The 57,671-nt window shown below is 69.5% G+C and carries 47 protein-coding genes and 1 riboswitch (2 of these 48 cut by a window edge); of the genes, 26 read left to right on the top strand and 21 right to left on the bottom strand.

Annotated elements, in window-relative coordinates; genetic code table 11:
- A protein-coding gene (locus C4B68_RS15840) for a serine/threonine-protein kinase (RefSeq protein ID WP_099500676.1) crosses the window boundary here: on the top strand, positions 1-687 show its end. 1,047 nt of this gene lie to the left of the window's left edge; 687 of the gene's 1,734 nt are visible here — the last part of the coding sequence; its start codon lies beyond the left edge, outside the window; it ends in the stop codon at positions 685-687.
- Positions 688-709: 22 nt separating this feature from the next.
- Here the strand turns inward: C4B68_RS15840 and C4B68_RS15835 are convergent, their stop codons facing one another.
- On the bottom strand, positions 710-1,534 hold the full coding sequence (locus C4B68_RS15835) for a hypothetical protein (protein WP_099500677.1): 825 nt from the start codon (positions 1,532-1,534) through the stop codon (positions 710-712).
- Between the two features lie 52 nt (positions 1,535-1,586).
- On the bottom strand, positions 1,587-2,207 hold the full coding sequence (locus C4B68_RS15830; RefSeq protein ID WP_104879984.1) for a hypothetical protein: 621 nt from the start codon (positions 2,205-2,207) through the stop codon (positions 1,587-1,589).
- On the opposite strand from C4B68_RS15830, the gene C4B68_RS43240 reads away from it, so the two are divergent.
- On the top strand, positions 2,181-2,792 hold the full coding sequence (locus C4B68_RS43240; RefSeq protein WP_240634371.1) for a hypothetical protein: 612 nt from the start codon (positions 2,181-2,183) through the stop codon (positions 2,790-2,792). The two genes, C4B68_RS15830 and C4B68_RS43240, sit on opposite strands and share 27 nt — an antisense overlap.
- Positions 2,793-2,918: 126 nt before the next feature.
- Here the strand turns inward: C4B68_RS43240 and C4B68_RS15820 are convergent, their stop codons facing one another.
- The 3 genes from C4B68_RS15820 to C4B68_RS15810 form a co-directional block, all read right to left on the bottom strand.
- Positions 2,919-3,170 carry a hypothetical protein gene (locus C4B68_RS15820; RefSeq protein WP_180289206.1) on the bottom strand — a complete coding sequence of 84 codons (252 nt, stop codon included), beginning with the start codon at positions 3,168-3,170 and terminating at the stop codon, positions 2,919-2,921.
- Positions 3,171-3,260: 90 nt separating this feature from the next.
- Complete coding sequence (locus C4B68_RS15815; protein ID WP_099500679.1) at positions 3,261-3,467, bottom strand: DUF397 domain-containing protein; 207 nt, start codon at positions 3,465-3,467, stop codon at positions 3,261-3,263.
- Between the two features lie 9 nt (positions 3,468-3,476).
- Positions 3,477-4,115 (bottom strand): DUF5753 domain-containing protein, encoded by a 639-nt coding sequence (locus C4B68_RS15810; protein ID WP_240634370.1) that lies wholly within the window; start codon positions 4,113-4,115, stop codon positions 3,477-3,479.
- A 199-nt stretch (positions 4,116-4,314) separates the two neighbouring features.
- Here C4B68_RS15810 and C4B68_RS15805 point away from each other — a divergent pair, with 199 nt between their 5' ends.
- The 3 genes from C4B68_RS15805 to C4B68_RS15795 all read left to right on the top strand — a co-directional run bounded on the left by C4B68_RS15805 (position 4,315) and on the right by C4B68_RS15795 (position 8,732).
- Positions 4,315-4,941, top strand: coding sequence for a Uma2 family endonuclease (locus tag C4B68_RS15805; protein ID WP_240634369.1), 627 nt, complete (start codon positions 4,315-4,317; stop codon positions 4,939-4,941).
- Between the two features lie 139 nt (positions 4,942-5,080).
- Entirely contained in the window at positions 5,081-6,793 is a 1,713-nt protein-coding gene (locus tag C4B68_RS15800) for a succinic semialdehyde dehydrogenase (RefSeq protein ID WP_099500682.1), read from the top strand.
- A gap of 100 nt (positions 6,794-6,893) precedes the next feature.
- On the top strand, positions 6,894-8,732 hold the full coding sequence (locus C4B68_RS15795; RefSeq protein ID WP_373682198.1) for a GMC family oxidoreductase N-terminal domain-containing protein: 1,839 nt from the start codon (positions 6,894-6,896) through the stop codon (positions 8,730-8,732).
- A 157-nt stretch (positions 8,733-8,889) separates the two neighbouring features.
- Here the strand turns inward: C4B68_RS15795 and C4B68_RS15790 are convergent, their stop codons facing one another.
- Positions 8,890-9,918 (bottom strand): LAETG motif-containing sortase-dependent surface protein, encoded by a 1,029-nt coding sequence (locus C4B68_RS15790; protein ID WP_099500683.1) that lies wholly within the window; start codon positions 9,916-9,918, stop codon positions 8,890-8,892.
- 390 nt (positions 9,919-10,308) lie between these two features.
- On the opposite strand from C4B68_RS15790, the gene C4B68_RS15785 reads away from it, so the two are divergent.
- Complete coding sequence (locus C4B68_RS15785) at positions 10,309-11,415, top strand: hypothetical protein (protein ID WP_099500684.1); 1,107 nt, start codon at positions 10,309-10,311, stop codon at positions 11,413-11,415.
- Between the two features lie 640 nt (positions 11,416-12,055).
- Here C4B68_RS15785 and C4B68_RS15780 read toward each other — a convergent pair.
- The gene (locus C4B68_RS15780; protein WP_099500685.1) at positions 12,056-12,340 is read right to left on the bottom strand and encodes a chorismate mutase; all 285 of its coding nucleotides are present in this window, start codon (positions 12,338-12,340) and stop codon (positions 12,056-12,058) included.
- Positions 12,341-12,646: 306 nt separating this feature from the next.
- Here C4B68_RS15780 and guaA point away from each other — a divergent pair, with 306 nt between their 5' ends.
- Positions 12,647-14,233, top strand: a complete 1,587-nt coding sequence (gene guaA / locus C4B68_RS15775; protein ID WP_099500686.1) for a glutamine-hydrolyzing GMP synthase — start codon at positions 12,647-12,649, stop codon at positions 14,231-14,233.
- A 9-nt stretch (positions 14,234-14,242) separates the two neighbouring features.
- Here the strand turns inward: guaA and C4B68_RS15770 are convergent, their stop codons facing one another.
- On the bottom strand, positions 14,243-14,743 hold the full coding sequence (locus C4B68_RS15770; protein ID WP_099500687.1) for a pyridoxamine 5'-phosphate oxidase family protein: 501 nt from the start codon (positions 14,741-14,743) through the stop codon (positions 14,243-14,245).
- A gap of 217 nt (positions 14,744-14,960) precedes the next feature.
- On the opposite strand from C4B68_RS15770, the gene C4B68_RS15765 reads away from it, so the two are divergent.
- Positions 14,961-15,755 (top strand): class II aldolase/adducin family protein, encoded by a 795-nt coding sequence (locus C4B68_RS15765; RefSeq protein ID WP_099500688.1) that lies wholly within the window; start codon positions 14,961-14,963, stop codon positions 15,753-15,755.
- Positions 15,756-15,763: 8 nt separating this feature from the next.
- Here C4B68_RS15765 and C4B68_RS15760 read toward each other — a convergent pair whose 3' ends face one another.
- A complete protein-coding gene (locus C4B68_RS15760) occupies positions 15,764-16,645 on the bottom strand; it encodes a DUF4429 domain-containing protein (protein WP_099500689.1) in 882 nt (293 codons plus the stop codon).
- Positions 16,646-16,981: 336 nt separating this feature from the next.
- On the opposite strand from C4B68_RS15760, the gene C4B68_RS15755 reads away from it, so the two are divergent.
- Positions 16,982-18,307, top strand: coding sequence for a hypothetical protein (locus tag C4B68_RS15755; protein ID WP_373682201.1), 1,326 nt, complete (start codon positions 16,982-16,984; stop codon positions 18,305-18,307).
- Positions 18,308-18,859: 552 nt separating this feature from the next.
- Positions 18,860-19,390 (top strand): DoxX family protein, encoded by a 531-nt coding sequence (locus C4B68_RS15750; protein WP_099500690.1) that lies wholly within the window; start codon positions 18,860-18,862, stop codon positions 19,388-19,390.
- A 2-nt stretch (positions 19,391-19,392) separates the two neighbouring features.
- Here the strand turns inward: C4B68_RS15750 and C4B68_RS15745 are convergent, their stop codons facing one another.
- Together C4B68_RS15745 and C4B68_RS15740 are read right to left on the bottom strand one after the other, a co-directional pair.
- Positions 19,393-19,614: a hypothetical protein gene (locus C4B68_RS15745; protein ID WP_099500691.1), complete on the bottom strand. Its 222-nt coding sequence runs from the start codon at positions 19,612-19,614 to the stop codon at positions 19,393-19,395.
- The gene (locus tag C4B68_RS15740) at positions 19,601-21,112 is read right to left on the bottom strand and encodes a PspC domain-containing protein (protein WP_099500692.1); all 1,512 of its coding nucleotides are present in this window, start codon (positions 21,110-21,112) and stop codon (positions 19,601-19,603) included. Before C4B68_RS15740 ends, C4B68_RS15745 begins: the two co-directional genes overlap by 14 nt.
- 142 nt (positions 21,113-21,254) lie before the next feature.
- Between C4B68_RS15740 and C4B68_RS15735 the strand changes: the two genes are divergently transcribed.
- From C4B68_RS15735 to C4B68_RS15715, 5 genes are all read left to right on the top strand, one after another.
- Positions 21,255-22,586, top strand: a complete 1,332-nt coding sequence (locus C4B68_RS15735; RefSeq protein ID WP_167459095.1) for an ATP-binding protein — start codon at positions 21,255-21,257, stop codon at positions 22,584-22,586.
- Positions 22,583-23,359 carry a LuxR C-terminal-related transcriptional regulator gene (locus C4B68_RS15730; RefSeq protein WP_099500693.1) on the top strand — a complete coding sequence of 259 codons (777 nt, stop codon included), beginning with the start codon at positions 22,583-22,585 and terminating at the stop codon, positions 23,357-23,359. Before C4B68_RS15735 ends, C4B68_RS15730 begins: the two co-directional genes overlap by 4 nt.
- Positions 23,360-23,446: 87 nt before the next feature.
- On the top strand, positions 23,447-24,700 hold the full coding sequence (locus C4B68_RS15725) for an AAA family ATPase (RefSeq protein ID WP_099500694.1): 1,254 nt from the start codon (positions 23,447-23,449) through the stop codon (positions 24,698-24,700).
- Positions 24,700-25,419 (top strand): RloB family protein, encoded by a 720-nt coding sequence (locus C4B68_RS15720; protein ID WP_099500695.1) that lies wholly within the window; start codon positions 24,700-24,702, stop codon positions 25,417-25,419. The genes C4B68_RS15725 and C4B68_RS15720 overlap by 1 nt, the downstream gene beginning before the upstream one ends.
- A 170-nt stretch (positions 25,420-25,589) precedes the next feature.
- The gene (locus tag C4B68_RS15715) at positions 25,590-28,967 is read left to right on the top strand and encodes an N-6 DNA methylase (protein ID WP_099500782.1); all 3,378 of its coding nucleotides are present in this window, start codon (positions 25,590-25,592) and stop codon (positions 28,965-28,967) included.
- Between the two features lie 558 nt (positions 28,968-29,525).
- On the opposite strand, the gene C4B68_RS15710 is transcribed toward C4B68_RS15715, so the two are convergent.
- Positions 29,526-29,975, bottom strand: coding sequence for an ATP-binding protein (locus tag C4B68_RS15710; protein ID WP_306511194.1), 450 nt, complete (start codon positions 29,973-29,975; stop codon positions 29,526-29,528).
- A gap of 128 nt (positions 29,976-30,103) precedes the next feature.
- Between C4B68_RS15710 and C4B68_RS15705 the strand changes: the two genes are divergently transcribed.
- Positions 30,104-30,925 carry a helix-turn-helix domain-containing protein gene (locus C4B68_RS15705; protein ID WP_099500696.1) on the top strand — a complete coding sequence of 274 codons (822 nt, stop codon included), beginning with the start codon at positions 30,104-30,106 and terminating at the stop codon, positions 30,923-30,925.
- Complete coding sequence (locus tag C4B68_RS15700; protein ID WP_099500697.1) at positions 30,922-31,167, top strand: DUF397 domain-containing protein; 246 nt, start codon at positions 30,922-30,924, stop codon at positions 31,165-31,167. The genes C4B68_RS15705 and C4B68_RS15700 overlap by 4 nt, the downstream gene beginning before the upstream one ends.
- A gap of 883 nt (positions 31,168-32,050) precedes the next feature.
- Here C4B68_RS15700 and C4B68_RS15695 read toward each other — a convergent pair.
- Positions 32,051-33,694 carry a transposase gene (locus C4B68_RS15695; RefSeq protein ID WP_240634368.1) on the bottom strand — a complete coding sequence of 548 codons (1,644 nt, stop codon included), beginning with the start codon at positions 33,692-33,694 and terminating at the stop codon, positions 32,051-32,053.
- A 523-nt stretch (positions 33,695-34,217) separates the two neighbouring features.
- Between C4B68_RS15695 and C4B68_RS15685 the strand changes: the two genes are divergently transcribed.
- The 4 genes from C4B68_RS15685 (at position 34,218) to C4B68_RS15670 (ending at position 39,526) form a co-directional block, all read left to right on the top strand.
- Positions 34,218-34,502, top strand: coding sequence for a ribbon-helix-helix protein, CopG family (locus C4B68_RS15685; RefSeq protein ID WP_240634367.1), 285 nt, complete (start codon positions 34,218-34,220; stop codon positions 34,500-34,502).
- The gene (locus C4B68_RS15680) at positions 34,499-34,879 is read left to right on the top strand and encodes a PIN domain-containing protein (RefSeq protein ID WP_099500700.1); all 381 of its coding nucleotides are present in this window, start codon (positions 34,499-34,501) and stop codon (positions 34,877-34,879) included. Before C4B68_RS15685 ends, C4B68_RS15680 begins: the two co-directional genes overlap by 4 nt.
- A gap of 172 nt (positions 34,880-35,051) precedes the next feature.
- Positions 35,052-38,732 carry a type I restriction endonuclease subunit R gene (locus tag C4B68_RS15675; protein WP_099500701.1) on the top strand — a complete coding sequence of 1,227 codons (3,681 nt, stop codon included), beginning with the start codon at positions 35,052-35,054 and terminating at the stop codon, positions 38,730-38,732.
- 5 nt (positions 38,733-38,737) lie between these two features.
- Positions 38,738-39,526 carry a M48 family metallopeptidase gene (locus C4B68_RS15670; protein ID WP_240634366.1) on the top strand — a complete coding sequence of 263 codons (789 nt, stop codon included), beginning with the start codon at positions 38,738-38,740 and terminating at the stop codon, positions 39,524-39,526.
- A 79-nt stretch (positions 39,527-39,605) separates the two neighbouring features.
- Here C4B68_RS15670 and C4B68_RS15665 read toward each other — a convergent pair whose 3' ends face one another.
- The gene (locus C4B68_RS15665; RefSeq protein ID WP_099500785.1) at positions 39,606-40,673 is read right to left on the bottom strand and encodes a C40 family peptidase; all 1,068 of its coding nucleotides are present in this window, start codon (positions 40,671-40,673) and stop codon (positions 39,606-39,608) included.
- A 414-nt stretch (positions 40,674-41,087) separates the two neighbouring features.
- Here C4B68_RS15665 and C4B68_RS15660 point away from each other — a divergent pair, with 414 nt between their 5' ends.
- Positions 41,088-41,441: a hypothetical protein gene (locus tag C4B68_RS15660; protein WP_099500703.1), complete on the top strand. Its 354-nt coding sequence runs from the start codon at positions 41,088-41,090 to the stop codon at positions 41,439-41,441.
- Positions 41,442-41,463: 22 nt separating this feature from the next.
- Here C4B68_RS15660 and C4B68_RS15655 read toward each other — a convergent pair whose 3' ends face one another.
- The 3 genes from C4B68_RS15655 to C4B68_RS15645 all read right to left on the bottom strand — a co-directional run bounded on the left by C4B68_RS15655 (position 41,464) and on the right by C4B68_RS15645 (position 45,313).
- On the bottom strand, positions 41,464-42,480 hold the full coding sequence (locus C4B68_RS15655) for a tellurite resistance/C4-dicarboxylate transporter family protein (protein WP_099500704.1): 1,017 nt from the start codon (positions 42,478-42,480) through the stop codon (positions 41,464-41,466).
- Between the two features lie 142 nt (positions 42,481-42,622).
- Positions 42,623-43,864 (bottom strand): C40 family peptidase, encoded by a 1,242-nt coding sequence (locus tag C4B68_RS15650; RefSeq protein ID WP_099500705.1) that lies wholly within the window; start codon positions 43,862-43,864, stop codon positions 42,623-42,625.
- 7 nt (positions 43,865-43,871) lie between these two features.
- A riboswitch (cyclic di-AMP (ydaO/yuaA leader) is annotated at positions 43,872-44,044 on the bottom strand.
- Between the two features lie 264 nt (positions 44,045-44,308).
- Positions 44,309-45,313 carry an SMP-30/gluconolactonase/LRE family protein gene (locus C4B68_RS15645; protein WP_240634365.1) on the bottom strand — a complete coding sequence of 335 codons (1,005 nt, stop codon included), beginning with the start codon at positions 45,311-45,313 and terminating at the stop codon, positions 44,309-44,311.
- Positions 45,314-45,786: 473 nt separating this feature from the next.
- Between C4B68_RS15645 and pcrA the strand changes: the two genes are divergently transcribed.
- Positions 45,787-48,276, top strand: a complete 2,490-nt coding sequence (gene pcrA, locus C4B68_RS15640) for a DNA helicase PcrA (protein ID WP_099500706.1) — start codon at positions 45,787-45,789, stop codon at positions 48,274-48,276.
- 77 nt (positions 48,277-48,353) lie between these two features.
- Here pcrA and C4B68_RS15635 read toward each other — a convergent pair whose 3' ends face one another.
- Positions 48,354-49,982: a M23 family metallopeptidase gene (locus C4B68_RS15635; RefSeq protein WP_240634364.1), complete on the bottom strand. Its 1,629-nt coding sequence runs from the start codon at positions 49,980-49,982 to the stop codon at positions 48,354-48,356.
- 233 nt (positions 49,983-50,215) lie between these two features.
- Complete coding sequence (locus C4B68_RS15630; RefSeq protein ID WP_099500708.1) at positions 50,216-51,082, bottom strand: lipase family alpha/beta hydrolase; 867 nt, start codon at positions 51,080-51,082, stop codon at positions 50,216-50,218.
- A 773-nt stretch (positions 51,083-51,855) separates the two neighbouring features.
- On the opposite strand from C4B68_RS15630, the gene C4B68_RS15625 reads away from it, so the two are divergent.
- Positions 51,856-52,272: a coenzyme B12-dependent isobutyryl CoA mutase small subunit gene (locus tag C4B68_RS15625; RefSeq protein WP_030571505.1), complete on the top strand. Its 417-nt coding sequence runs from the start codon at positions 51,856-51,858 to the stop codon at positions 52,270-52,272.
- A gap of 118 nt (positions 52,273-52,390) precedes the next feature.
- On the opposite strand, the gene C4B68_RS15620 is transcribed toward C4B68_RS15625, so the two are convergent.
- Together C4B68_RS15620 and C4B68_RS15615 are read right to left on the bottom strand one after the other, a co-directional pair.
- A complete protein-coding gene (locus tag C4B68_RS15620) occupies positions 52,391-54,013 on the bottom strand; it encodes a DUF5691 domain-containing protein (protein ID WP_099500709.1) in 1,623 nt (540 codons plus the stop codon).
- A 154-nt stretch (positions 54,014-54,167) separates the two neighbouring features.
- Positions 54,168-55,532 carry an SWIM zinc finger family protein gene (locus C4B68_RS15615; RefSeq protein WP_099500710.1) on the bottom strand — a complete coding sequence of 455 codons (1,365 nt, stop codon included), beginning with the start codon at positions 55,530-55,532 and terminating at the stop codon, positions 54,168-54,170.
- 133 nt (positions 55,533-55,665) lie between these two features.
- On the opposite strand from C4B68_RS15615, the gene C4B68_RS15610 reads away from it, so the two are divergent.
- Positions 55,666-56,868, top strand: a complete 1,203-nt coding sequence (locus tag C4B68_RS15610) for an ATP-binding protein (RefSeq protein WP_099500711.1) — start codon at positions 55,666-55,668, stop codon at positions 56,866-56,868.
- A gap of 35 nt (positions 56,869-56,903) precedes the next feature.
- Positions 56,904-57,671: the beginning of a DUF5682 family protein gene (locus C4B68_RS15605; protein WP_099500712.1), read on the top strand. It continues 1,659 nt past the right edge of the window; only the first 768 of its 2,427 coding nucleotides appear in the window; the start codon lies at positions 56,904-56,906; the stop codon falls past the right edge of the window.

Raw genomic sequence — 57,671 nt, 5'->3', positions numbered from 1 at the left:
GCCGCGCAGCCGCCCGCCCAGGCGCCGACGCAGGTCGTGCAGATCGCGGGGCCGGGCGGCAAGGGCATCCGCGTGGGCCGCAAGACACTGATCGGCCTCGGTGCGGCGGTCGTCGCGGCTGCGGTGGCGGCGTACCTGGTGATCGCGGACCCGTTCGCGGGGCCGCTGCCGGACGGCTGGAAGACGCGGGAGCAGAAGGCTCTGGGCGCGACGCTCGCCGTGCCGGCGGACTATCAGGTGGGCAAGCCGGACGCGGACGACCTGGACAAGAACTGGGTCACGTACACCGACTGGAGCGGCAGCATCTGGATCGGGCTGAACCTCGCCAAGAAGTCCGAGGACACGAGCAAGCAGATCAAGGACTCGGCGAGGGCCGAGATGTACGCCGACGACGGCGAGTTCAAGGACAGCGGTTCGTACAACCTGAGCATGCCCGAGGGCCCGGAGACGACGCCCGAGGGGAATACGACATACCGCGGCAAGGAGTCCGCCGAGAACACGGTGATCTACACGACCACCGACAGCCAGAACCCCCGCCCCCGCGAGCTGAAGATCTTCTACTACAAGTCCTCCGCGGGCGACATGTACAAGCTCTCGATCAGCTACCCGGGCAAGGGCGACTTCACGGCCCGGGGCCGTGAAGTCGCCAAGGCCGCGATCGCGAACCTGGACATCAACAAGCTCTGAGACCCTGCCCGATGGCGATGCCTCAGGCGAGCTTGGCGGCCTGGCCCTTGATGATCTCGGCGGGAACGTCGTAGTCGCCGGCACCACCCTCGCCGGAGAAGGCGGCCAGGCTGAAGGCGTAGTACGTGGCGATCGTGCTGCCGTGGCGTACGACCTCGGCATGCACGACGACCTCCTGGCCCTCCGCGTCCCCGGTCACAGCGAAGGCCAGCGACTCGTCACCCGTCCCGGATGCCTTCTCCTCCGCGACCTTGGTGAACTTCTGGGGCTCGCCGTTCGCGGTGGCCTTGAAGCCGCTGCCGCATCCCTTGATCGCGTCGGACACGGACGCCATCGTCTTCTGGGCGCCGTCACCCTCGTAAGAGGAGAGCGAGACGATCGTCATCGTCTGCCCGAGGACGTCGGTGAGGTCCTTCATCGCCTCCTCGAGCTCCGCGTCCGTCATGTCCTCCAGGCCCTTGTCCGAGGACGCGCTGGGCGAGGCACCAACCTCCTTGGAGACCATACGGTTGACGTACGCGGCCTCGTCGCCGGGCGCGAATCCGGTGAGAACGTACGCGAGCGGCGCGCACTTCTCCGCTACGACCGTCACGTCGTCCTTGGACTTGGCGAACGCCCCGGCCTCGTTGGCCGGCTCGACCTTGTACCCGTCGACGTCACCCGTCGCGAGGATCCGCTCCGTCAACTCAGTGTCGGTCAGGGCCTTCGCGGCAGCCGTCGGCTTCCCGGAGCCGCCGGCCTTGTCCCCGTCCCCCGACCCACTGTCGGAGCAGCCGGTCGCGAGGGCGAGCGAGAAAACGGACGCAACCACTGCGGTGCCGGTGCGCGACAGCGTGGATCTCTTCATATTCAGGTTTTTCCTTTGATGGTCTTGATGTGAGGGGACTATGAGGCTCCGGTCAAGGGAACGTCAAGTCCTTATAAGGGGCGCCCGACTTGACCTGGTGTGTGCCCCACGACAGTGCGGAAGTGGCCGGCCGGCCCACAACCGCTTTGACGAGGTCGGTCTTCGAGACCTGGAGCGCGAAGCGCTCGTCGCCGCTGCCGGGCCTGCCGCTGCTGGGCAGCGCCTTCGCGTACCAAGGGAGGCCCCGGCGACGCCATTTGGCCGGGATCAGTTTCTGCGGTAGCGCAGGGAGGGGTACGGACCATTCTCCGACGCGGAGTTCACCGCCCCATACGCCTGCGGACAGGGCGGGGACAGGCACGCGGACGGTGAAGGCGTCGGCGTGCTGAGTCTGCGCGGCGGGGAAGGCTGCGGTCTCCCCCTGGTCGCTGGTGAGGGGGACAACCAAGGCATCACGCGGGTAGGCGCCGAGCGTGCACTGTCCAGTGATCAGCAGCTCGGTGGGGGCACTGGCGTCCCAGCGGATCGCCCCGAGGCCGAGATGAGGCAGCACCTCGTGCTTCTGCTCGCCGATGTCGAGGGTGAAGTTGCCGTGCGGCTTGGTGGTGTAGTGCGTGGCGGCCCGGGCGCCCTCGGGGGTGCCCACGTGGGCGGCTGGGACGAGTGCGGGCAAGGGCCGAAGAAGCACTCGGGGGCGATAGCTGATACCCCCGACTACGGCGCGACGTACACGCCCGCTCAGCAGAAGGCGGACGAAGCCCGTGCGAAGGAGGAGGCGGCCAAGCAGCGCGCGATCGCCATCGCCAAGGAACTCGGCAAGATCATCGCCGACGAACTGGGTATCACGGACGCGCTGGACTGTTTCACGACGGGCAGTCTCGGTGCCTGTGGCGCGACCGCAGCGAACGTCGTCACGTCGCTCATCGGCGGTGGTCCGGTCGGCAAGCTGGTGTCGAAGTACTGGTATCGGGCCGACAAGGCTTACGCCCTGGGCAAGCGCATTGTCGGGCTGGGCAAGAAGCTGTGGGCGGGCTTCAAGGACTGGCAGAAGGGTCACAAGGCCGCGAAGGAGGCCGCGAAGGCAGCCGAGGAGTGCAACAGCTTCACAACTGTGTGGCGCCGACCAGTGTGGCGGCCTGAGTGGGGGACAGGTCCGCGCGCTCGCGCAGCCTCCGTAGTCGGACACCCGGGTGGCGGCGTCGGCAGCCCCGTCGGTGTGCGACGAGCGGGGCTGCCGGATGGCCATGGCGCCCCGTAGCTTCAGGACGTGCGGCGGGGACGGTTGTCCGCATCCGTCGCCCTCCTTGCGGTGAGGGCGTGCGCGCATGGACGAAGGGCCTCGCGTAGGTCGAACTGAATGAGGCCCTTGTGCCGCGATGGCTGGTTATGCCTCTGCGAACAGCTCCTCCGTGCTGGTGGCCGTGAGAGCGCGGTCGAACCAGGTGCCGAGGGTGTCCAGGTCGGTGCAGGTGGTGATGCGCTCGCGGTCGGATTCGGGAACCTCGATGTCGCGAACGTCGAGGATGCGGAGGATGTCCTCGGCACGGCCCTTGGCCTCGCCCTCGGTGATGCCCTTGTTGCGGGATTCCTCGATGATGGTGCCGCTGCCGGGGAAGCGGCTCGTGCGCGTGCTCATCAGGTGCCTCCAGAATGCGCGGGTCTGGGTGTTGCCCAGGCCGACCCGAGATGGGGTGGGTTCAGTCGTATGGGTGAATGTGCCTTCGGCTTATGCCGACGGCGGCTGGTGTGAGGTGCCAGGGAGGGTGCAAAGGGTGGATATCAGGGCGGCGAGCTGGGGTGTTCCGGTGGTGAGGATGGTCTGCGGTTCGTCGCTTTCGCGGAGGAGGATCGTGCCGGTGCGGGTGGCGGCGAGGTAGACGCAGGAGGAGGCTTCCTCGCTGTAGGTGGACTTCTGCCAGTTCAGTTCGGTCACGGTGGTCCTTCAGGTGGCGTGGGCGATGCGGTGGATGAGGTCGCGGGAGTCATCTGGCTCCAGGGTGACCTTCTCCATGCGGTCCAGTACCAGTCGGTACTTGGTCAACTGTGCTGGAGAGTCGATGAGTTCGCTGCCGTGGGCGGCGTCGAGTTGAGCCGTGTCGAGGGCGGGAACCGGGCCGTATGCGTAGTCCAGTCCGTGGCCGACGGTGGGGAAGACCGTTCCGTCGAAGGGGATGACCCGAAGGGTGATGTGGGGCTGGTCGCTCACCTTGATGAGGTGGTTCAGCTGGGCCTGGGCCACCTCGGGGCCGCCGAACCGCATGCGCAGGGCGGCCTCGTGGATGATCGCGGTGTACGACGGTGGCTGCTCGCGGTAGAGGATGGCCTGCCGCTTGATTCGGTGGGAGATGCGGTACTCGATCTCGTGCGGGCGTAGGGCCGGGACCACCTGGCGGAAGAGGGTGCGGGCGTGCTCCGGGGTTTGGAGCAGGCCCGGGATGTTGATGACCTGGGCCACGTGCAGCGCGGTGGCATGGTGCTCCATCTCCGCGACGTCGAGGAAACGGGGCGGGAGGGTGTCCCGGTACTCCTCCCACCAGCCGCGTTCGCGGTGGGCCGCCATGGCGACGAGGGCCTCAATCAAGGGCTCGTCGGTGCAGTCGTAGTTGTGGGCGAGGGTTCGGATGCGCTGCTCGCTGAGCCCGAAGCGGCCCGTCTCGATGTTGCTGATCCGGGCCTGGTTGGCACCAATTGCGTCTGAGCGGCGGGCCGCCGGCGGGTCTCGGCGTTACCGTGGAGTCAGCGACACGCCCTGTAGTCAGTGGAGGACCGCGGTGACCATCATGAGCGAGCGCCCGACGGCCATAGACGCTCCTTCGGCCGGAGCCTTCGAGGACATGCTCCGGATCGTCGAAGAGCTGGACACGCCTGACGGCTACAAGGCCGAACTCATCCGGGGGAAGATCGTCGTGTCGCCGTGGTCGAAGCTGCGCTACAAGAAGGTGATGAAGTCGCTGCGGTTGCAGCTGGAGCCGCATGCTCCGGCTGGGCATGACGTCGATGTGGCACCGTTTCTCTTCACATTCGCTGGCTCCGAGCGCGGGTTCGGTCCAGACCTCCATGTAGCCGACGAAGCCGCCTTCGACACGGAAGGTCGCCACGCCGACGGCGCCGCCCTCTCCCTCGTCGCCGAGCTGACCTCCGACTCCACCAAGGATGCCGACTGGCTCGACAAGCTGGACACCTACGGGCGGGTGGTGCCCGTCTACCTCGTGCTCGACATGCAGGCCCAGGAGGTCACCGCCTTCTGGGACCCGTCCGCCAAGGGGTACCGGTCGCGGACCACCGTCCCCTTCGGGCGGTCGCTGCACGTGCCCGCGCCGTTCGACTTCGAGCTCGACACCTCGGGGTTCGCCGTACACCCGGCCGGTGAAGGCCAGGAGCGCTCCGCCGGAGATCCGGCAGAGTGACCTACTCGTGATCGTCCCACCCGGCCACGCCCTGATCAGGGACTTTGCTGCCAGCGATCACTGGCAGCATGTGTGCACTCCGTGAAAGGCGATTACCGACGGGTACACAAAGCGTCCGCCCGGGCATACCCTGCGGCCCATGACGGACTCGCAGGCCCCGGAGCAGGCCGAGGAAACGCAGGGCAAGGAAACCCAGGCCAAGGAAACGCAGGCCGAAGAAACGCAGGCCGAGGAAACCCCCCGCGCGGAAGCACCGGCGGCCACCACCGGTACCAACCCCCTCGCGCCCGCCCCCGCAGGGGCCCGTACCGCCGCCGACGTCGTCACCCCCGAGCTGGTCGCCCAGCTCACCAAGGGTGTCGTCGGTTCCGGACGTACCGCCAACCACACGCCGTTCACCGGCGAGAAGCTGGCCGACCTGCCCGAGTCCACCCCCGACGACGTCGCGACCGCCTTCGAGCGCGCCCGCGCGGCCCAAGTCGCCTGGGGCGCCACCCCTGTACGGCAGCGCGCCGCCGTGCTCCTCCGCTTCCACGATCTCGTACTCGACCGCCAGGCCGAGGTGCTGGACCTGATCCAGTTGGAGACCGGCAAGGCCCGCCTCCACGCGCACGAGGAGGTCCAGGCCGTGGCCGTCGCCGCCCGGCACTACGGGCGCAAGGCGCCCGCGTATCTCCGCCCCAAGCGGCACACCGGTGCGGTCCCGACCCTCACCAAGGTCACCGAACTGCGCCACCCGCGCGGCGTCGTCGGCCAGATCGCGCCCTGGAACTACCCGCTCGAACTCTCCGTCGGCGACGCGCTCCCCGCCTTCGTCGCGGGCAACGCGGTCGTCATGAAGCCCGACACCGAGACCTGCCTCACCGCCCTGTGGGCGCGTGACCTGCTCATCGAGGCCGGGCTGCCCGCCGAGGTCTTCCAGGTCGTCATCGGGGACGGTCCCGTCGTCGGGCCGGAGGTGGTCAAGCACGCCGACTACGTCTCCTTCACCGGCTCGACCCGCACCGGACGGGAGGTCGCCCAGAGCGCCGCTGCCCGCCTCGTCGGCGTCTCCCTCGAACTCGGCGGCAAGAACGCCATGGTGGTCCTCGAGGACGCCGACATCGACAAGGCCGCCGCGGGCGCCGTCCGTGCCTGCTTCTCCTCCGCCGGTCAACTCTGCATCTCCATCGAGCGGTTGTACGTCCACGAGTCCATCGCCGACGCGTTCACCGAGCGGTTCGCCGCGCGCACCAAGGCCATGCGGCTCGGCACGTCCCTCGCCTACGGGGCCGACATGGGCTCACTCGTCGGGGAGCGGCAGCTGGAGACCGTCACGCGTCACGTGGAGGAGGCCGTCGCGAAGGGGGCCAAGGTCGTCGCCGGCGGTGTCGCCCGGCCCGACATCGGCCGCTACTTCTTCGAGCCCACCATCCTCGACGGAGTCGAAGCCCCGATGGCCGTCTGCGCCGAGGAGACCTTCGGGCCCGTCGTCTCCCTCTACCGGTTCAAGACCGAGGACGAGGTCGTCGAACTCGCCAACTCCACGCCGTACGGCCTCAATTCGTCCGTATGGACCAAGGACGGGCGGCGCGGACGCGCGGTCGCGGCGCGGTTGCGCACCGGGACCGTGAACGTCAACGAGGGCTACGCGCCCGCGTACGGCAGCGTCCAGTCGCCCATGGGCGGCATGAAGGACTCCGGCCTCGGCCGCCGCCACGGCTCCGAGGGCATCCTCAAGTACACCGAGGCGCAGACGGTCGCCCACCAGCGGCTGCTGCCGATGGCGCCGTCGCTCGGCATGGACGACGAGAAGTACGCGGCGTTCATGAGCCGGAGTCTCAAGGTCATGAAGGTGTTGCGCCTTCGCTAGGCCGCCGCGAAAGGTCATGAAGGTGTTCCGCCTTCGCCAGGCCACCGCGAACCGTTCTCAACGAGCCGCCGCGAACCGTTCTCAACGAGGAGAGCAGCACGTGTCACAGGAGAGCTCTGTCCCCGAGCAGGACAACGGGAAGCAGGACCACGCGAAGCGGGACAACGAGCCGGCGTACGACTATGACGTCATCGTCGTAGGCTCCGGCTTCGGCGGCTCCGTCACCGCCCTGCGTCTGACGGAGAAGGGGTACAGCGTCGGCGTCCTCGAAGCGGGCCGCCGCTTCACCCGCGACACGCTCCCCAAGAACTCCTGGGACCTGAAGAACTACCTCTGGGCCCCGAAGCTCGGCATGTACGGCATCCAGCGCATCCATCTGCTGGGCAACGTGATGGTGCTGGCGGGCGCGGGCGTCGGCGGCGGTTCCCTGAACTACGCCAACACCCTCTACGTACCGCCGAAGCCGTTCTTCGACGACCCGCAGTGGAAGGACATCACCGACTGGCAGGAGGAGTTGAAGCCGTACTACGACCAGGCGCAGCGCATGCTCGGCGTACGGCTCAACCCGACCATGACCCCGTCCGACGTGCACCTGAAGGCGGCGGCGCAGCGGATGGGTGTGGGCGACACCTTCCACATGACCCCGGTCGGCGTTTTCTTCGGTGACGGCAAGGACTCCGACGGGGCGGCGAAGGCGAAGCCGGGCGAGCAGGTGGCCGACCCGTACTTCGGCGGCGCCGGCCCGTCCCGCAACGCCTGCACCGAGTGCGGTGAGTGCATGACGGGATGCCGGCACGGCGCGAAGAACACCCTCAACGAGAACTACCTCCACCTCGCCGAGAAGGCGGGCGCGGTCGTGCACCCCATGACGACCGTCGTGTCCGTCACCGATGACTCGCAGGGCGGCTACGCGGTCGCCACCCTGCCGACGGACGCGAAGAAGAAGGGCAACGGGCGGCTCTTCACGGCCCGCCGGGTCGTCCTCGCCGCCGGTACGTACGGTACGCAGACGCTCCTGCACCGCATGAAGGCGAACGGCCAACTGCCTTATCTCTCGCACCGGTTGGGCGTGCTGACCCGTACCAACTCCGAGGCGCTCGTGGGCGCGCAGACCACCGACCGCCGCTACCGCAAGGCGCACGGCACGCCGAAGGCCGACTTCACGCAGGGCGTGGCGATCACGTCCTCGGTCCACCCGGACGAGAACACGCACATCGAGCCGGTCCGCTACGGCAAGGGCTCGAACTCGATGGGCGGCCTGACGATCCTCCAGGTCCCCTACGCGGAGAGTTCCTCCCGCGTGATGGCCTGGCTGGCGAACGTGGCCCGGCACCCGTTGCTGGTGGCGCGTTCCCTCTCCAAGCGCCGCTGGTCGGAGCGGACCATCATCGGCCTGGTGATGCAGTCGCTGGACAACTCCCTGACGACGTACCTGAAGCCGAAGGGCGTGGGGAAGGGGCTGCTGACCGCGCGCCAGGGGCACGGCGCGCCCAACCCCAAGCAGATCAAGGCCGCTTCGGAGGCCGCCTCCGCGCTCGCCGCCGAGATCAACGGCTTCGCGGGCAGCAACATAGGCGAGCTGATGGGCACCCCGCTCACCGCGCACTTCCTCGGCGGCTGCCCGATCGGCGGCTCGCCCGAGACGGGCGTGATCGACCCGTACCACCGGCTGTACGGCCACCCGGGCATCTCGGTGGTCGACGGCGCGGCGGTGTCGGCGAACCTGGGGGTCAACCCGTCCCTGACCATCACCGCCCAGGCCGAGCGCGCGATGTCGTACTGGCCCAACAAGGGCGAGGCCGACCCCCGTCCGGCGCCCGGAGCGGCGTACGAGCGCCTCAAGCCGGTCGAGCCGCTCCAGCCCGCCGTGCCCGCGGACGCGTTCGGCGCGCTGAAGCTGCCGTTCCTGGGGATGCCGACGGTGCCGCCGAAGCCGTAACCCCCTACCCGGGACAGCCGAAGGGGGACCGTACGTACGAAGAAGGACCGTATACACGAAGGACCGTATATACGAAGAAGGACCTGTGCCCCCCTCCGAGCGCAGGTCCTTCTTCTTGTACGAGGCGTGATGCCTACGTGGTCAGCGGCTTACCGCCTTACGCGGTCGCGGCACCCGAGTTGCGGCGACGGACCACGAACACCGCACCGGCACCGGCGACGACGGCGACACCGCCGACGAGGCCGATGATCGGCAGGGCGGAGTTGGAGCCGGTCTCGGCGAGGCTGCCGGTGGCTTCCACCGCCTTGACCTCCTCGATCTCCGTCTGACCGCCGGTCTGCGGCTTGGCGTCGGGCGGGTTGCCCGCGTCGGAGCCGGCGGCGAGGACGTCGAAGAAGTAGAGCCAGCCGTTCGGGTCGTCGGCGATCCAGCAGCCGCTCTCGTCCGAGTACTGGGCGAATCCACCGGTCACGCCGATGGCGTCCGGCACCTTGCCGCTGACACGCAGCCGCAGCTGGTACGAGGTCGACTGGTCCGCGCCGAGCGAGAACGAGGTGAACGTGCCACCCTCGCCCGCGGCACCGGCGACCTCACGCCACTGACCGCTGGCCTTGTCGAGGACCTGGACGGTGATCTCGCCGGAGTAGTCCTTCTCGTCCCAGCCGATCGCCGCGACGCCGATCATCGGGGCGATGTCCTCGATGTCGTGGTCACCCTTGTTGGAGACGTTGAACCGGAAGTTGGTCCAGCCGCTGCCCGCGACGATCGTCTCCGGCAGGCCCGACAGGCCGCTCGTCAGGTCGTCGCTGAGCTGCGTGAGGTCGTTGCCGTCCTCGTCGACGCACAGGTCGACGTCGTCCTCCGGGGCGCTCTCGCTGGGGCTCGGCGAGGCCGCGGGGCTGCTCTCGTCGTCGGCGGGAGTGCTCTCGTCCGCCGCCGGGGTGCTCTCGTCGGCGGCAGGGGTGCTCTCGTCCGCCGCGGGGGTGCTGTCGTCAGCGGCGGGAGTGCTCTCGTCCGCCGCGGGGGTGCTGTCGTCAGCGGCGGGGGTGCTTTCGTCGGCCGCCGGGCTGCTCGTCGACGTGCTCGGAGTCTCGTCCGTCGCGAACGCGGTCGGCGCCGACAACAGCGCCAGCGGGGCTATGACGGCCGTCGCAGCCGCAGCGGCCATGGCACGGCGAAGCTTCATGAAGACCTCGAAAAGTCCGGGTGCACCGCGACGCCGCGGCGCTCGTATGGGCTCGTATAGGTGAGGCCTCCGCGTGTGGGGCGCGGGTATGGCCGTTGGTTCTGCAGGTGTGACCGGTGAGGTATGTGAAGGGTTGTGCGCCCACTCACAGGATTTTTATGTGGGCTGGGTCACACCGGGGTGTGACTTGTGGACAGCCTTTCGAATCGCCTAGAAATGTCGCTCGTGTCTGACAAGCAGCCCGGGGGCACCGGGGAAGCGGGGGAAGCCGGGCGATCCGGGCGAGTTGGGGAACCCGGTGGCGCTACGGGAGTTGGGGGAGGGGAGTCCAGCGGCGCCGCGGGAGCTGGAGGATCTGGAGGAGTCGGGGAGTCCGCTGTCCCTGACGACGTGTGGGAACAGTTCGCCCGTGACAGCGAGCGCGACATCCGGACGTCGGCCCCGAAGGAGCCGTCCGCGCGGGCGCGCATGGTGACGGAACGGCTGCGGCAGCAGGACGCGCGCGGCGTTCAGCCGGAGGGCTGGCGAACCGGCCCCGCGTTGCAGGAGATCAACGGCCGGGCCGCCCGCCGCCGTCGCCTCTGGGCGGTCATCGGCGTGCCGCTCGCGATAGCCGTCGCGGTGGTGGCGATGAAGCCGTCCCTGCTGCCCGGCGATCCGTTCGGTACCGCGTCCTCGTCGTCCTCGCCGTCCGACGGCCCCGGCGCTGCCTCCCAGCTGCCCGATGAGACCGCGCGGCCGACCGCGGCGCCCTCCGCCGTCGCGTCCGACACCCCCACCCTGGACCGGCCGTTCGCCGGATCGCCCGCCGAGCGCTGGGCCGACGGCGCGTCCGGCATCGTCGTACCGAAGGCCACGCCGGTCGGCTCACTGACGCAGGCTCAGGTGGCCACCGCGCTGCGGCAGACGAAGACCCTTCTCGTCGACGCGAACCTCAACCCGGCGACCCTGCGCGGCGATCGCCCCGAGGCCGCACTCGGCACCCTCGACCCGAAACAGCCCGGGATGCTCGAGGACGCGAACAGCTGGTTGCGCAAGCCGGGCAAGGACAGTGATCCGCTGGCGCTCTTCAGCCGGTTCGACCCGGACGAGGCACGGCTGGTCGGGGACGTGGTCAAGACCCGTGGCCGGATGACGTTCAAGGCGGGCGAGCACGCGTCCGTCGCCATCCACGTCGACTACACCTTCGTCTATCCGCTGACCCCGGCCGACGGGCGGACCGAGGTGACCCGCACGATCGTGCGCCGCGTCCTCGACGTGGAGGTCGCCGACCGGACGAAGTACCAGGCCACCCCCGGCAAGTTGGCGATCGTCCGGTACGACCAGGATCTGTCCAACTCCGCGTGCGACGTCTACGACGGCTTCCTGCACCCGCAGTTCCCCTCGTCCGCCCCCAGCGGAGCGGCCCCGAGCGGTCCCACGGTCGACCCGTACGACCGCAGCCGCGACATCCGGAACTCCGCCGCGGACTCCTGCGGGACGGTGTCCCGCACCTGAGCACGGGCAGTGGTACGGCGAAGGGCCCCGCAGGACGGAGCTGCGGGGCCCTTCTTCGTCAGCACCGACGTCAGGGCAGCGCCGGTGCCTCGGTACGGCGCCGGGGGATGCGCCGCGGGTCCGGGTGACCGCCGGTCGTGCGCCCCGGCGCACTTGGGGCGCGCGCATGGTGTCGACCATTGGCGGACGGCCAGTACAGACCGGCCAGTACAGACCGGCCAGTACGGATCGACCCGTACGGATCGGACGACCGGGCGGTACGGATACGGGTGCGGTTGTCTGCTGGGGACGTGCCGTGGGATGGGGCTGTTCTGGCATCGTGCTGGATGGGCGCCGGCCTCCGCAACCGCCTGGACCACCTCGGAAGAGATTCCGCCGGCCGGCCCCGGGCGTCCCCGGAGCCGACCGTTCTCATGAGTGACCGGACTGCTGTCCCCTGCCGTCCGGCCACAACCCTGGAGCGAGGTCCCACGACGCACAGCACGATCCGTACGTCTCATCGCTCCAGCGGAGCCACGCGTGGTTCTTTCGGGCCCGCCCCTGGCTGACACGGACACCGGGACCAACGAAGCCCGCGACGGCCCGGTCACGCGCCGTACGGGTGAGAGGGAATGCGTACGTGCGTACGCCGTGTACGGGTTCAGATCCTGCCTCGGCACAGCTCCAGCAGCGTCATGGCCAGCGACGTACCCGGCTTGCCCAGGGCGTCCCTGTAGTGGCCGAGAACCTCCATCTCGCGCGAGAGGTTCACCCGGCGTCCGCCGGAGGAGATCCGGGCCTCCTGGATCACCGCCGAGACGGCCATCCGTTCCTGGACGAGACCGATGATCCGGTCGTCGAGAGCGTCGATGCGCTCGCGCGCGCCGGTGATCACGTCGGCGGCCTCGTCGGTGCGGGCGCCGGTCTTGTCGAGTACGTCGGCCATGGTGGGGCTCCTCTGCTGGGAGTGCCCCGGAGCGGCAGTGCCCGGAAACGGCAGACGCCCCGGGCCTTGTCGGCCCGGGGCGCCTGGGAAGTCGCTTGTCAGTTGCTCAAGCAGCACGACCATGGCAGCCGGTGGGCCGGTTGCCATAGGTAAAGACGAAGGTCGCGTGCGTGAGCATGGGAGCAGTATGGCAGGTACGGGAAGGACAGGGGCGGCGGGGGCGAAAAACTCGGCGTAGGCACCTCCACTCCAGCCCCCGGTAGAATCGGCACCACACACCCCTTGCTCACCGCCGGAAGGCAACCCGTGTCATCAGCGACTCCCGCTGCCGCCGCCCCCGACACCGTCCTGGTCGTCGACTTCGGCGCGCAGTACGCCCAGCTCATCGCCCGTCGCGTCCGCGAGGCCCGGGTCTACAGCGAGATCGTGCCCAGCACCACGCCGGTCGCGGAGATGCTCGCCAAGAACCCGGCGGCGATCATCCTCTCCGGCGGCCCGTCGTCGGTGTACGCGGAGGGCGCCCCGCGCCTGGACCGCGAGATCTTCGAGTCCGGTGTCCCCGTCTTCGGCATGTGCTACGGCTTCCAGCTGATGGCGACGACCCTCGGCGGCACGGTCGACAACACCGGCGCCCGCGAGTACGGCCGTACGCCGCTGTACGTCTCGAAGTCCGGCTCCACCCTGTTCGAGGGCACCCCGGACGAGCAGCCGGTGTGGATGTCGCACGGCGACGCCTGCTCCGCCGCCCCCGAGGGCTTCACGGTCACGGCCTCCACGGACGTCGTCCCGGTCGCGGCCTTCGAGAACGACGAGAAGAAGCTGTACGGGGTCCAGCACCACCCCGAGGTCATGCACTCCACGTACGGCCAGCAGGTGCTCGAACACTTCCTGTACCGGGGCGCGGGGCTCACCCCGTCCTGGACCACCGGCAATGTGATCGAGGAGCAGGTCGCGGCCATCCGCGAGCAGGTCGGCACCAAGCGCGCCATCTGCGGGCTGTCCGGCGGTGTGGACTCCGCCGTCGCCGCGGCCCTCGTGCAGAAGGCCATCGGCTCCCAGCTGACCTGCGTGTACGTCGACCACGGTCTGATGCGCAAGGGCGAGACCGAGCAGGTCGAGAAGGACTTCGTCGCGGCCACCGGCGTCCAGCTGAAGGTCGTGGACGCGCAGGAGCGGTTCCTCGACGCGCTGGCCGGGGTCTCCGACCCCGAGGAGAAGCGGAAGATCATCGGCCGGGAGTTCATCCGGGTCTTCGAGCAGGCGCAGGCGGAGATCATCGTCGAGGCCGCGGAGGGCGAGGACGTCGCCTTCCTGGTGCAGGGCACGCTCTACCCGGACGTGGTCGAGTCCGGTGGCGGCACCGGCACGGCCAACATCAAGTCCCACCACAACGTGGGCGGCCTCCCCGAGGACCTCGAGTTCGAGCTCGTCGAGCCGCTGCGCAAGCTCTTCAAGGACGAGGTCCGGATGGTCGGCCAGGAGCTCGGCCTGCCGGAGGAGATCGTCCAGCGCCAGCCGTTCCCGGGCCCCGGCCTCGGCATCCGTATCGTCGGTGAGGTCACCAAGGAGCGTCTGGACCTGCTCCGCGAGGCCGACGCCATCGCCCGCGAGGAGCTGACGGCCGCCGGCCTCGACCGCGACATCTGGCAGTGCCCGGTGGTCCTGCTCGCGGACGTCCGCAGCGTGGGCGTCCAGGGCGACGGCCGGACGTACGGCCACCCGATCGTGCTCCGTCCGGTGTCGAGCGAGGACGCGATGACGGCCGACTGGTCCCGTCTCCCGTACGACGTCCTCGCCAAGATCTCGACGCGGATCACGAACGAGGTCGCGGACGTCAACCGGGTGGTCCTCGACGTGACGTCGAAGCCGCCGGGGACCATCGAGTGGGAGTAGTCCTCAGCGCTACTTCCGCCTGAGAGTGCGCACCGGCTCTCCTGGCTTCCAGATCTCGACGACCAGATACGTGTCGTCCTTGACGTAGGTCCGTACGACCTCCGTCAGCTCGGTGCGGAAGAGGTGGAACGGCTCCGGCGGTTCCACCTCTTTCACGTACGCGGCCTTCGCAGCCGGATCGTCGTCGCCGGTCTCGATCGCCCGCCCGCTGATCCGGACGTCCCCGCCGCCCATGTCCGTGCCCGACCCCGGATTCGCCTGGAGCGTGAAGCGCGGGTCGCGGCGCAGGTCGAGGGCCTTGAGGGAGTTCGGCATCATGCCGAGCCACAGCTCGCCGTCCAGAAACCGCACCTCGAGGCCGGTGGTGCGGGGGGAACCGTCCTTGCGGAGGGTCGCCAGGATGTGGTGCGTGAAGGTCCCAAAGCGGTCCTCGACCGTCTTGGCGAGGGCCGGTTCCGCGGAGGTGAAGGCCGCCCAGTTCGTCGCGTGCGCAGAGTTCGTGTGGCTCATACGGGGAGTGTGACGCGGATACCCGACACCTTTTGCCGGGTATCCGTTGGGTATTCGCAGCGTGCTGACGGGTATCCGTAGCGTGTCGTCGGGTATCCGCCGCGTACGGGTCGCGTACGTCATCGTTGCGCACGTCACCTTTACACAACAGCTCTGTCCTCTTGGGCTGACCGACGGTAACTTCCGCCCCGTAAAGGAACCCAGTGCTGGAGGCCGTATGCACGGGCCCACCCCGCCCCTTCCCCTGCCCACCGACCGGCTGCGGTTCGCCATGCCGCCGATGCACGAGTCGTCGGAGGACGAGCGGCGGCACCGCAAGGAACGGCTGGCCGGGGCGCTGCGGATCTTCGGGCGGCTTGGATTCGAGGACGGGGTCTCCGGGCACATCACGGCGCGCGACCCGGAGTACAGCGACTGCTTCTGGGTGAACCCTTTCGGGATGCCGTTCAAGCACGTCACCGTGAGCGACCTCGTCATGGCCAACCAGGACGGACAGGTGATCGAGGGCCGCTACCACGTGAACCAGGCGGCGTTCACCGTCCACGCCCAGGTTCACGCCGCCCGCCCCGACGTCGTCGCCGTCGCCCACTGCCACTCCGTACACGGGCGCGCCCTGTCCGCGCTCGGTGATCTGCTCGACCCGATCACCCAGGAGAGCTGCGCGTTCTACGAGGACCACGCGCTGTACGACGCGTACACGGGCGTCGCCGTCGACGCCGAGGAGGGCCGCCGGATCGCCGCCGCGCTCGACACCCGCAAGGCGCTCGTCCTGCGCAACCACGGGCTGCTGACGGTGGGCGACTCGGTGGACGCGGCGGCCTGGTGGTTCCTGTCCATGGAGCGCTCCAGCCAGGTTCAGCTCACCGCGCGGGCCGCCGGCAGGCCGATCATCATCGACCACAAGCAGGCGGTCGCGACACGCGAACAGCTTGGCGGCGACCTGGTGGCGTGGATCAACTACCAGCCGCTGTGGCAGGACATCAGCCGCAGCGAACCCGACCTGCTCAGTTAGCGGGGTCCCTAGAAGCCCCGCAGGACCGCCGCCTTCGTGGCGGCGAACTCCTCGTCCGTCAGCACCCCGTCGCGGTGCAGCTCGCCCAACTCCCGCAGACGACGCAGGAGTACGTCGTGGTGGTCGGCCGGGGGCGGTACGGAGGCGGCGAGTTGCGGGCGGTCGGCGTACTCGCCCGTGCGGGTGGACGGATGCGGCAGGCGTGCGGTGACCGCGGTGGCGACGAGCGCGGTGAGCAGGTCGCGGCGGGCGCTGCCCCACAGGTCGAGGGCGTACGGGTCCTTCTCGGGCGGCAGCTTGGAGAAGGCCGCCTCGCGCGTCACGAAGCGCATGAAGCCGTCCTCGTAACCGGAGTTGGGCAGCCACTCGACCTGCACGAGGTCGCCGATGGCGATGATCCGCGGCCCCGTCGCCCGCTTGACCCGGTCGGAGGTGTCCGCCCAGTCGATCCGCACCTGCGCGCCGTCGAAGGAGACGGTGCCGTCGCTGGAACGGACGGACACCGGGACGGGCGGGCCGGAGAGGAGATAGGCTTTGGCCGGTTCCTTGGGGATCTGCTCCAGGAGCAGGGCATGCCGGATCTCCTCGGCGATGTACTCGGCGACCCCGGAACGGTCGATGTCGACCGTGAGCTTGTAGGGGTCGGCCGCATCGGGCAGCCGGCCCCCGGTCGCCTGCAGCAGCGGGTCGGCGCCCTCGCGGAGCCTGAGGCGCAGGCGGCCGCGCTTGCGTTCAGGTTCGTAGACGATGCCTGAGATCGCCTCCAGGGGGACGGCGATCTCTCCGTACGTCTGCCGGAACAGCGGCACGGACCGGCGGAGTCCCGGCGTGATCCTGACCGTGCTGCCGTCGAAGGCCCAGGTCCCGTCGCGCTGGATGATCTCGGCCATGGAGAAATTCTCGCAGCCAGGTCAACACGGGGTAAACGCACTTCACCCGCGTTGACCAGACCTGCCGGATGCGGGCGGTGTTCCGTACGGCACAATTCGCTGTCATCACGGGGCAGTTGTCCGGTGGGCCTGTGACCGGTGGCCGGCTGTCCGGCAGTTGGGCTTGCGTGGTCGTACGAAGGTGTACGACGGCGTGCGGAATCGTACGGAGGCGTGCGGGGGCGTGCGGGGGCGTACCAAGGTGTACGGAGGCGTGCGGAGTCGTACGACGGTGTACGAAGGCGTGCGGAAGTCTGCCGCACGGGAGTTCTTGGCGTGGGGAAGGCGGCAGCGGGCGTGGCGGTGCAGGAGGCGAGACACGGTGCGGAGCGCGGTGCGGGGCGCGGTGCCGGCCGCGGTGCGGAGTCCGGTGCCGGGCAGGGGGCGCATGCGGGGGGCTGCACCTGTGGGGACTGTCCGCACGGGGCCCGGGAGGGGCATCGGCGGGCCGTTGCCGAATTCCTCGCCCGGCGCGATGAGCTGGCGTCCGGGCAGGGGTTGCCCGCCGCCGTCGCACACTCCGCGTCCGCGTCCCGGCAGTGGGTTTCCGACGAACTGACCCAGTCCGCCGATGCCGTCGCCGAACGCGGGCGGGTCGAGGGCGAGGCGTGGCTGGGGCGGCTGTGGCTGCCAACGGCCTGGGTGGTGTCGGGAGCCGTCGCGGCGCTGCTCCTGGTGCAGGCGCTCACCGCGATCGGCGTGGGTTGGACGGCCGCGCGGACGTCCGGGCTGCTCGCCGCGGTGCTGGTGGGCGGGCTGCTGACCGGTGCGGGCTATTGGCACCGGGCGCGGGGCGGTGCCCTCGCCCCTGTCATCGGCGAGGACAACCGTCTCTCCACCTCGCGGGCGATGGCGGTGGGGTGGGTGCTGTTCGTGGTGTACGCGGTGCTCGTGCTGGTGGGGCAGCTCGCGGCGGCCTCCGCGCACCGCTCGCGGGACGAACTGATCGCCGGCCTCGAACTCGCCCGGGGCGCCGGTGTGGTGACCGTCGTCGCCGTGGTGTGCGGGGTTGCCGTGCTGGTGCGGCGGGTGGTGGGGCTGCGGGTGCTGGGGCAGCGCCTGCAGAAGGTACGGGCGGACCGTCCGCGCGCGGCCGATCTGCTCACGGACGACTCCGGGCGGGGGAGCTTCGCCGACATCCAGTACGTGGTGATCGGTGCGGCTGCTTTGCTGTTCGCGGCGGTGCGGCTGGCTCGGCGGCCGTCGCAGTTGCCGGACCTTCCGTGGGGGCTGGCGCTGCTGGTGCTGGTCTCTGCCGCGACGTATCTCGCCGGGAAATACGCCGAGGGCGGGCGGCCGGTGATCCTCTCCGTGGTCCGCTCCCGCGAGGCGGGCGACCTGGACGCGCCGATCCGCACCGGCGACGACATCGAGATCCGGGGGGCCGGATTCGTGCCGCCCGGGGCGACGACGGCGGATCGGTTGTCGCGGATGGTGGTCCGGATCGGGGCGGTGCATGTGCACGTGCCGTTGGTGCCGGTGGCGGGGGGGTTCAGTAACCCCACGGATGCGGTGCTTACTGTGCCTGTGCCGGTGGATGTGGAGCCGGGGCGGGTGGAGGTGCAGGTCGTTACCGCGGCGGGGGTGGAGACGAACCGCTGCGTGATCGATGTGACGGACTGACGGTTCGCTGCCGCTGTTGCTGACCGGTTCGCTGTCCGCGGGGTGGGTGGGTCGGGGCCGTGCCGTGCCGTGCCGGTTCATCCGCCCGTCGCCGCTGAATCAGACGTTGGCTTATGGGGATTCGTCTCCAGATCCGGGCGTAAGCGACGGGCATGTGATGTACCGGCACGGCACGGCCCCTTCCGTGCGCTGGCGACTGCGGGTGCACCCCCTCAGCCCGTCCGGCGTTTGAGGACGAGGCAGCGGGCCGTGCACCCACCCACCTCGCTGACCCCTCCACCCCGGGCGGCGAAGTTTTTCAGCCCGTCCGGCGTTTGAGGACGAGGCCGTTCGGGCCAACAGCGGGGGTCTGGGGGCGGCAGCCCCCAGGTATGGGACGGGTAGGGGCGGCGGGGGCGAAAAACGGGGGCGCTGGTGCCGGGGTGGTATTGGGGCGGCGGCGATGGGCCAACGTTGGGAAAGTGGGCCCCCCGAGGATTGAGCCGGGGCCGGTTGTCGTACGTATGGTCTGTTGAGGGGTCACGGCAGGCGGGCGAGAGGCGGCGGAGAGCGATGACGCACGGTATGCGCACGGATACGCACACCCCCTACCTCGATGAGAGGCGGGACTGGCGGGACACAGCCACCCGTTACGCACTGCTCCCCCTACGCGTCTTCCTCGGCGTCACTTTCATCTACGCCGGCCTGGACAAACTCACCGACAGCGCCTTCATGAAGGAATCGGGCGCCGGCTCGATCGGGGACATGATGCGCACGGTCCGCGACTCGTCGGCCATCCCGGCCCTGGTCGACCTGTCCCTGAAGAACCCCGTCGGCTTCGGCTACGCGATCGCCTTCGGTGAACTGGCCGTCGGCATCGGCATCCTGATCGGCCTGCTGGCCCGCCTCGCCGCGCTGGGCGGCGCGCTCATCTCGCTGAGCCTGTGGCTGACAGTGAGCTGGGCGACCGATCCCTACTACTACGGCAACGACCTCGCCTACCTGATGGCTTGGCTGCCGTTCGTCCTCGCCGGTGCTTCGGTCTTCTCGGTGGACGCGGCCCTGCGAGCCCGGCGCCGGCAAGGCGCCGGGGGTTATCGCTAGGCTCACGTCGCGGGCGGCGGCCCGGGTTCGGGGCGGCGTCTGCGGAGGGCGCGGGTGACGAGTGCCACCGTGGCCGCCAGGCAGAGGCCGCCCGTGACGACGGGGATCACCACGAACCACGGTGTGTCCCAGGCGCCGCCCGCGTCACCGGCGTAGATGACACCCGCGGCGGTGAGGAAGAGCCCCGCGACCAGCTTGCCCGGCATCACCTCATGACGTAGCACGGGTCACCTCCGCCTGTCCCACGCCGACGTGCAGGTCGAGGTTCAGCGTGCCGCCGTTCTGGTCGGCGGTCGTGGGTATCAGCGTCACCTGCTTGCTCTTGCCCGGCTCCACGTCCACATCCTTCTTGTCGTCGCCCGGCAGTTGGATGTCGCCGACGCCCACGTCCACGTTCAGCTTCACGGTGACGTCCTCGGGGACCAGGACCTTGAGTTGGCCCACGCCCACTTCCGCGGTCGTCGTCACCGTCTGGCCCTTGGCGAGGTCCAGGCGGGTGAGGTCCAGGGTGCCTACGCCCGTGCCGAGGTCGTAGGTCTGTTGGACGTCGGCCGTGGCGGTGGGCGTCCATTCGGTGCGTATCCAGTGGGTGGTGATGTCCTTGGGCAGTGCCGCCGACGCGCCCAGCAGGGCCGAGATGAGCACGGCCAGGATGATGGAGCCCGCGCCGGTGCGTCCGAGGAAGGCGCTGACGGCTATGCCCAGGCCCAGCACGATCAGCGCGCAGGCCAGACCGGTCTGCAGGCTGGTGCCGAGTGTGTGGTCGTCCCACGTCAGGCCCGTGCCCAGGCCGCCCGCCAGGAGGGTGAGGAGGAACAGCTTGCCGCCGATCCAGCGCGGGCCCTGGGGCCTCGGCTCGCGAGTACCGCGCAGGTCGGGGCGGGTGGTGCCGCGGGCGATGTTGATCGCCGCCGCTACGTCACGGTCCCTGGCGTCCTTCGGGCCCCACAGGTAGCCGGTGCCGCCCACATGCGATCCGTCCTTGACGATCGGGTCGCGCCACCAGGAGGGGTACGAGTCGGGGACGGGCGGCGCCTGCGCCTCGGGCGGGGCGTCGGCGACCGCCTGGGCGGCGAGCGGGTCGGGGGCGCCGCGCTGCTGCGACCAGTACCCCGCGCCGGCCAGGAGGAGGGAGAGGACGACGGCGAAGGTCAGCACTCCGCCGTTGTTGAGCATGGAGAGGAACACTCCGCAGCCGACGAGCGCGAAGAGCACGGCCGCGAGTGCCTGGCCGTCGACGCGGCCGGTGAGCAGCTTGCGTACCTCGTTCTCCTCCTCGTCGTCGTACGGGACGAACAGCCACACGAAGCCGTAGAAGATGAGGCCGATGCCGCCGGTCGCGGAGAGCACCGCGAGCACGATCCGGAAGATCACCGGGTCCATGTCGCAGTGCCGGCCGAGTCCGGCGCACACTCCGCCCAGCATCTTCTGCCGGTGGTCGCGCCGGAACTTGCGCGGGACCTCGGGGGCCTCGGGTCCGCCGGCGCCGGGTTCGCCGGGGGCGGCGGACGGGTCCGCGGGTGCCGAGGGGACCGAGTCCGCGGGCTCGGTGGGGTCGGTCCGATCCGTGGGCCCGGTCGGGTCCTCGTGCGCGCGCGGCTCCTCACCTTCGGCGGGGCCCGGGGCCGGCGGCACGGCGTCCCGCGGCCCGGTGCCCGGGGGAGGGGCGCCCGGGCCGGGGCCGGGGTCCGGCTCCGCTGCCGCGTGCTGCTGATCTGTCATGCGTCCATGGTGACGGGCGAGGCGGCGCGGCGGCAGTCGGGATGACCCTGGCCGAACCCTGATATCGGCCCTGAGACGGGTGAAGGGAACCGTTCGATCACCGGTCTCTGGAAGATCAGGGGCGTCTCGGGGGCCAACCCTGATGTCCCGGGCCGCCGGGCGTGTGAACATCGATGGCATGCCGGAAGCCGCAGCCCTGCCCCTCGACGACCCGCGGCCCCCGCGCAAGCTCTACCGCAGCAGCGACGGACGCTGGCTCGGAGGCGTGGCGCGAGGGCTCGCCGGGCATCTCGGACTGCCCGTCGTGTGGGTGCGGCTCGTGTTCGTCGGACTGTTCATGGCCGACGGTCTGGGGGCGCTGCTGTACGCCGCGTTCTGGTTCTTCGTGCCGCTCGGCGTCGGCGGAGTCGGCGCCCAGCGGCCACCGGCATTCGTCAGCACCGAGACCGCCCCGGACGGCCGCCGCAGACTCGTGGCCCGTAAGCCCGACAAGGGCCAGATCCTCGCGCTGCTCCTCATGGTCGTCGTGGCCCTGGTCTTCGTCGGCAATGTGAACCTCGGCGGGGGAGCCACGGCCTATCTGTGGCCGACGGTCCTCGTCGGCGCGGGCGTCGCCCTGGTCTGGCGCCAGGCGGACAACGCGCGGCGGGCCCGCTGGATGGAGGTCGGCCGCCGTCGTCGTCGTACGCTCACGCTGCTGCGTTCCGCGGTGGGCGTCCTGCTCGTCACCGCGGGCGTCACGGGGATATTCGTGCTCCAGGGCTCCGCGGCCCACCTCGGCTCCGTGCTGCAGGCCGCGCTCGCTGTCCTGGTCGGCATAGCGCTGCTCGCCGGTCCCTATCTTGTGCGCATGACCCAGGACCTCTCCGAGGAGCGCCTGATGCGCATCCGCGCCCAGGAGCGGGCCGAGGTCGCAGCCCATGTCCACGACTCCGTGCTGCACACCCTGACCCTGATCCAGCGCAGCGCGGACAACGGCAATGAGGTACGACGGCTGGCCCGCGCCCAGGAGCGCGACCTGCGGGCCTGGCTCTACAAGCCGGAGGGCACAGGGAAGGACGAGGCCGACGAGCCCGACACCCTCGCCGAGGCGGTCCGCCGCCATGCCGCGGAGGTCGAGGACAAGCACGGCGTCCCCATCGAGGTCGTGGTCGTCGGCGACTGCCCGCTCGACGAGGGCCTGACCGCACAGATGCAGGCCGCGCGGGAAGCCATGGTGAACGCGGCCAAGTACGGTGGCGAGGGCGGCGCCGTACAGGTCTACGCCGAAGTCGAGGGCAGGACGGTCTTCGTGTCCGTCCGCGACCGCGGCCCCGGCTTCGACCTCGACGCGATACCCGTCGACCGCATGGGCGTCAGAGAATCGATCATCGGCCGCATGGAGCGCAACGGCGGCACGGCGCGACTGCGCGCGGTGCCGGACGGCGGCACGGAGGTCGAGCTGGAGATGGAGAGGGCGGAGAAGACGTCATGAGCGACGCGAACGGGCCTGTGGAGTCCGGCGGTTCGGCCGAGGAGACCCCCTCGGCCGCCGCATCCGCGGAGGCCACGGGCAAGACCGAGCCGGCGGGTGCCGCCGCAGGCGGGCGTCGCGTGCGGGTCGTCCTCGTCGACGACCACCGGATGTTCCGTACGGGCGTGCAGGCCGAGATCGGGCAGACCGAGCGGACCGGCGTCGAGGTGGTCGGCGAGGCCGCCGACGTCGACCAGGCGGTCACGGTCATCACGGCCACCCGGCCCGAGGTCGTCCTGCTCGACGTCCACCTGCCGGGCGGCGGCGGTGTCGAAGTGCTGCGCCGCTGCGCCCCGTTGATGGCCGACGCCGAGCAGCCCGTCCGCTTTCTGGCCCTGTCCGTCTCGGACGCGGCGGAGGACGTCATCGGCGTCATCCGGGGCGGCGCGCGGGGATACGTCACGAAGACGATCACCGGCACGGACCTCGTCGACTCCGTCTTCCGTGTCCAGGACGGCGACGCGGTCTTCTCGCCCCGCCTGGCCGGCTTCGTCCTGGACGCCTTCGCCTCGACCGACGCCCCGCCCGTCGACGAGGACCTCGACCGTCTCACCCAGCGCGAGCGCGAGGTCCTGCGCCTCATCGCCCGCGGGTACGCGTACAAGGAGATCGCCAAGCAGCTGTTCATCTCCGTCAAGACGGTCGAGTCCCATGTCTCGGCGGTCCTGAGGAAGCTCCAGCTGTCCAACCGGCACGAGCTGACACGGTGGGCTACGGCACGACGGCTCGTCTGACCCGCTCGGGTCCCGGGCCGATGTGACCGTCCAGTAGGCGCGTACGCGATCACACGGATACCCTGTGCGCGATGAGAGGAGGACGGCATGCTGCTGCGATTCCGCGTGGCGAACGTGCGATCGCTGCGCGACGAGCAGGAGCTGTCCTTCGTGGTGCCGCAGGGCGAGGAGTCGGACGCGGCACGCACGCTGACCTTGTCCGACGGAAAGTCGCTCCAGGTCTATCCGCTCCTGGGCATCTTCGGTGCGAACGCTTCGGGCAAGTCCAATGTCATCGTCGCGCTGAAGAAGATGAAGGAAGCGGTGCTCGGTTCGTACGCCCAGTGGACGTCGTACCAGGGGATTCCCCGGGAGGAGTTCGCGCTCGACCCGAAGTCGGTCGCGGAAAGCACCTTCTACGAAGCCGACTTCGTACTCGAAGACGGAGTCCGCTGGACCTATGGGTTCGAGCTCGGACCGAGGGTCGTGGAGTCCGAATGGCTTCACGCCTATCCCAAGGGGCGGCGCCAGGTGTGGCTGGACCGCGACGCCACGCGCGACAACGTCTTCGAGTTCCCCGGCGACCGTATTCACGATCGCGCCCTCCTTGCCCGGACCACGCGCCCGAACGCCCTCCTGCTCAGCCGGGCGGCCAACGACAACCACCAGCAACTCACCAGAATCTACGACTGGTTCAACCAGAACCTGTGGGATGTCACGCCGGAGACCGAACGTACGCAGCGCGAGGCGTACACCGCCCGGCAACTGCTGGACGAGCGAGCTCGCGACCGCATCGAGGAACTGCTGCGTGTCGCCGATCTCGGTATCCGGGGTGCGGAGGTGGAACAGCGCCCGGGGCAGACCCCGCTCGTGCGACTGCTGCACGGCAGCGATTCCGACGAACCGGTCGCACTGGACTGGCAGCGCGAATCCTTCGGTACACGCTCGTGGTTCGCGTTGATCGGACCACTGCTGCTGGCGCTGGACAAGGGTGCCGTCCTGCTGATCGACGAGCTCGACTCCAGCCTCCATCCCCGCTTCGCCGCAGAGGTCCTACGGCTCTTCCAGGCGCCCTGGATCAACACCAAGGGTGCGCAACTGGTCTTCACCTCTCATGCTCCGTCGCTGCTCAAGTCGCCTAGAGGCGGTCGCCCTCTGGAGCCGGGCCAGATCTGGCTGACGGAGAAGGACGCGGGCGGCGCCACGGAGCTGTACCCACTGAGTGATGCGGAGCCCGGTCCCGACGAGGACCTCATGGACTCCTACCTCGCCGGGGCTTTTGGCGCCGTTCCGAAGGTGACGCAAGGACAGATCGGTCGCAGAGTGATGTCGGCACTGGCAGAGGAGGCAGAGCGTTCCTGATGGCGAGGGACAAGGGGCGGGACAACATCACAGGCCGGCACAAGAGGGTGCTGCCTCAAGATCGTCCGCGTGAGGTGTACGTCTTCACCGAGGGTGAGGTCACCGAGCCGGAATTCATCGAGTTCGTCACCGCTCAGGGCAGCCGCGCCCAGCAGGGCCGCGAGGTCATCTGCAGCGTCGAGAACCTGAACGCGCCGTCGAAGCGCCGCAAGCCGCTGCCGCTCGTGGACGAGGCCATCGGCAAGTGGACCGAGGTCGAGAGGGCGGCCAAGAAGGCGAAGCTGGACCCCAAGGGCTGGAACTGGCCCCAGGTGTGGTGCCTCTTCGACCGGGACCAGCACGAGGACATTCCGACCGCCTTCGCGCGGGCACGTAAGGCGGAATTGCACGTCGCGTACTCCCACCCGTGTTTCGAGCTGTGGCGCCTGCTCCACTACCAGAACTACACGAGCACCTTCGGCGGAGTCTGCGACAGCGCGGCGGCCCGGCTGAAGAACCAGACCGGCTTCGCCCAGACCTACGGGCCGACCATTCGGTCCGTCTCGCCGGAGCTCGCCAAGCGGGTCATGCCCGGCCAGCTGCAGGGGAAGTACAAGAAGGCCCGGCAGCATGCCAAGCAGATCAGTGCGGGGCACAGGGGCCCCGATCAGAACCGATGGGACCCTTACACCGACGTGTGGAGCTTCGTCGAGGACGGCCTCGACGTGATCGACTACTGAGCCCTTCGGGTCCCGGCGGGGATCGCTCACCGAACTCGATGACCAGAATCGGTCACCGGTGCCGACCACCTACGGTGACTTCTCGTACACGGCGAATTCCCCAGTCCGTCAGGCCGTAGGCTTCCCGGTGCAACCGGACAGAGCCAGTCACCCAGGGGAGTGTGCCGTACGTGGCCAAGCTCACGCTCGCGCAGTTGGAACGCCATCTTTTCGCGGCGGCGGACATCCTGCGCGGCACGATGGACGCCGCCGAGTACCGCGACTTCATTTTCGTGCTGCTCTTCCTCAAACGCGTCAACGACGAGTTCGAGGCCGCGCGCGAGGCGATCATCGCGGAGCGGCTGAAGGCCGGTGAGAGCCGCGAGGACGCCGAGGACGACGCGGAGCAGTTCGAGTTCTACCGCCCTCGCGGGGTCATCTTCGTCCCGGAGAAGGCCCGCTGGGAGCGGTTGGCCGGTGCCGTCGACAACGTGGCCATAGAGTATCTCCAGCCCGCCCTGGACGAGCTGGAGAACCAGGAGGGCAACAGCGAACTCCGTGGTCTGTTCGGGCACGTCAACTTCAACCGCATCGGCGGCGGCAGCAGCGGCAAGGGCTCCGCTGCCGAGCTGGCCGACAAACGTCTCGCCGCCCTGATCGAGCACTTCGGCAGCATCCGGCTGCGCGGGGACGACTTCGAGTTCCCCGACATGATCGGTGCCGCGTACGAGTACCTGATCAAGGACTTCGCGGACTCCGCCGGCAGCAAGGGCGGCGAGTTCTACACCCCGCGCTCCGTCGTCCGCATGATGGTCGAGCTGGCCCGGCCGCACGGCGGCATGCGTATCTACGACCCGTGCGTCGGCTCCGGCGGCATGCTCATCCACGCCATGGAGTACATCGACGAGCACGGCGAGGACTCCGACGACCTCCTGCTCGCCGGGCAGGACGCCAACAGCGGCTCCTGGGTCATGGCCACCATGAACATGCTCTTCCACGGAGCCAAGCACTTCTCCCTGAGGACCGGTGACACTCTCACCAACCCGCTGCACCCCGAGCGGGACTTCGACCTGGTCCTCAGCAACCCGCCGTTCTCCATGGACTACAAGCAGTCCGAGGTGCCGGACCTGCTGACGCGGATGCCGCACGGCCAGACGTCCGAGCGCGGCAAGGCCGACCTGATGTTCCTCCAGCACATGCTGGACATGGTGAAGAAGCGGGCGGGAGCCGTCTTCACTGTCATGCCGCACGGCGTACTCTTCCGCGGCGGCGAGGAACGCAAAATCCGTGCGGAACTGCTCCAGCACGACCTGATCGAGGCGGTCATCGGCCTGGCTCCGAACCTCTTCTACGGCACCGGCATCCCGGCCTGCGTCATCGTGCTGCGCGCGCCCGGCCGCAAGGAACAGCAGGACCGGCGGGGCAAGGTCCTGTTCATCAACGCGGACCGGGAGTTCCACGCGGAGCGTGCCCAGAACGTCCTCCTGCCCGAACACGTCGAGAAGATCGTCTCCACCTTCCACGCCTTCAAGGACGCGGAGGGCTTCGCCCGCGTGGTCGACCGCTCCGAGCTGGAGGAGAACGACTTCAACTTCAACATCCGCCGCTACGTCGACAACACCCCGCCGCCCGAGCCGCAGGACGTACGGGCACACCTCGTGGGCGGCGTCCCGGTCGCCGAGATCGAGGCCAAGAAGCCGCTGCTGGACGCGTACGGCATCGGGGTTCAGGATCTCTTTGCGGTCCGCGAGGACGATCCCGAGTACGTCGACTTCCTCGCCGAGGGAGAGCGGCCGGACGCGGCACGGCTGGCCGAGCTGGCGAGCGCGCGTGAGCAGAAGCTGTGGGCCGCCTTCGAAGAGTGGTGGCAGTCGGAGACGGAGCAGATCGCCGCGCTGGAGCCGATCGAGGGAGACGACCGCACGGAGCACGAGCGCAAGGCCCAACTGGCCCGTCTGCGTGCCGACTTGATCGACTCCTTCCGGGAACGTCTGCTGCGGGTCGGGCTGCTGGACAAGTACGCCCTCGCCGGTGCGGTCGCCGGCTGGTGGCACGACGCCAAGAACGAGCTGAAGGCGCTGTCGGTGAACGGCTTCTCCGGTGTCGTCGACGGCTGGGTCGAGACGGTCGAGACCATGCTCGCGCCCGAGCCCGACCCGCGCACGGGCGGTGCGCGCGACCGCACGGCGGCGGAACGGCGGCAGGCGTACGGCCACAAGGTGATCGCGGCCATTGCCCCCGACTTCCTGGAGGAACTGGCCTCGGCGGACCGTACGCATGCGGAGCTGGACGCGAAGGTGAAGGCCGGGCTGGAGGCGGAGGCCGCGCTGGCGGCGGCTCGGGCTGCGGCGGAGGCCGGCGAAACCGGCGAAGCCAGCGAAACCGGGGAGTCCTTGGAGGACGGCGAGGACTCGGCTGAGCCGGGGGAGATCGACCCCGTGTTGGTCGAGGCGGTCCTCGGCGAGGCGGAGATGCGCGATCTGAAGAAGCGGCGGACTGCGGCGAAGAAGGTCATCGAGGAGTTGGAGAACGACTTCTGGCCGGTGCCGGGGGTTCGGCGGAAGAAGGAAGAGCAGCAGAAGAAGGCGAAACAGAAGGCCGGGACTGCGGCTGTGGCGCAAGTTCATAAGGAGACGTTGCTGACGCTTCCCGTTGAGGGGGACGACGCTGAGGCGGCTGTGTCCGTGGCCGCGCCCGAGCCGAGGCTGAAACGGGCTCGCCGGGCCGTGGCCGAGGCTGCGGGGGAACGGGACGTGGTCCTGGGAATCCTGCGGGACGACCTCGCCGGGAAGCTGGGCGGACATGTCGTGCGGCGTCAGCGGGAGTTGGCGGAGGCATATCGGGTGTGGGACGGGAAGTACGGGGTGTCGCTGAGTGATATCGAAGCTCGGCACGAGTCGATCCGACGTCATCTAGCCGAGATTTTCACCGATGACCCCGAAGCCTTGGGATCAATCGAAATCCAATCCAGTCAAGTCACTCTACTCAGGGACATTGCCGAGGTGAGCGGTGGTGTCACTCTTGGGCGGACGATCTCCGAAGCGGAGTCGCTCGAGCTTCCATATTTGCGGGTTGCTAATGTGCAAGACGGCTTCATTGATATTGATAGCATGAAGACTGTTCGAGTCCCTCATAGAGAGGTTGATCGATACCTTTTGCGAGAAGGTGATCTGCTTCTCACGGAGGGGGGAGATTTTGATAAACTTGGACGTGGTGCTGTCTGGGATGCGCGAATCAGTCCATGCGTTTATCAGAACCACGTGTTCCGCGTGCGATGTGATCGCAGCCAGATGATCCCAGAATTTCTCGCTATCTATATGTCATCCCCTGTGGGGCGGCAATACATTTCCGGGATCGCTAAACAAACCACCAATCTGGCCACGATTGGAATTTCGGATCTGAAGGCGATGCCCGTGCCCTGTCCGCCGGTCGCAGAGCAGAGGCTTGTTGTCGACCTGGTGGCAGGACTGGAGGCCCGCGAGATGATCATCCAGGAAGAGTTGGCGAAGTCTGCCCTCGTCAAACAAGGGTCGGTGCTCGCGCTGCTGGCTCCGATTGGTGTGAGCTAGCGTGATTGGGGTCGCCGATAGTTGAACGACCCCAACCGTTTAGTGAATGCAAAGCGATGCGGTCACGAGCTGCTGGCGGTATTCGCGTAAGTCGGCCCGGACTGACACGCTTGATCGTGGACGATTGTGGGCTGCGGGTTGGGTGTGAAAGCGATGGTAAGGGCGACCGTCACTGCAGCTCCTGTGATTGCGCTGATTACTGCGTTAGCTGTGCCACTCACATTGCAGGCGGATTTGAATCCCGGTTTGTTGCTCTCAGCCGGCTCGGGCGCTTCGGCCATCCGTACCTCTCTCAAGGCTGTTTTGGTAATCGGCGACCTCATGTATGTGCTTCCGGCCGGAACTGAGGTTGCTTAAAAAGCCTATGAGGTGCCGCTGGCTAGGGGTAGCCGGATACCAGACACGCTGGGAAACGGCGCGCAGACGGATGCCTGAGACGGTGAGGCACGAAAGGCGCCCTCCTTTAGGTGGCTTTGGTGCAATATTGGAGCTTGGGTTGGGCGGGGCTGACAGGGACTGCCTTGGCTGAAAATATGTGCTGTACGACGTCGCGTAGGGCTACGCCTGAGGCGTCAGGCAGAGTTCGAACCAGACCGTTTTGCCGATGCCCACCTTCCGAGGAGCCGCGCCCCAGTCGTCCGCCAGTGTGGCCACCAGAGCAAGGCCTCGGCCCGACTCGTCGTCCAGTGATGCACTTCGGGGTGTGGGAAGCGTGTCGTTCGCGTCCGTCACCCAGACTCGGATGTGGTCGCTGTCCAGGGCACAGCGGGCCCAGATCTCCCGGCCCCGGGAGACCTTCGCGTGGCGGTAGGCGTTCGTCAACAGCTCGCTGAGGAGGAGGACGGCCGTCTCCGTCAGTTCGTCCGGGAGTTTCCATGAAGTGGCCTGTTCCCGGAGGAGAGTTCGGGCTCTGCCCATGCTGCGGGCGTGACGCGGTAGACGCCACTCGATGTCCTTGGGGGCGGCTGTGGCCGGAGCGAGCTGGTGGTGGTCTCCGGGCATCGGCATGCGGTTCGGTCCTTGCGTGTGATTCTCCGTCATTTGCCGTGATCAGGCTGGTGGATGCCGTTTACCCTCGGGAGTAGCGGCGCGGGTACAGGCGTGCTTGTACACGGTGTGTTTGCAGGAGGGCAGGCATGGTGGCTTCTGGGGAGTCTCAGCATGCTCAGCAGAACTGGCGGTACTGCGGTGGCCAGATCAAACTGTGGCGGGAGGAGGCCGGGGTCAGCCGCCAGGACCTGACCATAGAGACCAACTACGACTACGAGTACGTCAAGTCGATGGAGAACGGCCGGAGACGGCCGACGCTGAGGTTGTTGCAGGCTGCGGATCAAATGTGTGGGGCTCGGGGGAAGCTGTTGGCCGCGCATGACTTCCTGAAGCCGGAGCCCTTTCCGGCGCGGTCTCAGGAGTACATGGTGATCGAGGCTGAGGCAATCGCTGTGCACGACTACGCACTTGGGTTGATTCCTGGCCTGTTGCAGACCGAGGGTTACGCGCGAGCGCTGATCGGCGAGAGCTGTCCGCCGCTGGATGACGAGACGGTGGAAGAACGGGTGCGCGCGCGGCTGTCGCGGCAGGAGGCGTTGAAGCGCCGAGCCAAGACGGTGTACGGCTTCGTCGTCTATGAGGCCTCTCTGCGCACTGAGGTGGGTGGACAGGGGGTGATGCGGCAGCAACTGCTCCATCTCTCCAAGGTCGGGGAGACCCGTAACGTGTCACTCCAAGTGCTGCCGTTCGGGAAGTGCGGGGGCCTTGCGCTCAATGGATCGTTCGTTCTGTTGGAGACCACGGAGCACGAGCACTTCGCCTATGTTGAAGGCCCGGAGACCAGCGTGCTGCATGCCGACGCCGACAAGGTCAGTGACCTGACGCAGGTGCATGGCATGATCCGTATGCAGGCTCTCGGAGTTGAGGAGTCGGCAGAGTTCATCAGGAAGGTGGCAGAGGAGCTATGAGCGAATCGCTGGCATGGTTCAAGTCCAGCCACAGCGACTCCCAGGGCGGAGCCTGCCTCGAAGTCGCCCACACCTGGCGCAAGTCCAGCCGTAGCGGCGACTTCGACGACCCCTGCGTAGAGGGCACCACCTGCCCCCACACCACCCACGTCCGAGACTCGAAGCTCGGCGCTCGGAGTCCCCGACTTGCCGTGGCCGCCTCCGCCTGGGCCGCCTTCGTTGCCCACGCCCGCAGCGTCTGACACGTCGGCGCTTGAGTCCGTTGTGGCCAACCGAGGGGTGTTCGAGGAGTCCGCAGTGGGTGATCGTTTGGACACGGGTGCTATCTGCGGGATGAGCATGAAGGAACGGGCCCCTCGGCGGCAACGCGGTTGAAGTCGGCCGATCTCGCCCGTCGCCACGCCAGTTCAGCACCGACGCCGTCGGCGAGTCCCTCCGCTCCCCCCGGAGTGCGACTGCCACGTCCACCAGTTCGGGGCGATCGCGCCGGGCTCCGGCTGCGCCGGTATCCGAGCGGGCTCTTCTACCTCCTGGCGGATGGCAATTGGGAAATTCGTCTCACCAACTACGTGACTCACCTGGGGTTTCCTGCCGTGGCGTGAGACAGAATGAGCAATTGGCCTCGGTCACCCTCTTGAGGCGTGATGGGTGGGACTGGTGTGACAGGTGGATTGTGGGCCTGTGCAGCCCGCCGCGCCGCTGCGCCCCGTCGGCCGCAGGACGCTGAGTCCAATCGGCGTGCCGCCACTTACCTGCCGCGCGCCACCCACGGACCGTAGCCGCCCAGCCGACCCTGCGTGCAGGCGAGGTGCGAGTGCGCCCTTCGCCCCCCGGTCCAGGACGCAGCCGACCCCACTCGGCATTGCACCCTCTGGAGTCGACAACAACCGTCCGCCGCCTGCCCCTACCCTTTCGCGATCACGCCCCGAACGGGAAGAAAGCCCTGCGCATCGAGCAGGGGTTCTGTTTACCGCAGCGCACTGAGCCCCGGGCTTCGTGTCCAGAGAGCCGAGCTCTGTTTGTGAGGATTGGGTGGTTGGTTGAACCCACCCTCCCTCCCAACCCCCGCGCACACCTGCGCACATAACTTTTTGTGATCGGCTTGCGACGCGCCGTGGCGAACGTCTAGCGTTCGCAGCAACAAACGACCGTTCCTAAAGACTGAGCGGGAGTGGGTTCCTGTTTCCAGGACCGGTGCTCAGCCGTGTGCCCCGAACGGTGTTGGGCACACTGGTCGCCCGCGTTCGCTCCGCATCCGGCGCGCACGGATCGTGTCCGTGGTCCGGGGATGCGGGGGCGGGTTTCCTCACGCCCGGGGTTGCCCCGTCTGGCCTGGACGGTCCGATGCCCCGCACGATCACTCTGGTCGTGCGGGGGCGGTGCCGTCCGTCGCCGGATCGGATATCCCTGGGCGCGCCGTCCGATCGCCACGGCGGCCGCGTCGTGGCGAGTGGTCTTCCTGGTTGTGCTGCAGAGGGGTTTTTGCCAGTGCTGGGCGCCCCAGCGGCTGGTGTAGGCCGGGTCCACGGCGATGACCGCGATGCCCGTCTGGTCGGCCATCGAGGTCAGCCGGGCGCGGAGCCGGCCGGTGGGCATGCCGGAGATGAGCCGGCGGAACCGCTTCTTGCGTCCGTGTTTCTCGCGGGTCTTCTCCGCGCCGAAGTCCAGGTCCTCGACGGCGATCGCCTTCACGCCACAGGCTGTGGCCCAGTGCAGCAGCCGGGTGAGGGCGTGCCGTACCTGGGCGTCGCGATGCTGCGCGGTTCCGGACAGGTCGTAGAAGAAGCGGCGCGGGGTGCCGGTCGGGTTGCCGTGGACATCCAGGCGCCAGGCGGCGAGGTGGTCGGCGTTGGTGTCCACACCGATCACGCCCTGGCCGAGCGCGGCATCCAGCGGGATGGTTGGGGTGGGCGGGATCTGCCAGGAGGCGGTCAGGTACCAGCGGTCCCGGTCTGTGTCGTGGTGGATGCGGTAGGCGACGGCCCGGTTGGTGGCGATGCGGTCTGCCCACTCCTGTCCCCGGTGGGGGAATGTGACGCGGCTGGCGGGTACGTACCGGCCGTGCGGGGCGTTCGCCAGATGCCTGAGCGGTGCGGGCAGCTTGATGCTCACTTCGCCGTCGGGGCTGACGCGGATGGTCTCGTTGCCGTACCGCTTCCCGGACTCTCCATCGGCCTGGCAGAACCAGCGTTCGGCCTCCCACCGTCGGCGCCACTGGGTCTTGGTGAGCTGGGCGGCGTCCAGGTGGTGCCGGGTACGGGCCAGCCGCTTGCCGCCGCGCACGACATGCACGACTCCGGCCTCACGGTCGGCCCGCTCGGCGGCCAGCCGGTCCTCCAGCACATGCAGGCGACGGGCCTTGGCGTGCCACTCCTGCCGGGACCGGTAACCCCCGGGTGCCTCCTTGGAGCCCTTCTGCCCGACGGGCAGGGACAACCGCCGCGCGATGGTGCGGATGCCCGCTTCCAGGTTCTGGATGTGCGCCAGCTGGCCACGCCGGGCCAGCGCCCACTGGTCGTGCGACGCCTTCGTGATCGCTCCGGCCCAGCGCGACGACGAGACCGCCGTCAGCTCCCGCTTGCGTACCGCCCAGGCGTCGGCAGTGTGCTCCAGGCCTTCCCGGCAGCGCGACTTGAGGTCCTTCGAGGCGAGCGCGCCCAGATGCGCACCGACCAGGCGCAGCACCTCCTCGTCCCCGGACGTCAGGTGCTTGAGCCGGGTATGGACCGCCACACCGGTCGGGCCGGACGCGACGAACGGCTCCGCCATTTCCCGCAGCGCGCCCACCCCGTTCACCCCCGCCCGGCTCCACCCGAAAGTCAGATCCCCGTCACCACATCCAACGAACCCGGCCAGCGAAGGTCACGCATTCGACACGAGGACATCTGTTCCCGTCCTGAAGAGGCGATGCAAAGGCTGCAACGTGCGATACGACACCAACCACCGGCCCTCGCTCCTGCTCACCAGAACACACTTGAGTGCCCTTCAGCGGCAGCAGCTCCATACCCCGCGCCCTCCTGCAGCGGCGGTTGCGCGACAGGATGCCGCCCGAGCTGCCCGCACCGACAAGCCGGGCGCCCCGCATGCTGATGGAGTGCACCGAGTGCCGCGTCCCCGGCCGCCCGGAGGCCCTTCCCGGCGGACTCTGCCGTGGGTGCCGGGGCGGCGGTACGGCCGAACCCCCGCCCGTGCTGCCGCGGACGGATGTGCACGCCCGCGCCGCACAGATCCGCGGGGCGATGCATCACGTGCAGTAGGAGTCTCCCGCATGACCATGCGATACCCTCGCATCATGGCCGCCAAGAAGCCCATCTCCGTCACTCTCGACCCCGACGTGCTCGAAGAGCTGCAACGGCTCGTCGACGCAGGCCAGGCGACATCGATCTCCGCCGTGATCAACGAGACCCTGCGGAGCCGTGTAGAGCGCGCACGGCGCGCCGAACAGGCAAGGGAGTACGTCGAGGAGACCTTGCTGGGCGGGCAGGCGCTGACGGACGAGGAGCTCGTCGAGGCGCGCGGCATGCTGGCCGCGAGCAAGGCCCGTACCGAAGCCCGCCGCAAAGGTGCGGCGGCGTGAGCGACGGCGTCATCCTGGACCATCACGGTCTCCTTGCCCTGGGACGAGGGCATCGCGTGCTGTCCGGGTTCGTCGTGGCGGCGCACGAGGATCCGCTGTACACGTTGGTCGTTCCGGCTCTCAGTCTGGCCGAGGCCACGAGGAACCGCCCCGGTGTGTCGGCGCACCTTGCCCGGCTTCCCGCCGTGGAGGTGGCGTCGGTCGACCGGATCGTCGCCGACACCATGGGGCGTATCGCAGCCGCTGCCTTCCCCGCACAGGGCTGGGCAGTCGTCCAGGTGGCCGCCGTGAGCATGGCGACCGGCTGGGAGGTTGCCACCACAGAGCCCGGGGAGTACCGCGGTTTCGGCGTGCCGGTGCTTCCCTTGACAGCATGACGTGCGCGGTCGTCGCGGCGCGCGGCTGGACCTGTTAGACCTGTCCCTTCGGACCTGCCGATGGCTTGAACTGCCGGTCCCCGCCCCACTTTTACCCCGCCTGCCGCAGAATAGAACAACGGCCAGAACGGTTGGCCGGGGCCAGGCAGCACACGGGGAGAGGCGCGTACGCATGGCACGGGGCACGGTCGAACTGGATGAGGTGGAGCGCCCGTTCGTCGAGCAGTTGAAGGCGATGGGGTGGCGGCACATCCACGGGCCGGAGCTTTCCGGCCCCGATGACAACCGTGCGTACGGCGATGTCCTGCTCACCCGACGCCTTGGCTCGGCGATCCAGCGGCTCAACCGCGTCACGGGTACCGGTGAGGCATGGATGGGGTCGGCGGACGTCGACAGTGCTGTCGACGCGCTGCGCAGAGCGGCCCGGAACGTCGCCACGAAGAAGCTGAAGGACGTCAACAGCGATGTGACGAGTCTGCTGCTCAGCGGCACGCCCGCGACCGGACACGAGGTCCGCCATCAGGGCAAGACCGTTCATGTGCAGTACGTGGACTGGGAGTTGGAGGGGCTTGACGACGCCGAGATTCTGCAGCGGAACGAGTTCCTCGTCGTCGACCAGCTCAGGGTGCGTGCCGCCGATGGCAAGGGCGTGGTCCTCGACCTCGTTCTGTTCGTGAACGGAATCCCCGTAGTTGTCATCGAGTGCAAGAGTCCCGACGTCAAGGACCCGGTCGGGAAGGCGATCCGTGATCTGCGGGCCTACTGCGGGGAGCCGCTGGACGACGACGTCCGGGCGCCGCACGATCGGCCGAGCGGCGTGCCGGAACTGTTCGCGTCCGTACAACTGCTCGTCGCCGCCAGTGGGGACAACGCGGCCCTGGGCACCATCACGTCGACCGAGGAGCACTTTGCGGCCTGGCGCAGTGTCACTCCTGACTACGAGGACGACGCGGCGCTGACGCGCGCGCTTCAGGCTACCCGGCAGGACAACGGAAAACGGCTGCTCGCGGACGGGCGGAAGCTGACCGACCAGCACAAGCTCGCCGCCATCGTCCTCAAGCCGCGCAACCTGCTGAACGTCATGCGGCACTACGTCTTCGAGATGCCGGTGAAGACCAAGGAGGGCGAGCCGCCGCTGACCGTGAAGGCGGTGTGCCGGCATCAGCAGTACCGGGCCGTCGAGAAGATCGTGGCCAAGTTGCGGACCGGGCGCACCCGACTCGACCCGGCGGCGGAGGACGACGAACGCGGCGGTGTCATCTGGCACACACAGGGCTCCGGCAAGAGTCTCACCATGGCTTTCCTCGCGCGGCGGCTGCAGAGCAGCCGGGACCCGGAACTGAACCGGTTCACCCTCCTCGTCGTGACCGACCGCAAGCAGCTCGAACGGCAACTATCGGCCGCGGTGCGCGTCAGCGGTCGCCCCGTGCGGATCGCGAAGTCGCAGGCGGACGTGGAGGGGATGCTCAGCCGGGCCGGCAAGCCCGGTGGGCGCGCGGTGATCTTCGCGATGATCCAGAAATACCTGGGGCGCATTCCCGGACTCGTCGGCGAGACGGCGAACGACGACCGGGATCCGAACGTCGAGTTCGTGGTGGCGCAGGAGCGCATCGCCGAGGGCGAGTCCGCCGCGGAGGCCGCGGACCCGACGCCGGACGAGGGCGTCATCGACGAGGTCAGGCGGCGGTTCAGCGAGTGCAGCACTTCGCCGTACGTGCTGGTACTCGTCGACGAGGCACACCGCTCACACAGTTCCGTGCTGCACGCATGCCTGCGGGACGCGGTGCCGAACGCCGCGCGTATCGGCTTCACGGGCACGCCGATCATGAAGGGCAAGCTGACCGACACCGGGCGGATCTTCGGTCTTGAGCCGGACGACAAATTCCTCGACGCCTACCTCATGGACGAGGCGGAGCGGGACAAGGTGGTCGTGCCCGTCCGCTACGAAGGGCGGGCCGGGCCCGCGAACGTGAAGGACGAGCGGGGGATCAACTACAAGTTCGAAGACCTCATCGCCACGTTGAGCGATGAGGACAAGACCAAGGTCCGAAAAGGGCTGAAGCCAACCAGCCGCGATGTCGCCGAGTCCCTCCCCATCATCCGGCGCAAGGCCGTCGACATGCTGGAGCACTACGTCACCGGGCCGCTGACCGGAGGTTTCAAGGCCCAGGTGGCGGCCGTCAGCCGTCGCGCAGCCGTGCTCTACCGGCACATGCTGAACGACGCACGCGCCGAACTCCTCGCCAAGGTACGGGCCTTCGATCCAGCGATGCTGCGTGACAAGGACCTCAAGGACTACACCTGGGACGAGCTGGTGCTGCTGCGAGCGTGGCACTATCAGGAACTGCTGCGCCGCATCGAGTTCGTACCGGTGATCTCCGCCGGGAACGAGCAGAAGAGCGGTCTGTGGCAGGAGTGGACGGACCCGCAGCGGCAGCAGGAGCACGTCGACCGGTTCCTGGAGCCGTTCCCGGAGCTGCCGAAGGACAACCCCTGGATGGTGGACCATCCGCTGGAGCAGGATCCTGTGCCCGGCGGCATGACCATCAGCATGAACCCGTGGAGTGATCCCGTCCCTGGAGGCTCCTCGGGCCATGCGGTCCACCCCCGTCCGGTGGCTTCCGAGGAGCACCGGCCGATCGCCTTCCTCATCGTGAAGTCGATGCTCCTGACCGGGTTCGACGCGCCCATTGAGCAGGCCCTCTACCTGGACCGGCCCATCCAGGACGCCGAGCTGCTGCAGGCCATCGCTCGCGTCAACCGGCCGCGCAACGGGAAGGAGGAGGGCCGGGTCGTGGACTACTACGGTGTGCTGAACAACCTCGCCGTGACCCTGCCCGCGTACAAGGGCGACGGGCCCGCGCTGAGCGCTGTGCGCCGTCTGTCCAGCGAGGTGCCGGATCTCGAGGCGGCGGCTTCCGAGGTGCAGGGGTTCCTGGACGGGCTCAGGATCGGGGGTCTGGACACGGCCGAGGGCGTCACCAGCGCTCTGTGGGCGCTGGGCGACCAGGCTGCTCGGGCCGACTTCGACACGAAGCTGGGTGTGTTCCTGGGTGCGCTGGAACGTGTACTTCCGCACGAGGCGGCGCTGAAGCAGATCCCCAACGCACGACAGTGGGCCGTGCTGCAGAGGCGGGTGCGTCGGCACTACCGGGACGACACCGGCGGCCAGTTCGCCGTGCGCGCGTACGGCCGGAAGGTGCGAGCGATGATCGCCGATCACCTCGAACTGCCCGAGCTGACGCAGGTGATCGCGCCGGTGTCCATCCTCGCGCCGGACTTCGGAGAGTTCGTGGGCGGCATCCCGGATGTCCGGGAGTCGGCGGCGGAGCAGGTACAAGCTCTCCGCTACCACTTGGAGGAGCGGCTGGAGCAGGAGGACCGCCCGGTCTACCGGACCCTCTCGCAGGAGCTCCAGGAGATCCTCGACGAGTGCGAGGGCCGCTGGGACGAGATCAAGAAGCGCATCGGGCCGCTCATTGAAAGGGCGCAGAAGGCGGAGCAAACCGATCCGGCCGTGGCCGATCTGAGTCCTGTCGAGCAGCGTCTGTACACCAAGCTCTCGGAGCAGTTGTCCGAGCAGCCTGCCTTCGATCAGCCCGACCAGGAGTTTCTTCGTCGGCTGACCGTCGATCTCACCGCGCTCATCTCCCGGCATGTGAACCGGGCGTCCTGGTCCGCCAACGAGTCCAGCCTGGGCGATCTCCGGATCGCCATCTGGCATGGGCTGCGCGAGGCGGGACTGAAGCCCCGGGACCGCGAACGACAGCCTTTGCGTGACCTGTCCAACGCGATCGCAGGATACGTACAGCAGCATGCCGCCGCGTTCCGCGCGCAGGGGCGGGGACAATAGGGGGCGTGCCAGCCTCTGTCCTGCCGTCCGACAACACTGACCGTCCTCCGCTCGTCGACGGTCAGGCGCTCATGGTGGACGGCAGAGAACTCCTGGTGGCGGTGAGTGCCCGGCGCAAGCGGCTAGGTCTCACGGTCGAGCGGGACGGCACGCTTACCTTGCGCGCGCCTGTGAGCTGTGAGGCGGCGAGGGCCGAGACCTTCGTACGGCAGAGCCGGGCTTGGATCGAGTCCAAGCTCCGGCTGCGTGACCGGCACCGTCCAGCTCATCCGGTACGCGAGTTCAGAGACGGCGAGAGCTTTCGTTATCTGGGGCGTGAGTACCGGCTGCTCCTTGTGGATGTGGGCGGGACTCCGGTGCGGCTCGTGGCGGGGCGGCTGAGGATGGACAAGGCAGTCGCCGCGGAGCCGCGCCGGGCGCGGCGAGAGCTGATCGCCTGGTACAGGAATGCCGGCCTGCGGTGGTCGAACGGTCGCCTTCAGCCATGGGCCGCCCGGATGGAAGTCACCGAACCCGCCGTGACGGTTCGGGATGTCGGGAATCGATGGGGAACCTACCGGCCGGGAGAGGGGGAAGCCGGGCAGATGGCACTCCACTGGGCTGTCTTCCAGCTGCCTGCCCACCTTGTCGACTACGTGATCGCTCACGAGCTGGCACACATCAGAGTTTCCGGACACGGGCCGGACTACTGGACTCTCCTCAAACGTGCCATCCCCGAGTGCGAGGCGCGGAAAGAGGAACTCGACGACCTGGGCCGACGACTGTGGCTGGGGCAGGCTGCTGAACAGGGCTGACCAGCGATCGGCGCTGCGCGACGTCCGCTGACACGGGGGACGCTGGCACGGGGGACGCTGGCACAGGGGGAGTACGAATTCACGCCACCCGAGTAGCCCCCGCGAACGGCATCTGGTCGATCGGTGCCACCCGTACCGGCGCCGATCGGTTCGGGGCGTGGATCATCTGGCCGTTGCCCACATAGATGCCCACATGGCTGATGCCCGAGTAGAAGAACACCAGGTCGCCGGGGAGGAGTTCGGAGCGGGAGACGCGGCGTCCGGCGTTGATCTGGGCGTAGGTCGTACGCGGCAGGGAGATGCCCGCGGAGCGGTACGCGGCCTGGGAGAGGCCCGAGCAGTCGAAGGCGTCGGGACCGGTGGCGCCCCAGACGTAGGGGCTGCCGAGCTTGTCGTAGGCGTAGGAGACGGCCGTCGCCGCACGGGAGTTGGGGGCCGCGACGGCGCCCGGCGACACCGGGCCCAGGTCCCGCGCCGAGGAGCGTGAGGCGCGCTGTCCGAGACCGGCGCCGTCCGCCTCCCCGAGCTGCGCGCGCTGGCCGGCGCTGAGCTGTGTGAGCAGCCGCTGTGCCGCGTCGAGCTTGCCGCTGATCGTCTTCTTGTGCCGCTTCAGCTCGGCCTGGCGTGACGTGAGCGAGGCCAGTTCGATGCGCGCGGCGCCGCGTAACCGCTCGATCTCCCGCAGCTGTTTGCGTACGCGGGACACGGCCGCCGTCTGCCGGATGCCCGCCCGTTCGGCGAACGCGGCTCCGTCCAGGTACCGGTCGGGATCGTCGGAGAGCGCGAGCTGCAGCGCGGGGTCGAGGCCGCCGCTGCGGTACTGGGCCGCGGCTATCGAACCCAGCGCCTCCCGCGCCGAGTTGAGCCGGTCCTCCTTGCGCGCCGCCTCGTCCCGCAGTGCGTTCAGCCGCTCCCGCGTCTTGTCGGCCTTCTCCTTGGCGCCGTTGTACTTCTCGGTGGCGACCTCCGCCTCCTCGTACAACTTGTCGACCTTGGCCTTCACCTGCGCCGGAGACAGCCCCGGATCGGCGTGCCCGGTCCCGTCGAGGCCGGTCGCCGTCGCCGCGCCCGTGAGGGCGATCGTGGCGGCTGTGCGGGCCGTGTTTCCGCCGAGTGAGCGCTGTCTGGGCTTGCGGTGCGCTGTCACGAGGGCCCACATCCTTCCGTACGACCACGAAGGGAGCGCGGTCTGGCGGTGACGGCGTCCGGCGGCGGCCCACACAGGGGGAGCGGGCCGCCGCCGGACCTTCTCGGCGGTGGTGGCCGACGGCCGCCCCTGGCCCGGGCGGCGGTGGGGAGCCGGTCACCTGGTGGAGGACGCTAAACCTGGGAGTACGGGGTTGGTAACGCCATGTACGGAACTGGCGCCACTGGACCGCCCAGTGACCGTATGTGACCGTGATCCCCGCCTGGTGTCGCCGACTTCACGCAGCGCGATGACCGATGCGGCGGATCCGGGACAACCGGGCTTGCCCCGGTGCTATGGGTTACAAGGGGTGGGCCGGTGACAAGCGGGAGCCGGGCGTCAAGGGATTCGGGCGTCCGATTAGGCTCCGGCCACATGGACGTACTCATCCACCTCTTCGTCGGCCTGCACATCATCGGCATCGCCTCGCTGCTCGGCGGCTTCCTCACCCAGATGAAGGCGATGGGGCAGGGCACCGCCCGCTTCGTCCCCGCGATGCTGCACGGCGCGCTGACCATGCTGGTCACCGGTGTCGTACTGGTCGGTCTCAACCAGGCCGACGACGACCCGGTCAACAACATCAAGATCGGCGTGAAGCTGGCCCTGCTGATCGTGATCCTGGGGCTCGTCTATGTGAAGCGGGACGACGAGAAGGTGGACAAGGGCCTCTTCGGGCTCGTCGGTCTGCTGACCACCGCGAACATCTTCGTCGCGGTGCTCTGGACCTGACCGAGCGTCTTCATCGTGGTGCTCAGGGCCTGACCGTGCCGGTCGTACCCGTCGCGCCGGTCGTACCGGAAGCGCCGGTCGTACCGGTCGCCTGGATCGAGCGGACGGCCCCCGCCGCGGCGGCCAGCCACGCCGCCACCGCGACCCACAGCAGCACCTGCCCCGGCCCCTTGAGCCAGGAGATGCCGAGGGCGGTCGCGACCGCCAGGGTCGCCACCGCCGTGATCCCCATCGGGAAGACGGTGGCCCAGCGCCGTACGTCGTAGCGCGGGCGCGGCCACACTACTTCCGCGACGAGGAGGACGACGTAGCAGACGAGGTAGAGCACGAGCAGTGCGACGGTCACGGTGCGCAGGACGCCCTGGTCGTCGTCGTTCCACAGGTACGGGTTCACGTGGTGCGCGTCGATGAGCCTGGCCCCGGCCAGCGCCGAGACGGCCAGTGCGCCGCCCGCGATCCACTGGTCCCCGGCGCCTCGCACCACCTCCCGCAGATCGAAGTGCGCGAGCGCCACCCCGTACATCACGAGCCCCAGCCAGAACAGCACCAGCGCGGCATGCGCGAGCCACTCCGCGCCCACGGCCATGGCGAGCGTGGCGCCCAGCACCGAGAGGCCCTGCGGGGCCACACAGAGGAGGAACACGCCTCCCGCCATACGACGCTCCCGGTGCTGCCGTGCGAGGACGACGAGCAGCACCGGCCAGAGCACGGCCGACAGTGCCATCAGGGCCTCGGCCACCTCATGCCACCCCAGTGCGGACACGCGCGTCCCGAGCACGGTGGTCGCCGCGACGGCGGTGAGCCCGGGCGGCGTGCCCGCCTCCCTCAGCCACCGCTGCGGATCCCGCACCAGCCGTACGGCGAAGTCCGCGGCGAGCGCGAGCCACGCGACGGCGGCCAGGGCGAGCGCGATACGGGACAGGGTCTCGTAGCCCGTCTGGTGCAGCCCGACCGAGATGACGCCGGTGGCCATGACGGCGGCACCGGAGGCGGGCGGCCGCTGCGCCCACCAGGCGCGTAGCTGGGAGATGGCTGGCATGCGCCTGATGCTAGGGATCTCCGGCCGAGTTGCCCGCGGGGCACGCGCGTGTGGGGTACGAAAACGAGGGGCACGCGCGCGTGGAGCTCGAAAAGCATCCACGCGCGCGTGCCCCGCACAGAGCGCTGCCCGCAGAGGCGCGTTACGCCGGACGCACCACACTGTGGATCGCCGACGTGCCGTCGTAGTAGATCGACTCCTCGCGCACGTACGTCCCCGGCTTCGGCGCGTGGATCATCATGCCGTTGCCGATGTAGACGCCGACGTGGGTGACGTCGTCGTAGAAGAACACCAGGTCACCGGGCTGGGCGTTGGCGAGCGAGACGGTGGTTCCGGCGTTCACCTGGTCGTAGGTGACGCGCGGGAGCGTGACATCGGCGGCCTTCCAGGCGGCCTGCGTGAGGCCGGAGCAGTCGTACGAGTCCGGGCCGGTCGCGCCCCAGACGTACGGCTTGCCGATCTGCGCGCGGGAGAACGCGACAGCCTTGGCCGCCTGCGTCGCGTATGAGGAGTCCGCGTCGGCCGAGCCCGACGACGTGCCGGTCGAGCCCGACGACGTGCCGGTCGAGCCCGACGACGAGTCGGTCGAGCCCGACGACGAGTCGGCCGTGGACGACGACTCCTGCTGGGCAGCCTCCTCAGCGGCCGCCCTCTCCGCGGCCGCGGCCTCCGCCGCGGCCTGCTGCTTGGCCAGCTCCGCCGCCTTGCGCTCGGCCTCTTCCTGCTTCTTCTTCTCGATCGCCGCGAGCCGCGCCTTCTCCTCGGCGGTCAGCTGCGAGAGCAGCGCGCGGGCCTCGGAGAGCTTCCTCTGGACTTCGGCCTTGGACGTCTTGAGCGTGTTCTGCGTGGTGGTCAGCGTCTGCAGGCTCTTGGCGGCCTCCTCGCGCTTCTTCGCGGTGGCGGTCTGCTCGGTGATGTAGTCGTCGACGGCCGCCTTCTGGCGGGTGGTCAGACGGCCCATCAGCTGGGTCTGGTCGAAGTAGTCCTGCGGGTCGTCGGCGAGCAGCAGGGTCGCGGTGCCGGGGGCGGCGGCCCCGGTGCGGTACTGCGCCGCGGCGAACGAACCCAGCTCTTCGCGCGCGGTGTTGAGCTTCTCGGTGCGCTGGGCGACGTCCTCACGGAGGGTGTCGACGCGCTCGCGCTGCTTGGAGGCCTTCTCCTTGGCCGCGTTGTACTTCTCGGTGGCCGTCTCGGCCTGGTGGTAGAGGTCGTCGACCTTCTTCTCGACCTCTTCGAGGCTCGGCTTGGGTTCGGCCGAGGGCGTGGCGTTCGCCGTCTGCGAGAGCAGCGCGACGGAGGTGAGGGCCGCCGTCGCGAGAGCGGCGGGGGTCCGTATGCCCGCTATGCGCGTGCCTATGGGGCGTGGTGTGCGATGCGACGCCAAGGGAGGCATCTCCTTCCGTCGTCCGCCTACCGAGTTAGCTGTCGGGTTCGGGCGGGTGGCTCCGGAAGGATTGCCCTACGGTCCTTGCCCGGCAGGGCAGTTGGACCGATTCACCCCAAGGTCGGTGGGTCCCCGGTTCCGGCTGCCGCGAGGGCGCACCGAATTCGGCGGAGGCCGCACGGCCCGGCGACGTTCGCCGGTGGGGGTCGAGCGGCCTGCCCGGCACGCTAGCCAAGTCGTGTGGCCCCTGTGAAGGTTGATGTGCGATATGCCCGATACATTTTCGTGACCTTGACCATGTGGCTCGCCTCGCGCGGACCATTCGGGGTGATCTGTGGTGAGATGCTCGGATTGCGCTGCGGGTGGCAGAAGCGAGGCCGTGCGCCGCGACGCGCGGACACGGCGATGAATACACCTCAGGTTGCCTCGGGAGCCTGAGGAGCCTCAGGGGATCGCGAGGACGACGACGTCGTCGGCATGGAGGCTGCCCGCCACCACCGTGCCGTCGTACTCGGCGACGCTGGTCACGAACCCGTACGAGCCGTCGTCGGCGCGCAGGTCGTGGACGAGCCGGCCGTCGAGGTCGTAGGCCATGACCCAGGCGAGTGGCTCCGGCTTGGGGCGCACGGCCTCGGGAAGGTTCCACAGCAGGATCCGGGGGAGCCCGGGCAGGGGCAGCAACTTGTCCAGCAGGGCGTTGCGGGGAGCCGCCAGCGAGACCCACACGAGCCCGTCGCTGCCGAGGCTCATGTTGTCGGGCAGGCCGGCGAGGTTCTCGGCGAACGGCTCGAGGGTCCCGGCCTCGGGGCCGGTGAGCCAGTAGCGGCTCACCCGGTACCCGGCGGTCTCGGCGACGAGCAGGTGCGAGGCGTCCGGGGCGAGCACGAGGCCGTTGGCGAACTTGAGGTCGTCCAGGAGGACGGTGACCGTGCCGTCGACGTCGCGCCGCAGAAGCATCCCGGTGCAGGAGTGCTCGATGATGTCGCCGAGGTAGTGGTCCACGTCCCAGCGTCTGCTGGACACGGTGAACCAGATCGTCCCGTCCGGGGCTTCGACCGCGTTGCTGGCGAAAGTGAGGGGCCTGCCCGCGACGGTGTCGACGAGGACGCGGACCGACCCGTCGGCGGACATGCGCAGCAGCCCCCGGTCGTGATCGCAGACCAGCACGCTGCCGTCGGCTGAGGGTTCGAGTCCCAGGGGGCGTCCGCCGGTGTTGCCCACGACGGTCCGGGTGCCGGTGGCCGGGTCGATGCGGACGACGCTGCCGTCGGCGAGCCCGGTGAGCAGGCCGCCGCGCCGGTCGAATACCACGTCCTCGGGGCCGTGACCGCCGGTCGCGAGGCGGCGGCCGACGACGAAGCGGCCGGTGGCGGGTGTGTGGCCCCGGTCGGCCGGGGCCGGCGGCGGGGTCCAGCGGCGGGGTGAGATCAGGCGGCGGTTGAGGGTCACAGCAGGCTCCCTGCCTGGGCGTCGGCGACGTCGGGGGTCATGCGTGCGGTGGTGGAGATGCATGCGGCGGTGGCGCGGCTCCGGCGGGACGACGGAGGTCTCGGTGTCGCCGCGCAGGGCGTCCACGCGCGCGCGGCGAGGCCGGAGAAGCGGGACTGCTTGTTCGTCGTTTGTGATGCTTCTTGATCCTGCACGGCAAGCTATTGATCCACCAGGACCTGGGGTGAATCTTGAGCCGGGCAAGGCCCCAGGCCGGGCCTGGCACCCCAGGCCGGGCCAGGCGCCCAGGCGCCCCTGGCTGGGCCACGCGCCCCTGGCTGGGGCCACGCGCCCAGGCCGTGGACTGGCGGGTCAGGCGACCTGGGAGCGGAGCGGTCATCGCGGCACGAGATGTCCGGGCCGCGTCACGAGATCCGGTCGAGTTTTCAGGGTGGCGGCGGGCTGTCAGTGGGGCGGCCTAGACTCGGAGAGCGATGAGCAGCCTCTTTGATGACAGCTTCCTGGCGGACCTCAAGCCCTCGCGGGGGCATGAGGAGGAGCCCCCGCCGCCGCCCGAGGACGATCACGTACCGGAGTCGATTCCGGACGATCTGTTCGGCGGGAAGTTCGACGTGCCGCCGGACCGATGGGGGTCCCCCCGCTCGAGCGGAGCCGAGAGTGGGGGAGGGTACTACCGCGACGGCGCCCACCGGCCCGCCGTGGACCCGGCGGCGCTCCTGGACGGGCTGAACGAGAACCAGCGCGCGGCCGTGGTGCACTCCGGCTCCCCGCTGCTCATCGTGGCCGGCGCGGGCTCCGGCAAGACGCGCGTGCTCACGCACCGGATCGCGTATCTGCTGGCCGAGCGGCATGTCCACCCGGGTCAGATCCTCGCGATCACCTTCACCAACAAGGCCGCGGGCGAGATGAAGGAGCGCGTCGAGCACCTTGTGGGCCCGCGCGCCAACGCGATGTGGGTGATGACCTTCCACAGCGCGTGCGTCCGGATCCTGCGCCGCGAGAGCAAGAAGCTCGGCTTCACGTCCTCCTTCTCGATCTACGACGCCGCCGACTCCAAGCGGCTCATGGCGCTCGTATGCCGTGATCTGGATCTGGACCCCAAGCGCTTCCCGCCCAAGTCCTTCAGCGCCAAGATCTCCAATCTGAAGAACGAGCTGATCGACGAGGAGGACTTCGCGAACCAGGCCGCCGACGGTTTCGAGAAGACCCTCGCCCAGGCCTACGCGCTGTACCAGTCCCGCCTGCGCGAGGCCAACGCGCTCGACTTCGACGACCTGATCATGACGACGGTCAACCTGCTCCGCGCCTTCCCGGACGTCGCCGAGCACTACCGCCGCCGTTTCCGCCACGTCATGGTCGACGAGTACCAGGACACGAACCACGCGCAGTACGCGCTGGTCAGGGAGCTGGTGGGGCCCGCCGACAGCGATCCCGGCGAGCTCTGCGTCGTGGGTGACGCCGACCAGTCGATCTACGCCTTCCGCGGCGCCACCATCCGTAACATCCTCCAGTTCGAGGAGGACTACACGGACGCGACGACGATCCTGCTCGAGCAGAACTACCGCTCCACGCAGACGATCCTGTCCGCGGCCAACGCCGTCATCGAGCGCAACGAATCCCGCCGCCCCAAGAACCTGTGGACCAACGCGGGCGCGGGTTCGAACATCACGGGCTATGTCGCCGACACCGAGCACGACGAAGCGCAGTTCGTCGCCGACGAGATAGACCGTCTCACCGACGCGGGCGAGGCCAGGGCGGGCGACGTCGCCGTCTTCTACCGTACGAACGCGCAGTCCCGTGTCTTCGAAGAGGTCTTCATCCGCGTCGGCCTGCCCTACAAGGTCGTCGGCGGCGTGCGCTTCTACGAGCGCAAGGAGGTCCGGGACGTCCTGGCGTACCTCAGGGTGCTGTCCAACCCCGAGGACTCGGTCCCGCTGCGCCGGATTCTGAACGTGCCCAAGCGCGGCATCGGCGAGCGCGCGGAAGCGATGATCGACGCGCTGTCGCAGCGCGAGAAGATCAGCTTCCCGCAAGCCCTGCGCCGCGTCGACGAGGCGTACGGGATGGCGGCGCGCTCGACGAACGCGGTCAAGCGGTTCAACACGCTGATGGAGGACCTGCGGACGATCGTGGATTCGGGCGCGGGCCCGGCCACCGTCCTGGAGGCCGTCCTCGAACGCACCGGCTACCTCGCCGAGTTGCAGGCCTCGACCGACCCGCAGGACGAGACCCGTATCGAGAACCTCCAGGAACTCGCCGCCGTGGCCCTGGAGTTCGAGCAGGAGTCCGGTGAGGGCGAGGCCGCGGGATCGCTCTCCGACTTCCTGGAGCGGGTCGCGCTGGTCGCCGACTCCGACCAGATCCCGGACGAGGAGGACGGCAACGGCGTCATCACCCTGATGACCCTGCACACCGCCAAGGGCCTCGAATTCCCGGTGGTCTTCCTGACCGGCATGGAGGACGGCGTCTTCCCGCACATGCGCGCGCTGGGACAGGTGAAGGAGCTGGAGGAGGAGCGGCGCCTGGCGTACGTGGGCATCACGCGCGCGCGGGAGCGGCTGTATCTGACCCGGTCCTCCATGCGCAGCGCGTGGGGGCAGCCGTCGTACAACCCGCCGTCGCGGTTCCTGGAGGAGATCCCGGAGACCCACATGGACTGGAAGCGCACGGGTGCGACGGCTCCCATGCCGTCCGGTCCGGCCTCGGGTGTCGCGGCGTCTCTGTCGTCCTCGCGCGCGCGGTCGGCCGCCTCGGGTGCCTCCGGGTTCGCGACGCGCCGCGGTGTCTCCGAGAAGCCGGTGGTCTCGCTGGCCGTCGGCGACCGGGTCACGCACGACCAGTTCGGCCTCGGCACCGTCGTCGGCGTGAAGGGGACGGGTGCGAACGCGGAGGCGACGGTCGACTTCGGAGAGGCGAAGCCGAAGCGGCTGCTGCTGCGGTACGCGCCGGTGGAGAAGCTGTAGGGCAGTCTGCAGGGCAGTGAGGGCCGGCCCGACGGTGGCTGGCCCAGCGGTTCTGCGTGCTCAGGCCCGACGGTTGTTTACGTCGGGTCCAGGCCGTGGCTGCGCAGCCACGACAGCGGGTCGATCGCCGAGCCACCGGCCGGGCGGACCTCGAAGTGCAGGTGCGGCCCGGTGGAGTTGCCGGAATTTCCGGAGAGCGCGATCGCGTCACCGGCCTTCACGGTCGTCCCCGACGGGACCTGGTAGCTGGCGAGGTGGCAGTACCACGTCTCCGTGCCGTCCATCGCGGTCACGATCGCCATGTTGCCGTAGGCGGGGTTCCACTGCGTCCGCACGGTGCCGTCGGTCGCGGACATCACCGTCGTGCCGTACGAGACCGGGAAGTCGATGCCCGTGTGGGCGGACATCCAGTTGATGCCGGCCTGGCCGTAGTAGGCGCTGAGCCCGTGCGGTCCGACCGGCAGGGCGAACTTCGGGCGCAGCCGCTCCTTGCGGGCCGCTTCCTCCGCCGCCTTCTTCTGCTCGGCTGCCTGCTGGGCCTTGAGGTCGATGCGCTCCTGCGTCCGGCTCGCCCGGTCGGCGAAGTCGTCGGCGCCCGCGGAGAGACTCTCGAGCTGGGTGTCCAGCTTGTTGTTGGCGGCGGACGGTTTGACCGGCGCCGCGTCGGGCGCGCTGGCCGTCGTGTCCTTGTCGTCGTCCCCGCTGCCGCTGCCCACGGAGGCGGCGGCGATCCCCGCGACCCCCATCACACACGCCGAGGGCACGGCGACGGTCAGCAGAGCGGAACGTTTCGCGGGGCTGCGGCGACGCGAGCGGGAAGCGGACCGCGATGCGGCGCGGGGGGCCGGGACGACCTCTTCCATGTCGTCGAGGAGGAGGGGTTCGTGCGCGTCGTCCGGGTGGTTCGCGTTGTCCGGGGCGTCGGCGTCGGCGTATTCCGCTGTGTGTGCCGTGTCCGCTGTATGCGTTGTGTCCGTCGTGTCCGTCGTGTCCTCGAACTCGCCGTCTCTGGTGGCGGGTTGCTCGTACGGAAACTGCTCGAAGGTGGCGGTCGCCTGCCGGTCGAAGGGCTCGGGCTGGTGCTCGTAGGCCTCGGCCGGCGGGTGCTGTTGTTCGTACGCCCCGGTCTGCTGGTGCTCGTAGGTCTCGTACGGATCATGGCCGCCGGCGGAGTTCCACTGCGTGGCGTCGTACGCGCCCGTGTCCTGGGCCGGCACGTTCCACTGCTGGCTCTGGTCGAGCGGCTGCTCGGGCTGGAGCCAGGCGGTCGCGTCCCACTGGCCGGACGCCTCGGGGCCCGGATGCTGCGCGGGGATGTCGGCGAGCTGCTGGTAGCCGGCCGCCCACGTGGTCGTCTCGTAGCTGCCGGTGTCGTACGCGGCCTGGTGCTGCGCGGCGTAGGGGTCGTAGTTCAGCGTCTGGTGGCTGCCGGTGCTCCACTGTGTGGCGTCGTACGGCCCCGTGCCGTCGCCGGGCATGTTGCCGAAGAGGGGGTCGGTCTCGAAGCTCGTGGTGGCGTAGGTGCCGGTGGCCATGTCCGCGCTCGCGCTCGCGCCCGTGTCAAAACCGCTGGCGGCGTAGCCGTCGTACGTGGTGAAGTCGCCGTACGAGGCTTCCTGACCGCCGTACGACGCGTAGAGCGCCGTGGCGGCATCGGAAGCCGAAGCCGGGGGAGTTGCGGTCCCCGGCGGGTGACGGTCGTTCACCAACTTCTCTTTCGCCTCGACAACAGGGGCTGGCAGAGCAGTGCGGTGACTGTACCCGGCGGTACGCGGGCGCGACAATCTTCGGCAGGTTTCCCCCGCGCAGGAAACGGGCATTCGGCCGTGTTTCGGGGGAGTGCGGGCAAGGCTTTGGCCTTGTGTTCGATGAATGTTCGAAGTACAGGGCGTAACAGGCGTCTGTATGACCGCTGTTACGCCACTGTCAGGCCGCCGGTCTACGCCACTGTCAGGCCGCCGGTCTGGGTGGGGGCGGGGACTCCCGTCTCATCGATGTCGAGCGCCTGCCGTATCCCGGCCGCGACGGCGGGGTGCACGGGCAGGGCGAGATGGCCGACGCCGCTGACGCGTACGTTCTGGGCGAGCAGGTCCGGGTGGTCGATGCAGGCCGTCTCCAGCGGGTCCATCAGATGGTCGAGATCGCTCCAGAAGCTCACGAAGTGCGTACGGCAGCCCGGTGCGGGCTTGCGCAGTTCCTCGATCACCTCGGAGCCGGGGCGCATCTGGCGGACGATGGGGTGCGCGTTCATCAGCGGGGCGACGCTGGTGCCCGAGTGGGGCGTGCCGAGCGTGACGAGGGTGCGTACGTGCATGTCGCCGCCGAGGCACTGCGCGTAATAGCGGGCGATCAGTCCGCCGAGGCTGTGCCCGACGATGTCCACCCGGTCGTGGCCCGTGCGCTCGCAGATCTCCTCTATGTGCCGGCCGAGCAGCTCCGCCGCGGTGCGGATGTCGCACGTCAGCGGTGAGTAGTTGAGCGACTCGACGTGCTGCCTGCCGTGCTGGGCGAGGTTGCGGCGCAGCAGGACGAAGACCGAGCGGTTGTCGATGAAGCCGTGCAGCAGGACGACCGGGGGCTTGGCCTCGATGGGCAGCCGGGTGGTGTCGGACGAGGGGAGTGCGGGGGTGGAGCGGCGCTCCGGGGCGATGCCGGAGGGGTAGAGGAGGAGGTGCCCGGCGAGGATCGCGATCTCCAGGGCCGTCGCCTTGAGGAGGGCCACCGAGAGCCCTACCAGTCTGCTCGGAATCGGAAACAGGCGCTGACAGAGGGGGAGAAAGGGCAACGCTGCCCTGGTGACCTTCATGGCCGACCTCCAGTCGGCACGCGGAGGACCGCTCTGTCCCCCGTGTGCCCTCGTGGAAAACCGCGGTGGCGGTGACGGCCGTGACCGACGGTGCGTGTGCGGCGCGTGGTGCGCCGATGACGCTACGGAGTGCCCTGTCGAGGGGGGCGGCTCGATGCGGCTCCCAGGCCGGCGGCCCGGTGGGGTGTTCGGTGTCTGTCCTGAGCCTGGTCGTCCCGTCGTCCCGTCGTGCTCGTTCTCGCGCGGCTCCCCGCTGTCGTGCCATCGCCGATGTGCCTCACCACCACGGCGTCCCGCTGACGGTGCGGTGGTGCGGCCACCTGATCGCGGCTCTCCTTGCGCAGGCTCCGGCCGTGGCCCGTGTGCCGCAGGTCCCTTCGGCGCGGGTGCCGCAGGGCCATGCAGCGCGTGTGCCGCGGGACGCGGAGCGATGCGCTGCGAACTTGTCCCAGTGTGTGATTTCCCCCTCGGTCTCCTCCGCGAAACTGCCGGTTGCGGGATGCTGGCGATAACGTTCGTTCACTTCCCCGGCCGTGCGGCGCGGGGCGCCTGTGTCGAGAGATGCATCCGGCGCGGTGGGCGGCGGAATGTGCGATACGTGGTGAATAGTCGGTAGTAGCCGGTAAGTGGCTATTGGTTGACGGTCAGTAACTACAAGCGCTACTGGCTGTAGCGCTAGTGCTAGTAGCTGATGGCTGATGGCTAGTGGTCATGTGTCGGGTCATGTGTCGGTAGTCGGTACAGGTTGAGGTAGTCGGTTCATGGAGGCAGTGATGGGTGTGGCAGCCGGTCCGATCCGCGTGGTGGTGGCCAAGCCGGGGCTCGACGGCCACGATCGTGGGGCCAAGGTGATCGCGCGGGCGCTGCGTGACGCCGGAATGGAGGTCATCTACACCGGTCTCCATCAGACCCCCGAGCAGATCGTCGACACCGCGATCCAGGAGGACGCCGACGCGATCGGCCTCTCCATCCTCTCGGGCGCCCACAACACGCTCTTCGCGGCCGTCATCGACCTCCTCAAGGAGCGCGACGCGGAGGACATCAAGGTCTTCGGCGGCGGCATCATCCCCGAGGCGGACATCGCTCCCCTCAAGGAGAAGGGCGTCGCGGAAATCTTCACCCCGGGGGCGACGACGGCGTCGATCGTGGACTGGGTACGGGCGAACGTTCGGCAGCCGGCTGGGGCGTGACAAGGGCTGATCGAGCCCGCCCGGCGTTCGAGGACGAGCGCGAAGCGCGATGAACGGGGGTCCGGGGACGGAGCCCCAGATGACGGGAATTGGGTAGGGGCGGCGGGGGCGAAAAGCCTCACGGCGCCCCCAGCTCCGACGCCATCGCGGCACGCAGGCGCAACGTGGTGACGAGGCGCTGGAACGCCTCGGCCCAGTAGCCGCCGGCCCCCGGTGCCGCGTTCTCCGACTCGTCGGGCACCGAGGTGAGCCCGTCGAGCCGCACAGCCTCCGCCGGATCCAGGCACCGCTCGGCCAGGCCCATCACCCCACTGAAGCTCCACGGGTAACTCCCCGCGTCCCGCGCGATATTGAGCGCGTCCACCACCGCCCGCCCCAAAGGCCCCGCCCAGGGAACCGCACACACGCCGAGCAGCTGAAACGCCTCGGACAATCCGTGCGTACCGATGAACCCCGCCACCCACTCGGCCCGCTCACCTGCCCCCAGCGTGGCGAGCAGCTTGGACCGCTCGGCCAGCGACACCGCCCCCGGACCCGCGGCCTCCGGCGCGGAGGGTGACCCGAGGAGCGCCCTGGACCAGCCGGGATCACGCTGCCGCACCGCCGCCCGGCACCACGCGGCATGCAGCTCCGCCTGCCAGTCGTCCGCCACGGGCAACGCCACGATCTCCTCCGGCGTACGCCCCCCGAACCGCTCCGGCCATGCCCCGAGTGGCGCCGCCTCGACCAACTGGCCCAGCCACCACGACCGTTCGCCCCGCCCTGTCGGGGCCTTCGGCACCACGCCGTCGCGCTCCATGCCCGCGTCGCATTCATGCGGCGCCTCGACCACGATCGTGGGCGTGCCCCGCGTACGGTCGACGGACACGTACGAGCCCGCCCGTGCCGCCATCCGGGCGGCGAGCGCGGAACCGGGCAACGCGGAGAGCAACTCCGCCGCGGTCGCGCGTACGTTACGGCTCCGGTCGGTCAGCGCCCGCTCCAGGAACGGCTCGTCCGCCGCGCACAGCCCAGACCGCAGCGAGTCGAGGAACATCAGCCGGTCCTCGGCCCGCTCCGTCGCCCAGGTCGTGGCGAGCAACTCGCGCGCGGTGGCGGGCTCCTTGGCCCGTATCGCCGACAGCAGTGCGACCCGCTCGGCGAACAACCCCTCCTGCCACAGCTGTTGAACGCGCTCGGTCTCCTCCGGACCCGGCAGCGCGGCGCCGCCGCCCGGTGAGGAGCGCAGCGCGAACCGCCACTCCTGGTTGAGCCGCGCCAGCCACAGTGCCCGCGGCCCCGCGAAGGCCAGGGCCGCGGGCCGTAGATCCGTACGTCCCCGGGCCGCGTCGAGGAGGGCGGGCAGGGCTTCTGGGGGTGCCGCGAAGCCGCGCGCGTTGGCCAGCGTGAGCCACTGGGGCAGCAGTTCCATGAGGTCCGGCGCCGTGCCCCTGCGGCCGCCGCTTCCCGCGCCGGGCCGGTCCGCCAGCAGCATCGCCAGCCTGCGCGCGGCGGCGGGCGGCAGGGGCGGCCGGGGATCCCGCGGCGCGGGCTCCGGCCGTGCCGCAGCCCGCGCCGGCCGCACTCCGGCCCGCCGCCGCAGTGTCTCCACGGCGGCCGCGTCCAACAACGCCACCGGAGCCTCCCGCCCCGGCGCCCACCCCGGAGGCGTACGCCGCTCGGTCCCGAGCAGTGCCACGGTGACGAGCTCCTCCCAGGAGCCGCCAGCGGGCGCGCCCGCGGAAGCCGAGGTCGTGTTCATGAGCGTCCTTTCCGTACGGAGGTGGTCAGAGCGGTCGGAGGAACATGCGAGGTCGGATGAGTGACAGTGGCCCGATGAGTGAGAGTGGCCGGAGGAATCGGCCATCGCAGGACGCGGAGCCGTCGCCGTGGTCGGAGCGGCCACGGCGGGGCGGTCAGGAGGTCGAGCACATCGCTACCGCCTCCCCCGCCCCCTCCGCCCAAGCCGTCAGCGGAGTGAAGCCCCGATGGCCGCACTCGCCGAAGACCGTGACGGGAGCGCCGCCGGAGAGGGCGACGAGGCGCCACAGCTCGGGGCGGGACTGGGCGGAGGGGGTCAGGGGAAGAGCCGAGTCGCCCTCGGCGTCGGCGAGTTGCCAGGCATCGCCGTCCGGGGTGGGGACGACCCGGTCAAGGGTCACGGGGTAGGAGTCCAGCCAGGGGTCGGCCCGCAGGGCTTCGCCGTAGCGGACGGCGGCCTCGAGCGTGGTCAGCCCCGGTGGTCGTATCGGCGCGGGGGCGGGGGGCGTGAACTGCTCGCCCAGCGCGGCCCGTAGCTGACCGGCGCCCGGGTACGAGGACACCTCCGCCTCGAAGGCCAGCCCCACGGGCAGCGCCAGCCCCGGTGCGCGGCCGGCCGCCCCGTAGGAGAGGAGCAGCACCGTACGGCCGGATTCCGCGCCGTACAGCCAGATCCTGCGTGTCGTGAGACGGGTGTCCGCCGTGTCGTACTGGGCGAGGACCAGCCAGCGGTCCCGTATCGGCGGGCCGTCCGCCGAGCCGGACAGTCCGACCCGTGAACGGACCGTCGCGGCAAGGCCGTCCGGCAGCCGCTCGCGCCGCAGCCAGCCCTGGTCGAGGAGATGGAGCAGCGCGCACTCCTCCAGCAGGCGCACCGGCCAGCCCGGACCGGACGACGGGATCGCCCCCAACTCCCGCACTCGCGTGGCCAGGCCGGGTGCCTGGGCGTCGACCATCCGGGCCGCTGTCTCCTCCCACAGCCCGTACCCCGCCTGCTCGGCCGTGGCGAGGCCGCCGCGGAGCAGATCCGCCAGCCGCTGCTCCAACTCGGCCGCCCCCGCGGTGATCCGCTCGGCACGCCGCTCAGCCCGGCGCCGCGCTGCCTCCGGATCACCCGACGGCGACGCTCCAGATGCCCCGCCCGCCGTCCTCTTCTGTCCGGCGCGCTGTCTTCTCCCCTCTATCCACTGCTCGGCCCAGTCCGGCGCCGGCCCCCGCGCCACCGTGCCGTCCGCGCCCGCCCAGAGCAGCAGCAGCCCCAGCGCGTGCTTGCACGGGAACTTTCGACTCGGACAACTGCATTTGTAGGCGGGCCCGGTGGAGTCCGCGATGTCGATGACCGTCTGATACGGCTTGCTGCCACTTCCCCTGCACAGTCCCCATACCGTCCCCTCGTCAGAACTGCCTGCCTCCGACCACGGCCCCGCCGCGCCGAGCTTGCTGCCCGCCTTGCGTGACGCGGTGTCAGGCGCCAGTGCCAGCACCTGATCCGCCGTCCAGCGCACCGCCTGCTGAGTCATGCCATCGAAAGTAGATCCCACCACTGACAATCGGCCATCGCGAGCACATTTGCGCAGGTCAGAGCGCATTGTCAGTGGTGTGGTGCACGGTGGAACCAGATCCGAACCGGCCGAGCTGGAGGGGGACCGAGCCATGTCCGTGTCCGTTGAACCGACGTCCGTCGACGCGCCCGCAGGAGAGAGCGCGGGGGCACCTGCGGGAGAGCGCGCCGGGGCATCCGCGGGCGCGCGTGCGGGCGTGCCCGCGGAAGGAGCGGGCGAGGCACTGCGGCCACACGCCGAAGACGCCTTCGCTGCCGAACTCGCCGCGCTCGCCGCGCAGGACGACCGGCCTCGCCCGGCCCGCTGGCGGCTGTCGCCGTGGGCCGTCGCGACGTATCTGCTGGGTGGCACCCTGCCGGACGGCACTGTCATCACGCCCAAGTACGTGGGACCGCGCCGCATCGTCGAGGTCGCCGTCACCACGCTCGCCACCGACCGGGCGCTGCTCCTGCTCGGCGTGCCCGGCACCGCGAAGACCTGGGTGTCCGAGCACCTGGCCGCGGCCGTCAGCGGCGACTCGACCCTGCTCGTGCAGGGCACGGCCGGGACGCCGGAGGAGGCGATCCGCTACGGCTGGAACTACGCGCAGCTGCTAGCGCACGGCCCCAGCCGGGACGCGATCGTGCCCAGCCCCGTCATGCGGGCCATGGCCGAGGGCATGACGGCCCGCGTCGAGGAGCTGACCCGCATCCCGGCCGACGTGCAGGACGCGCTGATCACGATCCTGTCCGAAAAGACCCTGCCGATACCGGAGTTGGGGCAGGAGGTGCAGGCCGTCCGCGGCTTCAACCTGATCGCCACGGCCAACGACCGCGACCGCGGGGTCAACGATCTGTCGAGCGCCCTGCGCCGCCGCTTCAACACGGTGGTGCTGCCGCTGCCGGAGAGCGCGGACGCCGAGGTCGACATCGTCTCGCGCCGCGTCGACCAGATCGGCCGCTCCCTCGACCTGCCCGCCGTGCCGGACGGCATCGACGAGATCCACCGCGTCGTCACGGTCTTCCGCGAGCTGCGCGACGGGATCACGGCCGACGGGCGTACGAAGCTGAAGTCGCCCAGCGGCACGCTCTCCACCGCCGAGGCGATCTCCGTCGTCACCAACGGCCTCGCGCTGGCCGCCCACTTCGGCGACGGCGTCCTGCGGGCGAGCGATGTCGCCGCCGGCATCCTCGGCGCCGTCGTCCGCGACCCGGCGGCCGACCGCGTCATCTGGCAGGAGTACCTGGAAGCGGTCGTCCGCGAGCGGGACGGCTGGAAGGACTTCTACCGGGCCTGCCGGGAGGTGAGCGCATGAGCGGAGCCCAGACGGGGGCGGAGGAAGGGGAAAGCATGTCCGGTGTACCGGAGGGCGAGGTGCTCGTGCGGGGCAGCGGACCGCTGCTGCTCGGCGTACGGCATCACGGGCCGGGGTCCGCGCGGGCCGTGCGGGCCGCGTTGCGGGCGGCGGCTCCCCGGGTCGTGCTGATCGAGGGGCCCCCGGAGGCGGACGCCCTCATCCCGCTCGCCGCCGACAAGGAGATGCGGCCCCCGGTCGCGCTCCTCGCCCATGTCGTGGACGAGCCCGGCCGCTCGGCCTTCTGGCCGCTGGCCGAGTTCTCACCCGAATGGGTGGCGATCCGGTGGGCCCTGGACCACGGAGTCCCGGCCCGCTTCATCGACCTTCCCGCGACCCACACCCTGGCGTGGGGGAGGGAGGAGTCCCTCTCGGGGGACCCGTGGGAGGACCGGCCCTCCGACCGCTCGGAGGAAGGGGCGGAGGACCTTTCGGGAGACAGCGAGTCACCTTCGCACGCCGTGCGGATCGACCCCCTCGGCGTGCTCGCCGAGACGGCCGGTTACGACGACCCCGAGCGCTGGTGGGAGGACGTGGTCGAGCACCGGGGCGGGGCGGGGGTCGGGGCCGATCCGTTCGCGCCGTTCGCCGTGCTGGAGGAGGCGATGGGGGCGCTGCGGGAGGCGTTCGGGGCCTGGGGACACGACCGCGACCTGGTGCGGGAAGCGTATATGCGGCTCCAGGTGCGGGCGGCGCAGCGGGAGTTCGGGGACGACGTGGCCGTGGTGTGCGGGGCCTGGCACGTGCCCGCGCTGCGGCAGAAG

This window comes from Streptomyces dengpaensis (genome assembly GCF_002946835.1).
In the GTDB taxonomy this organism is placed as follows: Bacteria; Actinomycetota; Actinomycetes; order Streptomycetales; family Streptomycetaceae; genus Streptomyces; species Streptomyces dengpaensis.
Note: the sequence above shows the minus strand (reverse complement) of the source record. Positions and strands in the feature narration are given on the sequence as shown.

Bases quoted from the DNA above. Each gene is read 5' to 3' on its own strand.
- C4B68_RS15835 (WP_099500677.1), bottom strand. From the start codon at position 1,534: ATGAAGAGATCCACGCTGTCGCGCACCGGCACCGCAGTGGTTGCGTCC.
- C4B68_RS15820 (WP_180289206.1), bottom strand. From the start codon at position 3,170: ATGAGCACGCGCACGAGCCGCTTCCCCGGCAGCGGCACCATCATCGAG.
- C4B68_RS15805 (WP_240634369.1), top strand. From the start codon at position 4,315: ATGAGCGAGCGCCCGACGGCCATAGACGCTCCTTCGGCCGGAGCCTTC.
- C4B68_RS15800 (WP_099500682.1), top strand. From the start codon at position 5,081: ATGACGGACTCGCAGGCCCCGGAGCAGGCCGAGGAAACGCAGGGCAAG.
- C4B68_RS15790 (WP_099500683.1), bottom strand. From the start codon at position 9,918: ATGAAGCTTCGCCGTGCCATGGCCGCTGCGGCTGCGACGGCCGTCATA.
- C4B68_RS15780 (WP_099500685.1), bottom strand. From the start codon at position 12,340: ATGGCCGACGTACTCGACAAGACCGGCGCCCGCACCGACGAGGCCGCC.
- C4B68_RS15770 (WP_099500687.1), bottom strand. From the start codon at position 14,743: ATGAGCCACACGAACTCTGCGCACGCGACGAACTGGGCGGCCTTCACC.
- C4B68_RS15765 (WP_099500688.1), top strand. From the start codon at position 14,961: ATGCACGGGCCCACCCCGCCCCTTCCCCTGCCCACCGACCGGCTGCGG.
- C4B68_RS15760 (WP_099500689.1), bottom strand. From the start codon at position 16,645: ATGGCCGAGATCATCCAGCGCGACGGGACCTGGGCCTTCGACGGCAGC.
- C4B68_RS15750 (WP_099500690.1), top strand. From the start codon at position 18,860: ATGACGCACGGTATGCGCACGGATACGCACACCCCCTACCTCGATGAG.
- C4B68_RS15740 (WP_099500692.1), bottom strand. From the start codon at position 21,112: ATGACAGATCAGCAGCACGCGGCAGCGGAGCCGGACCCCGGCCCCGGC.
- C4B68_RS15735 (WP_167459095.1), top strand. From the start codon at position 21,255: ATGTCCCGGGCCGCCGGGCGTGTGAACATCGATGGCATGCCGGAAGCC.
- C4B68_RS15730 (WP_099500693.1), top strand. From the start codon at position 22,583: ATGAGCGACGCGAACGGGCCTGTGGAGTCCGGCGGTTCGGCCGAGGAG.
- C4B68_RS15725 (WP_099500694.1), top strand. From the start codon at position 23,447: ATGCTGCTGCGATTCCGCGTGGCGAACGTGCGATCGCTGCGCGACGAG.
- C4B68_RS15720 (WP_099500695.1), top strand. From the start codon at position 24,700: ATGGCGAGGGACAAGGGGCGGGACAACATCACAGGCCGGCACAAGAGG.
- C4B68_RS15710 (WP_306511194.1), bottom strand. From the start codon at position 29,975: ATGCCGATGCCCGGAGACCACCACCAGCTCGCTCCGGCCACAGCCGCC.
- C4B68_RS15705 (WP_099500696.1), top strand. From the start codon at position 30,104: ATGGTGGCTTCTGGGGAGTCTCAGCATGCTCAGCAGAACTGGCGGTAC.
- C4B68_RS15700 (WP_099500697.1), top strand. From the start codon at position 30,922: ATGAGCGAATCGCTGGCATGGTTCAAGTCCAGCCACAGCGACTCCCAG.
- C4B68_RS15695 (WP_240634368.1), bottom strand. From the start codon at position 33,694: ATGGCGGAGCCGTTCGTCGCGTCCGGCCCGACCGGTGTGGCGGTCCAT.
- C4B68_RS15685 (WP_240634367.1), top strand. From the start codon at position 34,218: ATGGCCGCCAAGAAGCCCATCTCCGTCACTCTCGACCCCGACGTGCTC.
- C4B68_RS15675 (WP_099500701.1), top strand. From the start codon at position 35,052: ATGGCACGGGGCACGGTCGAACTGGATGAGGTGGAGCGCCCGTTCGTC.
- C4B68_RS15660 (WP_099500703.1), top strand. From the start codon at position 41,088: ATGGACGTACTCATCCACCTCTTCGTCGGCCTGCACATCATCGGCATC.
- C4B68_RS15655 (WP_099500704.1), bottom strand. From the start codon at position 42,480: ATGCCAGCCATCTCCCAGCTACGCGCCTGGTGGGCGCAGCGGCCGCCC.
- pcrA (WP_099500706.1), top strand. From the start codon at position 45,787: ATGAGCAGCCTCTTTGATGACAGCTTCCTGGCGGACCTCAAGCCCTCG.
- C4B68_RS15630 (WP_099500708.1), bottom strand. From the start codon at position 51,082: ATGAAGGTCACCAGGGCAGCGTTGCCCTTTCTCCCCCTCTGTCAGCGC.
- C4B68_RS15625 (WP_030571505.1), top strand. From the start codon at position 51,856: ATGGGTGTGGCAGCCGGTCCGATCCGCGTGGTGGTGGCCAAGCCGGGG.
- C4B68_RS15620 (WP_099500709.1), bottom strand. From the start codon at position 54,013: ATGAACACGACCTCGGCTTCCGCGGGCGCGCCCGCTGGCGGCTCCTGG.
- C4B68_RS15615 (WP_099500710.1), bottom strand. From the start codon at position 55,532: ATGACTCAGCAGGCGGTGCGCTGGACGGCGGATCAGGTGCTGGCACTG.
- C4B68_RS15610 (WP_099500711.1), top strand. From the start codon at position 55,666: ATGTCCGTGTCCGTTGAACCGACGTCCGTCGACGCGCCCGCAGGAGAG.